The sequence below is a fragment of the Flexivirga alba genome, from assembly GCF_042661025.1.
In the GTDB taxonomy this organism is placed as follows: Bacteria; Actinomycetota; Actinomycetes; order Actinomycetales; family Dermatophilaceae; genus Flexivirga; species Flexivirga alba.
The window spans coordinates 1,473,172-1,530,418 of sequence record NZ_JBHSWH010000001.1 but is presented as its reverse complement, the minus strand read 5'-3'; the positions used below and the strand labels follow the sequence as shown (position 1 = coordinate 1,530,418).

Genomic DNA, 57,247 nt, shown 5'->3' with positions numbered 1-57,247 from the left:
GCCGCCCAGGTCTGTGACGGTCTGTATTTCTGGAAGACGGAAGGCACTGTGCCGCAACATGTTCGAGCATGCGGCGACCGTGGCCGGCATACGGTAGAGCGCGTAGGCCAGCACATCAGTGGCGTTGCCGAGGATCGGCGCGGACGCCGCACCACCCTCCCGATAGCGACCGATGAGCCGATCGACGGACGTGGCCAGCGGAGCGCGCGAAATACCCGCTGCGGCCGCATCAAGGGCGTCCCGCAGTCGCAGGTCGAGCGGGCGGACGGGCGTGGTCGACATGGCGCATTCTCCGGGTCTGACGAGGGCGGGATGCCGCGGAAGTGATCACCCAGCGTAGCCAGCAAGGGGCCGCCGAACGCGGTAACGTGAGGTCGCCGCGCGCGGCATACGACACACCCGTTGAGCGCAACACCCAGTCACAACCGTCACATCTGTCACACTGAGAGTTAGACCCGTGCGCCTACTGTGCGCTGAGCCGCAAAGAACGCCGGAGGAATGATGGCCCTGGACAAGGTCCGTAAAGTCGCGATCTGGCTCGTCGTCGCCTTCATCGCTTACGCGATCTTCAAGTCACCGTCCAAGTCGGGAGACATCGTCCACAACATCTGGTCGATCCTCAGCAACGGTGTCGACCAGATCGGCAAGTTCTTCGACAAGATCCTGAACAGCTAGGCCGATAGCCATGGATCACGTCGATCCACGCGCCGAGTCGGCGATGGCGCGCTTCCTGCTCGACGACGAGACGATCGTCGTCGCACAGCGGCAACACTGGGCGGCCGTCGGACAACCCGTGGCAATGGCGATCGTCGGGTTCTTCCTCGCGCTGATCGCCGGCTTCTCCGCTCCCGCGAACCTCGGAACGCTGACCGACTTCGCCTGGAAGCTCTGGTTCATTCTGCTTGCGTATGCCGCCATACGCCTCGTGATGTGGCGGTTCGACTGGTTCATGGCGACCGACAAGCGCCTACTGATGATGTATGGCGTGATCAATCGACGGGTCGCCATGATGCCGCTGGCCAAGGTGACCGACATGTCGTTCAACCGGACCATGGTCGGGCGAATGCTCGGCTACGGGCAGTTCGTCCTGGAGAGCGCTGGCCGGGAGCAGGCACTGCGTCGGATCGATTTCATCCGCGACGCCAAGGGCACCTACCTGGCGATCGTCGGGGAAATCTTCGGCGAGGACGACCCCAACGGCGTCGTCTCGGATGGGTATGACGACGAAGACAAGACCGACCCCTTCCTGCACCTGCAGCTCGCGGGCAGCCCTACGACCGTCAAGTACGAAGACGACCCGACGAACCTGCCGGTCCGGCCGATCGGCAACTTCCTCCCACGCCCGGAACGTCAGCGGCGCAGCGGCCTGCGCGAGCGTGTCCTACGTCGCGCGAACGAAGAACCGCCGCAGGCCTTCGGCCACGACGGCGACTCCGGATGGGCCCGGAAAGACCCTCCGCCCAGACCGCGCCGGCCACGCGACCTGCACGACGACTGACTGCGGGCCGGGCGCAGGTGCAGCATCAGGCTCTGGCCGGATAACCTTCGTGGTCGAGTCAGTGCGTCACGTCGCCCGCCAGCAGGAGTTGAAATCATGGCAGTCCGTCCGATTACCGTCATCGGGCACAAGGCGTTGCACCAGCCGACCAAGAAGGTCAAGGAGATCACTCCGGAGGTCCGCACGCTGGTGCAGGACATGTTCGACACGCTGGATGCCGCCCAGGAGCAGGCCTGGCCGCCAACCAGGTCGGCGCGCGGCTGCGCATCTTCGTCTACGACTGCGCCGATGAGTCCGGCGAGGACAAGCGCGGCGTGGTGATCAACCCGGTGCTCGAGAAGGGCACTGTGCCGCCCGGCGATCCGTCTCCCGACGACGGTGCCGAGGGCTGTCTTTCCGTTCCAGGAGAATGGTTTCCGACGCCACGTTCCTCGTGGGCGAAGGTCACCGGCATCGACGTGGACGGCAACGAAGTCGTCGTCGAAGCCACCGGCGGCACGCTGGCCCGTTGCCTGCAGCACGAGACCGATCACCTCGACGGCAAGCTGTATGTCGAGAGGCTGACTCCGACATACCGCACCAAGGCGCGTGAGGCGATGAAGGCCCGCGGCTGGGAGGCGGCGCACATCACCAAGTGGGATCCGCTCACCCAGGAAGCCGAAAAGGTCTGACCGCGCCACCCTCCTCGATCGAGAGGACCCCATCGCACACGAGAGGCCCCGACACCGGTGCCCGAATTGGGGTCCGATCAAGCAGCAATGGGTCCTCTCAAACGGCACTCTCGTAGGCTGAGGCACATGCGCGCCGAACCCATCGCCAAGCCACACGCCTTCCACGCCGAAGGCCCGATCTGGTGGCCGGAGTGGTCACTCGAAGGCCCGGGTGAGTTGCGCTATGTCGACATGATGGCCGGCGACGTGCTGATCGCGCGCGGCGACGATGTCGAGCGCATCCACGTCGGCAAGGTCGCTGCCGCGATGCGCCCACGCGGCCCGGGTGGCGCGGTCATCGCGCTCGAGCGCGGTTTTGCTCTCGCTGACAGCAATGACCTGTCCGACCTGCAGGTCATGGAGCCGATCTGGGACGACCCGTCCGTGCGGTTCAACGACGGCGGATGCGACCCGCTGGGCAACTTCTACTGCGGCACCATGGCCTACGACCAGCACCAGGGCGGCGGCTCGCTCTACCTGCTCACGTCGAAGGGTATGGCGTCGCCGGTCCTGCACGACCTGACGATCTCCAACGGCATCGGCTGGTCCCCGGACGGAACGACGACCTACTTCAACGACACTCCGACACGCACCATCTGGGCGTTCGACTGGGAACCAGAGACAGGGCTGACCGAGCGTCGCCCGTGGGTGCGCCTGCCCGACGACCTGCCCGGGAGTCCCGACGGTCTCTGGGTCGACCAGGAGGGTGGCGTCTGGATCGCGCTGTATGGCGGCTCGGCCGTCCACCGCTACGTCAACCGTCAGCTCACCGAGGTCGTCGAGGTGCCCGGTGTCACCAACGTCACGGCGTGCACGTTCGGCGGTGACCAGCTTCAGACGCTCTACATCACCACCACCCGGGAGAACGTCGCAAAGGGCGAACAACCCCTCGCCGGAGCGGTTTTCGCCGTCGACCTCGGCGTCGGCGGCCTGCCGGTGCTGCCCTTCGGCGCCTGAGTCCCACCGATTTCACACCTGGGCGACTGCTCGGGTAGAGTGTCTCAGCGTTGCGCGGTTACCGCGCGGCATGCACCCGTAGCTCAACGGATAGAGCATCTGACTACGGATCAGAAGGTTAGGGGTTCGAATCCCTTCGGGTGCACGTACTGAGTTGAGACGGTGCACAGCCCCGGCAAGCGGAAACGCTCGCCGGGGCCTTCTCATGTCGCCTCGACGCACGGTCTCGTCGTCCGTCCCCCTAAGCTGCCGGCAACCGGGTCACTTCAGGGAAAGGCAGTCGTGATCAAGCAGATCGATGTCGTCGGTGCCGTTCTGGTGCGAGACGGCACCGTGCTGGCCGCTCAACGCGGACCGTCGATGGCACTCTCGGGCCACTGGGAGTTCCCAGGCGGCAAGGTCGAGCAGGGCGAGTCGCCGCAAGAGGCGCTTGTTCGCGAACTTCGCGAAGAACTGCTGTGTGACATCGCAGTCGGTGATCGCGTCGAAACCACATCTCACCAATACGACTTCGGCATCGTCACGCTGACAACCTACCTCGCCACCCTGGAGGCCGGAGAGCCGCAAGCCACCGAACATGCCGAGCTCCGATGGATCCCGGTGGCAGACCTGCACAGCGTCGAGTGGGCGCCGGCCGACGTCCCCGCGGTCGAGCGGATCATGCAGCTCCTGGCGAAGTAGGCCGAACACGTCATCGTGGATCTCGTCGCCAGCACGGCATACGGCGACAAGTTCATCAACGAGTCCCCGGTGCACCAGCTCACCAGAAGCCGAAGAACGCTGCAAAGCAACGAAGTTCAAGCGATCGTCGACAACAGGTTGAGTCCCGTGCGAGATCGACCGTCAGTTCAGGCCGGCAGACCGTCGAGGCGGGCAAGCACCTGCAGCATGACCTCGTCGGCGCCACCGCCGATCGAGCCGATCCGTGCATCGCGGAAGAAGCGGGCGGTCCAGGTCTCCTCGATATAGCCCATTCCCCCGTGGAACTGCAGGCACGTGTCCGCGACCTCGCGCGCCAGCCGGCCGGCGGTGAGCTTGGCGACCGATGCCATCCGGGTGATGTCCTCACCGGCGACTCGCGCTTCGCAGGTCTGCCGGTTGTGACTGCGCAGCAGGTCCACCTGGGCCTGCAACTCGGTGAGCCGGAAAGCGACGTACTGCTTGGAAGCGAGGGTCCCGCCGAAGACGGTCCGTTCGGCGACATACCGGCGGGTCAGCTCCAGCGCCTTGTCGCACTGGCCGACGGCGGCATACGCGGCAAACATCCGCTCGACGACGAATTGCTGCATTTGCTGCTGGAAACCGCGCCCGATCTCGCCGATCGTGTTCGCGACCGGGACGCGTACGTCGTCGAAGACGAGCTCCGCGGTGTCGGACGAGTGGTTTCCGAGCTTCTCGAGGGTGCGGCTCACCGAGAAGCCCGGCGCCGTCGTGGGGACGACGATCTGCGAGATCCCCTTGTAGCCGCCTTCGTCGGAAGTGCGCACGAGCAGGCAGACCCAGTCGGCCTGGGCACCGTTGGTAATGAACATCTTTCGGCCGGTGATCACCCAGTCGTCACCGTCGCGCCGGGCTCGGGTGCGCAGCCGGGCGACGTCAGATCCGGTGTCGGGCTCGGTCACCCCGATCGCCGCGACGGCGGTGCCGGCGATCGCCGGTGCGAGGAACTGCGCCTTCTGCTCCGGTGTCCCGAGCGCTGCCAGGGACGGCGTCGCCATCATCGACTGCACGCCGAGCGCCATACTCACCCCGGCCGAACTCATCCGACCGAACTCTTCGCAGGCGATCATCTGGAACGAGTGGTCCGCGCCGAGTCCGCCGTATGCCGGGTCGTACTCGATGCCGAGCAGCCCGACCGCGCCGGCCTTCGGGAAGAGCTCGTGCGCAGGGAACGCGCCGCCCTTCTCCCACTCGTCGGCGTACGGGTTGACCGCCGTGTCGACGAAGTGTCGGACGCTGGAACGAAAGTCGTCGTGGTCCTGGGTGAGCCGCATGGTTCCGACGCTAATGCGCGCCCCGAAAGAAAACAAGCATGCTTGCTTGTTTTGCTCGATCTGTGCCAGGCTGCGATGTCATGAGCTCCGCCAGCGCCGCCTCCCCGCACGCAGTCCTGCGGATCGGGAACTGCTCCGGCTTCTATGGCGACCGACTGGCTGCGATGCGCGAGATGCTCGAAGGTGGCCCACTCGACGTCCTCACCGGCGACTACCTTGCCGAGCTGACGATGCTGATCCTCGGCCGGGATCGCGCCAAGGACCCGACTCTGGGCTATGCACGCACCTTCCTGCGGCAACTGGAGGACTGCCTCGGTCTCGCGCTCGACCAGGGCGTGCGCATCGTCGCCAACGCCGGTGGCCTCAACCCACCTGGCTGCGCGACCGCCATACGCGATCTCGCGGAGCGGCTCGGCCTGTCCGTCAAGGTCGCTGTCGTCGATGGCGACGACCTCACCGACCGGGCCGGGGAACTCGGCCTCGGGCAACCACTCGCCGCCAACGCCTACCTCGGTGCCTTCGGGATCGCTGCCGCCTGCCGGGCCGACGCCGACGTCGTCATCACCGGTCGGGTCACCGACGCCTCCGTGGTCGTCGGTCCCGCGATCGCGCACTTCGACTGGCAACCAACGGAATTCGACGCCCTCGCGGGCGCGATGGCGGCCGGCCACGTCATCGAGTGCGGAACGCAGGCGACCGGCGGCAACTTCGCGTTCTTCCGGGATGTCCCCGACCTCACCCGTCCCGGATTCCCCATCGCCGAGATCCGTCGCGACGGCTCGTCGATCATCACCAAGCACCCGGGCACCGGTGGCACGGTCACCGTCGACACCGTTGCGTCCCAGTTGCTCTACGAGATCCAGGACGCGCGGTATGCCGGGCCCGACGCCGTCCTGCGACTGGACTCAATCACCCTCGAGCAGAATGGCCCGGACCGGGTGCTGCTGTCCGGAGCGCACGGTGAGGCGCCCCCTCCGGATCTCAAGGTGTCCTGCACCAGGATCGGCGGCTTCCGCAACGAGATGTCGTTCGTGCTGACCGGGCTGGACATCGAGGCGAAGGCCGAGCTCGCCCAGCGACAGGTCGAAGCAGCACTGACGGTGCGACCGGAGGAGCTGTCCTGGACCCTCGCACGGACCGATCACGACGACCCGGACAGCCAGGCACGGGCCGCCGCGACGCTGACCGTCGTCGCGCGGGACCCCGACGAGGCCAAGGTCGGGCGAGCCTTCTCCGGCGCCGCCGTCGAGATCGCGCTGGGCAGCTATCCGGGCTGCTTCCTGACCAGTCCGCCTGGACGCGGCAGCGCGTATGGCGTCTACGAGGCGCGGTACGTCGCCCAGGATGTGCCCGGGCACACGGTGACACTGCCGGACGGCACCCGACAGCTGATCCCAGCACCGACCACGACCAGTCCGCTGGAGCCGTTGCACATTGACACGTCGGTCACGGAGGAGCGGCATGGGCCGACCGTCAACGTCCCGCTCGGCACCGTCGCCGGCGCTCGATCGGGCGACAAGGGCGGCAACGCCAACGTGGGCGTGTGGGTCCGCTCGGACGCCGAATTCGCTTGGTTGGACGGCGTTCTCACCGTTGACCGACTACGCGAACTGCTCCCCGAGACGCGCGAGCTCACCGTCATACGAACCCGGCTGCCTCGGTTGCGTGCACTCAACTTCGTCATCGAAGGCCTGCTCGGTGAAGGCGTCGCGTATGCCGCCCGCTTCGACCCGCAGGCAAAGGCTCTCGGCGAGTGGCTGCGGGCCCGACACGTCGATGTTCCCACCGAATTCGTGCCATCCACCGCCGAGGAGTCGCACCGATGACGGCCCTGTCCAGCACCTTCGACCCGGCCACCGACGAGGCTCGGGTCAACGCGCAGGCGATGACCGACCAGCTCGCGGAGCTCGATGAGCAGCTTGCGTTGGCGGTCGCCGGAGGTGGCGACCGAGCGGTCGCCCGGCATCGGTCGCGCGGCAAGCTCACCGCGCGCGAGCGGATCGACCTGCTGCTCGATCGTGACTCGCCCTTCCTGGAGCTGGCGCCGTTCGCCGGTTATGGCAGCCGGTTCACGGTAGGCGGCAGCGTCGCGGCAGGCATCGGAGTCGTCGAGGGCGTCGAGTGCATGATCATCGCGAACGACCCTACGGTCAAAGGCGGTTCGAGCAATCCGTCGTCGGTGACGAAGACACTTCGGATGCAGGAGATCGCCCGCCAGAACCACCTGCCGATCATCAGCCTCGTCGAGTCCGGTGGCGCCGACCTGCCCACGCAGAAGGACATCTTCATCCCCGGGGGCGCGACGTTCCGCAATCTGACGCAGCTGTCCGCTGCAGGCATCCCGACCATCGCGTTGGTCTTCGGCAACTCGACCGCCGGCGGCGCCTACCTGCCCGGCATGAGCGACCACGTGGTGATGATCGAGGAGCGGTCCAAGGTGTTTCTCGCCGGCCCGCCGCTGGTCAAGGCGGCGACCGGTGAGGAGTCCGACGCCGAATCACTGGGCGGCGCAAGCATGCACGCACGAACCTCCGGGCTCGCCGACTACTACGCACTCGATGAGCAGGACGCGATCCGGATCGGGCGCCGCATCGTCGCGCGCCTCAATCGGCACAAGGCCGGCGGGCCGTCCACCACCTCTCCCCTGCCGCCCAGGTATGCCGCGGACGACCTGCTCGGCATCGTGCCCGCCGACCTGAAGAACCCCTTCGACCCCCGCGACGTCATCGCACGGATCGTGGACGACTCCGACTTCGACGAGTTCAAGCCGCTCTACGGCAGCTCACTGGCCACTGGCTGGGCACAACTGCACGGCTTCCCCGTCGGGATCCTCGCCAACGCCCGCGGCGTCCTGTTCAGTGAGGAGGCCCAGAAGGCGGCGCAGTTCATCCAGCTGGCCAACCGATCGAACACGCCACTTCTGTTCCTGCACAACACAACCGGCTTCATGGTGGGCAAGGAGTACGAGCAAGGCGGGATCATCAAACACGGCGCGATGATGATCAACGCGGTGTCGAACTCCACCGTCCCGCACATCTCGGTACTGATCGGCAACTCGTATGGCGCCGGCCATTACGGCATGTGCGGGCGTGCCTTCGATCCGCGGTTCGTCTTCACCTGGCCGAGCGCGCGCAGCTCGGTGATGGGCGCTCAGCAGCTCGCCGAAGTCACCTACTCGGTCTCGCGGGCCTCCGCGCTCGCGCAGGGCAAGCCCTTCGACGAGGAAGGCGCACGCGCCATACAGCAGGCGATCGAGGAGCAGATCTCCGCGGAGTCGCTGCCACTCGTGTTGTCCGGGCTGGTCTACGACGACGGGATCATCGATCCCCGCGACACGAGAACGGTCCTGGGCATCGCCCTGTCGGCGATCCACAACGCACCGGTCGAGGGCGCCACCTCGTTCGGTGTCTTCCGGATGTGAGGCACGGGACAATGACAAGCACTCCACCCATGACCAGCGTGCTGGTCGCCAATCGCGGCGAGATCGCCCGCCGGGTCTTCGCGACGTGCCGGCGCCGCGGCATCGCGACCGTGGCCGTCTACTCCGACGCGGACAGCGCCAGTCCCCATGTGACAGAGGCGGATTCGGCGGTCCGCCTGCCGGGCGTCACTCCAGCAGAGACCTACCTGCGCGGAGACTTAGTGATCGAAGCGGCGCGCCGCGCCGGCGCAGACGCCATACATCCGGGTTATGGGTTCCTCTCCGAGAACGCCGAGTTCGCGGCGGCGGTGCAGGAGGCCGGCCTGACGTGGACCGGTCCGGATCCCAAGGCGATTCGGCTGATGGGCTCCAAGGTCGAGTCCAAGCATCGTATGGCGCAGGCCGGCGTCCCCGTGCTCGATCGGCTCGACGCCACAACCATCACCGAGAACGACCTGCCGATCCTGGTCAAGGCGTCGGCAGGTGGCGGCGGACGCGGCATGCGCATCGTCCGTGCGCTCGCCGATGTGCCGGATGCCATCGAGAGCGCATCCCGAGAAGCTGCAAGCGCGTTCGGTGATCCGACGGTCTTCTGCGAGCGCTATCTCGAGGCCGGGCACCATATCGAGGTGCAGGTCATGGCGGACGCACACGGGACGGTGTGGGCGCTCGGCGAACGGGAATGTTCGCTGCAGCGGCGTCACCAGAAGGTCATCGAGGAAGCGCCCGCCCCCTGGTCGAGCGACTCGGCGGCGACCTGCGCGAGCGACTGCTCAGCGCGGCGCGCAACGCAGCGGCGGCGGTCGACTACCGCGGCGCCGGGACCGTCGAGTTCCTCGCCGACGAGCGGGGCCGGTTCTGGTTCCTGGAGATGAACACCCGCCTGCAGGTCGAGCACCCCGTCACCGAGTCGGTCACCGGAATCGACCTGGTGGCACTGCAATTCGATGTCGCGGCCGGCATCCCGCTGCAGGGCGACGAGCCCACGATGACCGGCCACTCCATCGAGGCCCGGCTGTATGCCGAGGACCCCGCGCACGACTGGCAGCCACAGACCGGGACCCTGCACGTCCTGGACCTGCCCGGTGTCACAGCAGAGTTCGACATCGCGGCGATGCACGGGATCCGACTCGACTCGGGTGTCCGGAACGGCAGCGTCGTCGGGGCCAACTACGACGCCATGCTGGCCAAGGTCATCTCGCGGGCACCGACCCGGGCGGAAGCGGCGCGCGAGCTGGCCACCGCGTTGCGTCATACCCGCATCCACGGGCTGACGACGAACCGCGACCTGCTGGTGGCCAGCCTGCTGCACCCCGACTTCTTGGCCGGGACGGCCGACACCGGGTTCTACACCCAGCACGACCCGGCCGAACTGACTCGCGGCGCCGCCCTCGACCCGGAGCTCGGGGCCGTGGTTGCCGCCGTCGCCGATGCGGCGGCCGAGCGTTCGAGCGCGGTCGCGCTGGGCGGCATGCCGAGTGGCTTTCGCAATGTTCCCAGTGGTTTTCAGCAGCGCAGGTATGTCGCCGGGGACTGCGAGCTGCCGGTCAGTTACCGGTTCACCAGGGCCGGCCTGGAGTTGGAGCGGTTACCCACCCGCATTGGCCGGCTGACTCTCCTGTCGAGTCGGTCGGACGAGGTCGTGCTCGAGGTCGACGGCGTACGACGCAGCTACCGCGTCGGACGATTCGCGACCGGTGACGTCGGCTCGGTCGTCGTGGAGAGCAACGACGGCAGCCTCACACTCACCGCCGGCGCTCGCTTCATCGACCCGGCGACACAACTGGACGCAGGCGCTCTGGTCGCCCCGATGCCCGGGACGGTGGTGCGAATCGCGGTCGAGGAAGGCAGCACCGTCGAGGCCGGCGAGCAGCTGCTGTGGCTGGAGGCGATGAAGATGGAGCACGTGGTCACCACCCCTACGGCCGGCGTCGTCACGAAGATGCTGGTCGCCACCGGCCAGCAGGTGGAGCAGGGCGCGGTGCTCGCGGTCGTCGAGGACTCCGACAGATGAGTTCCGCGCCCGCCCCCAAGCAGGACCGCAGCCGGGTCACCCGGCAGCGCATCCTGGAAGCCGCCGTGGAGTCACTAGCGACCCGCGGCTGGGACGCGTCGACCGTCTCGGTGATCGCGGCGGACGCCGAGGCGAGCCGAGGTGCCCTGCAGCATCACTTTCCGACCCGCGAGGACCTCATCATCGCCGCGCTGGACTACATGTTCGAGAAGCGCGCTGCGCAGATGGCGGCCCTCACGATCCCGGACCTCACGGGTCCGGATCGCGTCGCGATGGTGGTGCGCACCGTCGTCGACCTCTACATCGGATCGTTGTTCCGCGCATCGCTGCAGGTGTGGAATGCCGCCTCCGCCGACCCGGCACTGCGGGACCGAATCCTGCCGCTGGAGCACAAATTCGGCTCCGGCGTCCACGACCTCACCGTGCGACTGCTGGGCGTCGATGACAGCGACCCGCAGGTACGCTCACTCATCCGGGCCACCCTCGACCTGGCGCGTGGTCTCGCCCTGGCCGACGTCCTGACCGACGACTCACGCCGACGGCGGCGGGTCGTGGACGCTTGGGCGGCGCAGCTGGCTGTGGCGCTCGCGGCGAGGTCCAGCTGAAGCGATCTCAGCGCGTGACTTGGCTCGCCGTACCACCCCATGTTTCACGGAGGGTCCGCTTGAGAATCTTGCCGGTCGCGTTCCGCGGCAACTCGTCGACGAGGTGGACCTGCTTCGGTGCCTTGAACCGAGCGATCCGGGCGCCGGTCCACTCGCGTAGCTCGTCTGCGGTGGTGGTCCCGCCTTCGCCCAGCACGACGACCGCGGTGACGACCTCACCCCACTGTTCGTCCGGAAGTCCGAAGACCGCCACCTCGTTGACGTCGGGGTGCTCGTAGATCACCTGCTCGACCTCGATCGGGTAGACGTTCTCCCCGCCGCTGATGATCATGTCCCGCTTGCGATCGACAAGCGTGTAGTAACCGTCCTCGTCGACCATGGCCAGGTCACCCGTGTGGAACCAGCCACCGCGCAGGGCCGAGGCGGTCTCGGCAGGCCGATTCCAATACCCCACAAAGACATTCGCACCTTGAATGCACAATTCGCCGACTGCGCCGACCGGCACCTCGTGGTCCTCCTCGTCGAGGATCGCGAACTCGTTGAAGTTCACCGGCCGGCCGATGGAGCCGGCATGGTCGACCACGTCCTCGGGGGCCAGGCAGGCCGCTATCGGCGAGGTCTCGGTCATCCCGAACCCCTCGGTGAACTTCATCCCTTGACCCTGCAGTCCCCGGATGATCGGGATCGGGCACGGGGCGCCGCCGGAGACGGCGAACGTCAACGCGGACAGGTCGGACCCACTGTCGGGCAGCGCCTGTGCGATCGCCGCCCACATAGCAGGGACGTTGAAGGCCTTGGTGATTCGGTATTTCTCGGCCGCCTCGAGCCACCCGGCCGGAGTGAAATTCTCGGTGATCGCGACGCAGGCACCGATGAACAGGAACGGCATCGTGTGCACACCGAGCGCACCGATGTGGAAGAGCGGGGCCGCGGTGACCGTGATGTCTTCTCTGCCCAGCCTGAGCCGAACCCGAAGAGGTTGACCGCGTTGTAGAAGAAGTTGCGGTGCGTCAGCATCGCGCCCTTCGGCTGACCGGTGGTGCCCGAGGTGTACATGATCGTGCAGACGTCGGACTCGGCCACGTCACGTATGACGCGTTCAGTGGATCCGATTGCAAGCAACGCCTCGTAGTCCGCACCGTCGCCGGCGGCTCGTTCGGCTGCCATCGCGATCTGCAGGTGGTGACGCACGGAAGGACTGTCCGCGACCGCAGCCTCGGCGGTCGACGCCAGCAGGGTCGAAGAGAAGAGCATGATCGCGCCGGAATCGTTCAGCACGAACGCGACCTCTCGCGGGGACAGACGGGCATTCACCGGGACGCTGATCGCGCCGAGTTTGGCGACCGCGAAGTAGACCTCCATCATCTGCGGGCTGTTCAGCGTCAGCATCGCGACACGGTCGCCCCGCCGAATCCCTTTTCGGCTCAACGCATCTGCCAGCCGATTGGTGCGTGACTCTAACTCTCGATAGGTGGTCACGGTGTCGCTCGTCGCGTCGATGAGGGCAGACCTGTCGCCGTTGCGGACGGCCTGCACGGTGATCCAGTTGCCGAAGCCGTGGTCCATATCCGGTCTCCCTGCTCGCAAATGGCACCTCATCGGGCCCTTCGCATGGACGCTATCCGTGCGCTCCGAGAAAACAAGCATGCTTGCTTGTTTTATGGTGATGTGCCACGCTCCGATGTCATGAGTGGCGACGTGGACTCGACCGTGCAGTCCTTTCTCGACGAAAGTCTGGATCTCGATCGGTTGCTCGCCGGACTGACGGACGAGGACTGGGAGCGAGACACCCCCGCACCCGGCTGGACGATCGCGCACCAGGTGTCGCACCTGGCCTGGACAGACCACGTCGCGGTCCTTTCGGCCACCGACCCGGCCGCGTTCGGCAAAGTCCTAGAGGCAGCCACTGCAGCCCCGCTCGAGTTCGTCGATCGAGCGGCTGCGGCGGGCGCCATACGGCCGTATGCAGAACTGCTCGAGCGCTGGTGCTCCGGCCGCGACGACCTGGTGCAAGCGCTTCGCGAGGCGGACCCGTCGACGCGGCTGCCGTGGTTCGGACCACCGATGAGTCCACGGTCGATGGCGACGGCCAGACTGATGGAAACCTGGGCACATGGTCAGGACGTCGTCGATGCGCTGGGCGTGCGCCGGGAACCGACCAACAGGCTGCGCGACGTTTGTCACCTCGGGGTTCGTACCCGCAACTTCGCCTACCGGATCAACGGACTCGAGCCACCGGCCGAAGAATTCCGGATCGAGCTGACCGGGCCGGATGACCAGCCCTGGAGCTGGGGACCCGAGGAGGCCGCAGCGCGAGTAACCGGCTCAGCAGAGGACTTCTGCCTGGTGGTGACACAGCGTCGAGAGCTGTCGGACACGGCGTTGACTGGCACCGGTGAGGCGGCCCACTGGCTGGAGTTCGCACAGGTCTTCGCCGGCGCCCCCAAGAGCGCGGTTCGCGGGCGGCCGCAGCGATGAGCCACCAGGACTGGCGGTCCCCGGAACTACGATCCCTGCGGGCAACGGCGACCGAATTCGTCCGGCGTGAGGTGTTCCCCCATCAGGACGAGTGGGAGCGCGTCGGCGAGTTGCCACGTGAATTGTCGCGCACCGCAGGCCAATTGGGCCTGCTCGGCGTGGGCTTCCCAGAGACCGCGGGCGGCGGCGGTGCGGGCCAGCGCGAAGCGGTCACAGTATGCGAGTCATTCCATGAGGCTGGTGCAGCCGGCGGCGTGTATGCCTCGCTGTTCACCGCAGGCATCGCCTGCCCGCACATCGTCGCGGCCGGCGACCAGGGGCAGATCGACCGCTGGGTGTGGCCGGCGCTGGCGGGCGAGGCGATCGGATCACTCGCGATCACCGAGCCGAGCGGTGGCTCGGACGTCGGCGCCTTACGGACCACGGCTCGCCGGGACGGCGACGAATACGTGGTGAACGGGTCGAAGACCTTCATCACCTCGGGCTGCCGGGCCGACTTCGTCACCACAGCGGTGCGCACCGGCGGCGCCGACCTCCCCGGTGCTCGCGGGATCTCCCTGCTGGTCATCGAACGTGGCACGCCCGGCTTCGAGGTGTCCCGCAAGCTGGACAAGATGGGCTGGCGCTCTTCCGACACTGCGGAGTTGTCGTTCACGGATGCGCGAGTGCCGGCAAGTCAGCTGGTCGGTGCGGAGAACACCGGGTTCGCGCTCATCGGCACGGCATTCCTGTCCGAGCGGATCGCCCTTGCGGCACAGGCGTATTCGCAAGCGCAGCGGTGTCTCGATCTTGCGGTGGAGTGGTGCCGGCTACGCAAGACCTTCGGGGAGCCTCTCATTGCACGGCAGTCCGTGCAGGACACGCTGACGCGGATGGCCGGACGCATCGATGTCGCCCGCACCTACACGCACGCGGTTGTCGACCGCTACGAGGCCGGCGAGCCGGTGGACAGCTTGATCCCGCAGGTCTGTTTCGCCAAGAACACCGCGAGCGAGAGTGGTGAGTGGGTCGCCCACCAGGCCGTCCAGCTCTTCGGCGGCATGGGCTACCTGGCCGAGAGCGAGATCGAGCGTCAGTATCGCGACATGCGGATCCTCGGAATCGGCGGCGGCACGGTCGAGATCCTCTACCAGTTGGCCGGGCGGCGGCTGGGTCTCACGTCCTAGCGGCGACGCGGTTCGTAGCGGCGCAACTGTTGGGACGCGATGTGATGTCGCAGCTCCGCCAACCCACCCTGTATGGCGCCATCGGCGCGGGCCTGGACCAGCACGTTGCCCAGGGCCGCGGCCTCCACCGGACCGGCAACGACCGGCAGGTCGCAGCGGTCTGCGGTCAACTGACACAGGAGTGAGTTCTGGGCGCCGCCGCCGACGAGGTGGATCACCTCAATTCGCTTGCCGGACAACGCTGCTGCCGCCCGAATTGTTCGCCGATAGGCGTCGGCGAGGCTGTCCAGGATGCACCGCACCAGCTGCGCCGGGTGTTCGGGGACCGGCTGGCCGGTGCGCCGGCACTCCTCACGGATCCGGGCCGGCATGTCGCCCGGATGGAGGAACACCGCCGCGTCCACGTCCACGACCGCATCCGCCTCGAGAGACGCTGCACCTTCCAGCAGGGCCGCCAGGTCCTGCGGATCGCCATCCGCCGCCCACTGCCGCAGCGACTCCTGCAGCAGCCATAGCCCCATGACGTTGCGCAGCAATCGGACGGTGCCGTCGACGCCGATCTCGTTGGAGAAGTTGGCCTTTCGCGCGTCTTCGGTCAGCACCGGCCCCGGCAGCTCCACCCCGACCAAGGACCAGGTGCCGGACGAAATGAACGCGAAGTCCGTGGTCTGGGCCGGCACACCGACCACCGCCGACGCGGTGTCATGAGAGCCGACCCGCACCACCGGCACACCCTGCTGGCCTGTCGCCTCGTCGAGCACCGTGCCGGCTGGACTGCCCGGGTGCACGATCGGCGCGAACAGGCCCTCCGGCAGACCAAGGGGCGCGAACACGTCTGGGGCCCAGTCCTTTCGGCGCTGGTCGAGCAGTCCGGTCGTCGAAGCGTTGGTCAGCTCCGAACCCAGGGCACCGGTCAGGCGGTGCACGAGTAGATCCGGAATCAGTAGAGCGTGCCGCGCTGATTGCAGCGCCGCCGAGTGCCGTTCGGCATACAGCTGATAGATGGTGTTGATCGGCATCCGTTGGATGCCGGTGACTTCGAAGAGCCGGTCGGGCGGAACGAGGGCGTCGACCTGCTCGGGCACTCCGTCCGTGCGCCGGTCGCGATAGTGGACGGGGTTGCCGAGCAGCTTCCCGCTCTCGTCCAACAGCCCGTAATCGACTGCCCACGAGTCGATTCCGATGGACGCGAGGTCACTGCCGCAGGCCCGCAGGCCGGTGACGATGCCGTGCCAGATCGACTCCATGTCCCACTGCAGGACCCCGCCGACCCGGATCGGGGTGTTGTCGAAGCGGTACACCTCGCGCAGCCGGATGCCCTCGTCGCGAATCGGTCTGGACCTCGAGACGGGCTCCCCGCTCCGTCACCCCACGAAGTTTCTCCGCCGCTTCGCTCCCCCGAATACTTCCCGGGGACCCCGACATCGCTCCGCCGCCCTCCTCGGCCGCCTTTGACGTTGACTTCGCCGACGATCACCCGGCCCGACGACGCGCCGAGATCGACCGCGGCATACCTGCGCACTCCGGGCCGGGCCATGTCAGCGCAAGAACGCTGCGGGCACACCGGCATCGACCGGAATGTGCGCGCCGGTCGTCTGGGACAGGTCACCACCGGTGAGCGCGAAGACAGCCGCCGCAACGTGCTCGGGCAGCACCTCCTTCTTCAGCAGCGTGCGTCCGGCGTAGAACGCGCCCAGCTCCTCCTCCTTCACGCCATACACAGCGGCCCGGTTCGCGCCCCAACCGCCGGCGAAGATCCCCGAACCACGAACAACCCCATCGGGATTCACGCCGTTGACTCGCACGCCGATGCCGCCGAGCTCCGCCGCGAGCAACCGCACCTGGTGCGACTGGTCGGCCTTGGCGGCGCCATACGCGATGTTGTTGGGGCCGGCGACCAGGCTGTTCTTGCTGGAGATGTAGACGATGTCGCCGCCCATCCCCTGCTGCTCCAGGACCCGAGCAGCCTCTCGTGCCACCAGGAAGGAGCCACGTGCCATCACGTCGTGCTGCAGGTCCCAGTCGGCAGCGGTCGTCTCGGACAGCGCCTTGGAGACCGACAATCCGGCGTTGTTGACGATGAGATCGACGCCACCGAAGGCGAGCACTGCCGCCTCGAAAGCCGCCGTGATCGCGGCCTCGTCGGTCACGTCGACCGTCACCGGAACCGCCACGTCCGTCGTCCCGATGCCGGCAGCGACCTCGACCGCAGCCTGCTCGTCACGGTCGGCGATGACGACGCACGCACCCTCGGCCGCAAGCCGCTGGGCGATCGCCCGGCCGATGCCCGACCCAGCACCGGTCACCAGCGCGACTCGGGTCGCCAGCGGCTTAGGTGCCGGCATCCGCGCCAGCTTCGCCTCCTCCAGCGCCCAATACTCGATCCGGAACTTCTCCGCATCGGAGATCGGCCGGTATGACGAGATCGCCTCCGCGCCACGCATGACGTTGATCGCGTTGACGTAGAACTCCCCGCGACGCGCGCGGTCTGCTTGCTCTTGCCAAAACTGAACATTCCGACACCGGGCACGAGCACGATCGCCGGGTCGGCGCCACGCATCGCCGGCGAGTCCTTCGTGGCGTGCGCGTCGTAGTAGGCCGCGTAGTCGGTCCGGTATGCCGCGTGCAGCTCACGTAGTCGCGCGATCGCCTCCTCGACCGATGCGGTCGGCGGCAGGTCCAGGACCATCGGACGCACCTTGGTCCGCAGGAAATGGTCCGGGCACGAGGTGCCGAGTGCTGCGAGACGGGGATGCTCCGCCGCGGCCAGGAAGTCCAGCACCACGTCGCTGTCGGTGAAGTGGCCGACCTGCGGCTGATCGGCCGAGGCCAGCCCGCGGATCACCGGAGCCAACGCCGCGGCGCGGGTATGGCGTTCCCTTTCGGGCAACGGCTCGTTCGCCGCTATCCGCTCCCCGAAGGGCGCCTTCTTCCCATGCTTCTCGATGAAGCTCTCGGCCTCGCGAATGATAGTCAGTGAATTGCGCTCGCATTCCGCACTGTTCGCACCCCAGGCCGTGATGCCATGGCCGCCCAGAACACAACCGATGGCCTGCGGGTTCTCCTCAGCCACCCGGGCGATGTCCAGGCCGAGCTGAAAGCCCGGTCGCCGCCACGGGACCCAGATGACGCGGTCCCCGAAGCACTCGCGCGTGAGCGCCTCACCGTCCGCCGCGGTAGCGAGCGCGATCCCGGAGTCGGGGTGCAGGTGGTCGACGTGCGGCGCGGTGACCAGCCCGTGCATCGCGGTGTCGATCGACGGCGCGGCGCCACCCTTGCCGTGCAGGCAGTAGTCGAACGCGGCCACCATCTCGTCCTCGCGGTCCACACCGGGATAGACGTCGACCAGGGCACCCAACCTGTCCAGTCGCAGCGCGGCCAACCCGGACGGCGTCAGCGTGCCGAGGTCACCGCCCGAGCCCTTGACCCAGACCACCTCCACATCCTGACCGGTGACCGGGTCCGCCACCGGACCCTTGGCCGAGGTGTTGCCGCCGGCGAAGTTGGTGTTGCGCGGATCCGAGCCCAATCGATTGGACCGGCCGATCAGATCGTCAACGGTGCCCATCAGGCGCCCCACCCCGCTTGTGCGCCACCGACTCGTTCGGCGGCGATCCGTTCGCCATACCCTGATGCGGCATACGCGGCCATCGGGTCGGCCTTCAGCCCCCGCTCCTCGCGTAGCGCGGCGAGCATCGGCCGCACGTCAGTGTCGAACGCGTCCATCAGGATTCCGTTGGCGCCCAACACATCTCCCGCTTGCTGAGCCTGGCCGAGGGCGTCCATGTCAACTGCCATCGCTTTGGCCGTCGCCTCCTGGACGTTCATCACCGAACGGATCTCACCCGGGATCTTCGGCTCGATGTTGTGGCACTGGTCGAGCATGAAGGCGACTTCGCTGTCGGCGCTGAAGCCACCGCCACAGCGCACCTCGAAGAGGATCCTGAACAACTGGAACGGATCTGCGGCCCCGACGATGAGGTCGTCGTCGGCGTAGAACCGTGAGTTGAAGTCGAATGAGCCGAGCTTCTTCAGCCGCAGCAACGAGGCGACGATGAACTCGATGTTGGTGCCCGGTGCGTGATGCCCGGTGTCGACGCACACCTTCGCCCGGTCACCGAGCGCGAGACAGTGCGTCAGCGCGGTGCCCCAGTCGGGGACGTCGGTGGAGTAGAACGCCGGCTCGAAGAGTTTGTACTCCAGGATGAGGCGCTGGTCGTCCCCGAGTTGCTCGTAGACACTGCTCAGCACCTCGGCCAACCGGTCCTGTCGGGCCGAGATCGAGTCCTGGCCGGGGTAATTCGTCCCGTCGGCGAACCACAACTTCAAGTCACGAGAACCCGTTGCGTTCATCACCTCCAAGCACTGCAGGAGGTGGTCCAACGCCTTGCGGCGCACTCTCGGGTCGGGGTTGGCCACACTGCCGAGCCGGTAGTCGTCGTCCTGGAAGGCATTGGCATTGATGGTTCCGAGCTGGATGCCGTGGTCCACCGCGTATGCCGCGAGCTTGCCGTAGTCGTCCACCTCGTCCCACGGGATGTGCAGTGCGACCTTGCCTGCGGCACCAGTGAATTCGTGGACCGTGGCTGCGTCGGCGACCTTCTCGAAGGGGTCTCGCGGGACACCTGCCTGCGCGAACACCTTGAAGCGGGTGCCGGAGTTCCCGAATGCCCACGACGGCAGCTCGATCGACTGCGCGCGCAGCACCGGTCCGGCGGCCTCCAGATCGACCATGACTATGCCTTCTTTCTATTGGTATGGGAACCGGTCGTAACCGGTCAGGGAGCGACCTCGACGAGCTCGACCCCGAGCAGGTCGGCGACGTTTCGCAGCTGCGACAGCTGGTCGCCGATCGCAAGCGCCCAGTGGTGGCTGATGGCAGACGCGCTCCAGGCGTCGGTCCACACGCCGGGATCGCAGCCGAAGTCGACTCGCGACGTGGTGTTGCCGATCCGCAGTCGCGGGCCGGGCACCACTTCACCGCGAGATGCGACGAAACGGAATGTGCCGTCTCGCAATTGGGCGATGCCGAATGTCGTAACCGGGCCACGCCGCACCTCGAGCTCGACGGACACACCCCAACCACGCTTGCCGTGATAGACGCCCAGGCCGCGCAGGATCGGCTTGCCCTCGGCGATCGCGAGGTGTGCCGGTCCGTCGTGGCCCATCTCGACGACGTCGTCGGTGAAGTTCAGCGCCTGGAACTCGGTGAACGAGCCGCCCGCACCGAGTCGGTCGGTGATCAACATCGCCAGGGAGGTCCGCAACTCGTACTCACCGGCGGCCGGTATGCCGCGGGCCGTCAACAGGGACGCTCCCAGGATCATGCCGGCGCCGAGACGCTCGTGTTGCTCGCCCTCGAGACCACGGTGATAGTAGGCAAGGGAGTCCAGCTCGAAATCATCGGCAAGCCGATCGAGACCGAGCGAAACCCTTGCCGCCCAACGGAAGTCGTCATCTGCCACTGTGTCGTCGACGGTGAAGAGCTCACGCGTCAGCGCCATACGCTCATCGACCTGCGGCTCGCTGACCGCCGCGGCGCGGACCCGCAGGTCGTCGAACTCGAGCACTTCCACGTGGCCGCCGAGGTTGGCCGTCACGAGCGTGAGATCAGTCGACACATCGAGCATCCCCGGATAGAGGTGACCCATCAGCCCGTGCCTACCTCGCTGCAAAGTGCCACGGACATCGGCGGCCCGGACCCACTGCTCGATCCGCTGCCAGGCGCGTTCGTCCTCGACATACCCGGAGACGGACCGGAACGAGATCCCGCACCGCTCAAAGGTGTTCGCCATCTCCGGCAGCGGACACGCGCCGCAGTAAGCGAGCCAGGCGCCGGTGTCGAAGGTCGCGTGATCCATCGCCTCGGTCGGCTGCAGGTTGAGCAGCAGCACCGGAGCGTTCGAGCGTTGCGCGACCGGCACCAGCATGTTGGCGGTCAGGTATGTCGTCAGAAATCCGACGATCAAGTCGCAGTCGGCTGCCCGGAGCCGTTCGGCAGCTTTCGCGCCTTCCTGCGGGTCGGAGATGAACCCGACGTCCACGACCTCGCAATCCAGCGCACTCAGTCGCTCGCTGACGCGCGCGGCCGAACGTTGCAGCTGAGGCAACAGCTCCGGGAACTGCGGCCAGTAGGCACCCAGCCCTCCGGATACAAGCCCGACTTTGGTGCGTCGCAACGCCTTTCGACTCAGCAGGGGGCTGGAGCCGATGGACGCGTTGGTGGTCATGAACTTCCCTCCACTCCAGCCAACTGGTCCTCCAAGTGGAAGATCAGATCGAGCACTTCGAACCCTTCGTCGGCCGGCGCACCGTCCAGGCCGACGAAGAAGCGCGCCATGTCCGCCTGCCAGCGCCCGTTGACCTCGGTCGCAGCCATCGCCCGTTGCGCTGCGGCCAGGTCTGGGGTCTCGACATACCCGACGATCAGACCGTCCGTACGCGCGAAGATCGAGTAATGACTCCAACCGGCAGCCCGCAGTGCCTGCAACATCTGTGGCCAGACCGCTGCGTGCCGCTCGCGGTATTCGGCGAGTAGCTCCGGACGGACCTGCAGGACAAAGCAATTCGGTCGCGATCGCGCTTCTGTCATCGCGGGATCAGAAGTTGAATTTGTCGATGTTGCTCTTGTCGAAGACGGTCGGCGGTCCGAGCACCACAGACGGGCCGGTGCCGGCCGCGGGTGCGAGCACCTTGTAGGAGCCGAGCGTGCCGGCCTTGAAACTCGCGCCGGTGTCCATCGTCGCCGTCCCGGATGCCAACGCTGATGCGGCATACCCGGCCAGGTAACCCAGCTTCGACGGGTCCCAGAGGGCGAAGTTCTGCACGGTCCCGTCCTTGACGTAGGCGCGCATCTGCGACGGCAGCCCGAGCCCGGTCAACGCGATCTTCACGTTCTTGTGTGTGGACAGATACTGGGCCGCCGTGGAGATCCCGACCGTGGTCGGCGAGATGATGCCCTTGAGGTTCGGGTATGCCGAGATGAGTCCCTTCAGCACGTTCAAGGACGTAGCGGGGTCATCGTTCCCGTAGACGGTGGTGACGAGCTGCATCTTCGGGTACTTCTTCAGCTGCTGCTTCATGTAACCGATCCAGGCGTTCTGGTTGGTCGCGCTCTGCGCCGCCGACAGAATGGCGATCTGGCCGGTGGAGTTCAGCTGCTTGGCGAGCATGTCCACCTCGCTGGTCCCGATCGTCTTGGTGTCCGCCTGGTTGATGAACAGGTGCTGCGGGCTGTTGCCGCAGGAGATGTCGGAGTCGAAGGACAAGATCTTGATCCCGGCCTTCGCCGCCTGGTTCAGACTGGGACACAACGCTTTCGGGTCGTTGGCGGCGATCACGATCGCATCGGCCTTCGCCTGGATGGCCGCCTGCACGGACGGGATCTGTGCGGCGGCGGTGTCGGCGGTGCCGCTGCTGACGACGACCTTGCCGCCGAGCTCCTGGAGCGCCTTCTGACCGCCCTTGTCGGCCAACACTTCGTAGGGGTTCTGTGTGTCCTTGGGGATGAAGTAGACCGTCAGGCCCTTCTTCACGGTGCCGCCGGAGTTGGTGGCGCTGCCAGTCGCCCCTCCGCTGGCAGTCGAGCCGCCGTTACCGGTGGACTGTGACGAGCACCCGGCGACCACGACCAAGGCTGCCGCTGCAACAGCAGCGGAGATGGCACGCGCGTTGCGCGTCCTCCCAATCAATGTGAGTTGCATTGTCAATCCTTCCTTTTCGTGCGATGCGCCACCGCACCCGATCTAGGACACGGCACCGTGATCGGGCCGCGTGAGTTCTTTCCGCGGTCAGCTCCCCCGCAAGGCCGTGAGCCGCGCACGGGCGCGCGCAACCAGTTGTCCGCCGTTGGCGACGATCACGCTGATCAACAGCAGCAGCCCGGTGATCACCTGCTGCTTCTCTGCTTCCACGTGCGTCTGGGTGAGGATCATCTGCAAGGCACCGAAGATCACGATCGCCAGCAGAACACCGAAGATCGTGCCCCTCCCGCCGAAGATCGAGACACCGCCGAACAACACAATCGCGACGACGTTGAGTTCGAGGCCGGTGCCGGCGGTGTAACTCACCGAGGCGTTCTGCAGGGTCAGCAGGATCCCGGCAAACGCGCAGATGACTCCGGACGCGACGAACAGCCAGAACTTCACCCACGGCACACGGATCCCGCTGAATGACGCGGCCTCCGGCTGCAGCCCGATCGCGTGCAGTGAACGCCCGAAAGGCGTTGCGTGCAATACGATTCCGGCGATGATCGCTAGCACTATGAAGATGAGGGTGGAGTAGGACAGCGCGCCGCCGGGGATCGATTCGGTCCCGATCTTGGTCAGGCCGCCCGGGAACTGCTGGTCGCCGACGCCCGGCACCGTCAGCGGGCCGAGCAGGATCTGGGCGCCGCCACGGAACAGCGTGAGGGTGCCGATCGTGACGGCGATCGACGGGAGCGCGGTGTAGGCGACGAGCACGCCGTTCAGCGCGCCGCCGAGCGCGCCGATGACCAGTGCCGCGATCATCGCCGGCCAGATGCCCCAGCCGTGGTGCCACAGGAAGCCCATCAGCGAGCCGGCGAGTCCGAGCATGGACGCGACCGACAGGTCGATCTCGCCGGTCATCACGATAAAAGTCATCGGCAGCGCCATCAACGCGATGAAGCCGGTGTTGATGCCCGCGTAGAAGACCGTCGACTGGCTCAGGAAGGTGGATGACTGCGTCGAGCCGAAGATGATGACGGCGATCAGCACGATGAGAAGCCCGCCCTCCCAACGGATTGCGTCCCGCCAGGACGTCGCTCTCGCCATACCCCCGGGCCTGCCGGTCGGTGCTGCTTGCACATCAGATGTCACGGTGTGCGCCCTCCGTGTTCCGCAGTTTTCGGGTGACCCGAAGGCTGAGCCACCGGTCGAAGGCGATCGCTGCCAGCAGGAGTGCGCCGGCGATCGCCTGGTTCCAGGAGGCGCTGATGCGGGCCGCGACCAGCGCCAGGTTGATCGTGTTCAGCAGCAGAGCACCCAGGGCAGCGCCGAAGACTGTGCCGCTGCCGCCGAAGATCGCGACCCCGCCGACGACGACGGCTGCGATAACGGTCAGTTCGTAACCCAGCCCCGAGTTGTTGTTGACCTGCGCGTACTGCGCGAGGAACAAGGCCCCGGCGAGTCCGGCGAGCGCACCGCTGATCACGAATGCGGTCATCACCCTGCGGGCAGCTGGTATGCCGGCGAGCATCGCGGCTTGCGGGCTCGACCCGATCGCGTAGAGCTCCCGGCTGCTGCGGAAGGTGCGCATGGCGTAGCCGGCGATGATCACGACGACCGCGACAAGGATGAAGAGCCACGGGATGCCCAGCACCGTCTTGTAGCCGATCGCGGTGAAACTGCCGGGGACGTCGCTGGCCCCTATCTGCCTGCCATTGACGATGATCCCGTCGACGCCTCGGATGACATAGAGCATCGCAAGGGTCACCACGAGGCTCGGCACCCGGAAGAGCACCGTCACCAGGCCGTTGATCAGGCCGATGACGGCACCGATCACAATCGCCACGACGAAGCCCATCCAGACGTCGATCGCGTTGTGCGCGAACAGGTCTCCCACGACGTATGCCGAAAGGCCCAGCGTCGAACCGATCGACAGGTCGACGTTGCGGGTGACGATGACCAACGTCTCGCCGACCGCCATCAGCCCGATCAGCGCGCCACCGTTGAGGATCTGCTGCACGCTGTCGGCGTCCAGGAAGTGACTGTTCTTGAGAGTGGTGATGGCGATGACCACGACGATCGCGAGCGCGATCCCGATCTCACGTGCCCGCAGCAGCGCGTCCAGCCGCCCGGTGGAGGTCGCTCCCGCGAGTGCCGGCACCGGCGTCTTCGGTGCGGTCGTGGTGGAGGTCATGCCACCTTCTTCCCGCTCTGACCGGTGGCCGCGCGCATGATCGTCGTCTCGTCGGCCTCGTCGCGCGCGAAATTGCCGGCCACCCGGCCCTCGTGCAGCACGACGACCCGATCCGCCATACCAAGCACCTCAGGCAATTCGGAGGAGATCATCAGCACGGCCATGCCGTCCTGGACGAGCCCGTCGATGATGCGGTGCACCTCCGACTTGGTGCCCACGTCGATGCCACGGGTCGGCTCATCGATGATGAGCAGGGACGGGTTGCGGGCCAGCCACTTGCCGAGCACGACCTTCTGCTGGTTGCCACCGGACAGCGTCGAAGCCGGGTTCCGCAGCCGCCCGAATTTCACCTGTAACTTGTCCGCCCACTCCTTCGCCAACCGCTGCTCCGAGGAGCGGCGCATCAGCCCGCCGCGGCGTAGCGCGCGCAAGGAGGCCAGCGCGAAGTTCTGATCGATCCCCATGTCCATGACCAGGCCCTGCTGGCGCCGGTCCTCCGGCACCAGCGCGACGCCGGCTGCCATCGCGGCCAGCGGGCGGCCCGCTGGCAGCGGCTTGCCGGAGACGCGCACGACGCCGCGACTACGCGGGTCGATGCCGAAGATCGCCCGTGCCACTTCGCTTCGACCAGCGCCGACCAGCCCGGCGAGAGCGACGATCTCGCCCTGACGCACGGTGAAGGAGACATCGTCGAACACGCCCTCGTGGCCGAGGTTTTCGACCTCCAGGACCGGGTCACCGGGTGTTGTCGCCGTCTTGGGGAACAACGAGTCCAGATCGCGTCCGACCATCTGGCGGATGATCGTGTCGACGTCGGTGTCCTCGATGGCCGCAGTCGACACGAACTGCCCATCGCGCATGACGGTCACCCGCTGGCAGCTGGCGAACACCTCTTCCAGACGGTGACTGATGAACATCACCGCGGCACCATCACGTCGCAGGGTCGTCATCACGTCGAAGAGCCGCTGGACCTCGACGCCAGTCAGCGCCGCAGTCGGTTCGTCCATCACGAGCACCTTCGCCGACAACGACAGCGCCTTGGCGATCTCCACCAGTTGCTGGTCGGCTACGGACAGCCCGCGCGCCACGCGCCGCGGATCGAGGGCGACCCCGAGGCGGTTGAAGATCGCGCGCGCTTCATCGTTCATCCGGCCGCGATCGATCCGTCGCCCGGACCGCATCGGCTGGCGTCCCATGAAGACGTTCTCGGCAACCGTGAGGTCAGGGAACAGCGTCGGCTCCTGGTAGATGATCGAGACCCCGGCCTCACGCGCAGCCGCCGGACCGCCGAAGGTGACGTCCTGACCGTCGACCGTGAGCGTTCCGCCGTCCGGCTGATGCACACCGGCGAGGATGTTGACCAAGGTGGACTTGCCGGCGCCGTTCTCACCGACAAGGGCGTGCGCCTCCCCCGGCTCGAGGGTGATCCGGCCGTCGACGAGCGCTCGAACGGCGCCGAAGCTCTTCCGTGCGTGGCTCAGCACGAGCGTTGGGGCGAGTGTGTCGGCGGGTGCCATCGGAGCGTTGCCCTTCGTTGTGAAACCTTTCACCGTATGACGAACGAATGTAATGTGCGTCACAGATGACGGTCAAGCGATTCCGCGAATTCGACGCTGATACGTTTTAGCCGCCGCGAGACAGGAGGGGCAGATGCCGGACAAGATCAGCGTTGTGGACGTCGCTCGAGAAGCAGGCGTTTCACTCGGCACCGTGTCGAATGTGCTCAATCGCCCCGACCGCGTTTCACCGGCCACGCGGGAGCGCGTCCAGCAGGTCATCGAGTCCCTGGGCTACGTGCGCAACGAAGCCGCCCGTCAGCTGCGCTCCGGGTCCAGCCGAACCATCGGCCTGGTCGTGCTCGACATCGCCAACCCGTTCTTCACCGACGTCGCCAAAGGCGCTGAGGAAGTCGCCGAGGCTGCGGGCTTGTCCGTCGTCCTCTGCAACAGCGGGGAGGATCGCAAGCGCGAGACCCATCACCTCAACCTGCTGCGTGAGCAGCGCGCGTTCGGCGTCCTCGTCACGCCGGTCGCGGCCAAAACACCTGCGATCGAAGAGATCCGACGCAGTGGCACCCCCGTGGTGCTCGTCGACCGCGGCTCGGGTCGCGCCCACTGCTCGGTGTCGGTCAACGACCGCGTCGGCGGCGAGCTCGCCGTGGCACACCTGTTGGCCGTCGGTCACCAGCGGATCTGCTTCGTCGGCGGACCACGTTCCATTCGCCAGGTGGGCGAGCGTTTGGCCGGGGCACGAGCGGCGTTCAGCGCTGCCGGGCTCGATCCCGCTGCGCTGCAGGTGATTTCGACTCCGGCACTGAACGTCGCGGAGGGCCGGACAGCCGGCGCGAAGCTCGCCGGCCTGCATGCCGGCGAGCGACCCACCGCGGTCTTCTGCGCGAACGACCTGCTCGGGCTCGGCATACTTCAGGAAATGACACTGCGTCGGCTGCGCGTTCCCGACGACCTCGCGATCATCGGGTATGACGACATCGACTTCGCCGAGGCAGCGGCTATCCCGATGAGTTCGGTGCGACAGCCACGCACCGAACTCGGCCGCACCGCAACGCAATTGCTGGTTGACGAGCGACAGTCCCCCACACACCAGCATCGACAGGTCGTCTTCGAGCCGGAGCTTGTCGTCCGCGCGTCCACCGCCGGTCTCGACTGAGCCCACCGGCGAGGCACGGACACTCTGCCATCATGGCGGCTGTGGACATGGATCAGTTGCTCGCGCAGATCGTGGCCGAGATCGAGCCACAGATCGGCACCGGCTCGGTCGCCGATTACATCCCCGCCCTCGCGGCGGTGGACCCGGCGCAGTTCGGCATCGCCGTGGCCCTGCCGAACGGCGAGTGTTACGGCGCCGGGGACTGGACGAAACCCTTTTCGCTGCAGAGCATTTCGAAGCTCTTCACGCTTGCCCTTGCCCTGTCCGGCGACGACGAGAGCATCTGGTGGCGGGTGGGTCGCGAGCCGTCCGGCAACGCCTTCAACTCGCTGGTGCAGCTGGAATACGAGAACGGCGTACCGCGCAACCCGTTCATCAACGCGGGCGCACTCGTGGTGACCGACCACTTGGCGGGCGTTTTCGGTGACGCAACCAAGGCCGTGCTCGACTTCCTGCGCACGGAGTCGGGCAACGCCGAGATCGACTGCGACGAAGAGGTTGCCGCATCGGAGGAGGCCCACGGCGATCGGAATCTCGCGATGGCGCACTTCCTCGCGTCATACGGGAACATCCACGGGGATGTCCGCAGCATCGCCGATCAGTACGTGCGCCAGTGCGCCATCGCGATCAACTGCCGCGACCTCGCGCTCGCCGGGCTCTTCCTGGCTCGCCACGGCCTCCGCCGCGACGACACGCGAATGCTGTCGCCCAGCAACACCAAGCGCATCAACGCCGTCCTGCTCACCTGCGGGATGTATGACGCGGCCGGCGAATTCGCATATCGCGTCGGCCTACCGGGTAAGAGCGGCGTCGGCGGCGGGATCCTTGCCGTCGTGCCCGGGCGGTGCACCATCGCGGTCTGGGGTCCCGGCCTGGACCGCCGCGGCAACTCGGTCGCCGGCGTCGCGGCGCTGGACCGGTTCACCGAGCTCACCGGCTGGTCGGTCTTCTGAGGCTTTGGGCGGCACAGAACTCGGCACTGCCCTACACGACGTGAGGCGGGGCACACCATCTGACGGGCATTGCGGCGCCTCACGCGGAGGGCGTGGGAGCCGTCGCGTCTCGGGTCCGCTCGTACCTCGCGAACCCGAGACGCTCCTCCCATCATCCCGCGCCCCCGCGATGCCCATCGCCCGGTCGCAAGCTCCCGGGCGAGAGCATCTGCGGAGGGCGTGGGATTCGAACCCACGATGGGCTTGCACCCATAGCGGTTTTCAAGACCGCCGCACTAGGCCACTATGCGAGCCCTCCTTACCCGTGACGACAGTGCCGCACGAGCGCATGCCATCCTACGGCGCCGCTGCCGGCCGGCCAATCCGAGCCGGCCAACATCGTCGGCGTCGTCAGCAAGGGCGCCCCTCACGTCATACCGCGGCAGGTAGGGTCGGACGAAACCGACGAAAGGAACCTCGATGGGCAAGCTGGCACTCGCCGTCGGCATCGCCGCGGGCTACGTCCTGGGCGCACGCGCCGGCCGTGGCCGCTACGAGCAGATCAAGCAGGTCACCGGCCACGCTTGGAATCACCCGGCGGTGGTCGAGCAGCGCGCGAAGACCACCGAGCAGATCAAACAGCGCGGGCCCGAGGTCGCTGCAGCAGCCGGACAGGCTGCGATCAAAGGAGTCGGCCAAGCCGCGAAAAGCGCTGCGACTGCTGGGTTTCACGCAGCAGTGGGTCATCGAGAGGGTCCCGTCGTCAACGGCAGTCTCGCCGAGGCAGCCGTCCGCGAACGGCACGATCCGACCCCTCGGCGAGCCCCGCGGCGCCGGTGCCGGAGACGGCCCAAACGACGCGCTGACGGGGTGTCGTGGACCTTGTCGCAGTCTGCGTCTAACGTGGGGCGCGGGTCACACCCCTGCAATGGCGCGGAATATCCGACCTCTCGCAGTTGCTGACCCAACGGCTCGTCGATTCCTCGGCGGGCTAGCCACGATCGACGGATCGGTTTCGTGCCGATCCCCGAGACAAGGAACAGGACCCACTTCATGAACCGCACTGACCTTGCCAGCACCATCGCTCAGCGCACCGGTGTGAGCGTCAAGGACGCCAATGCCGTGATCGGCGGCTTCAACGACGTCATCCTCGAGGCGATCGGCCGCGGCGAGAAGGTCCAGCTTCCGGGCCTGCTCACCATCGAGCGCGTCGACCGTGCGGCTCGCACCGGCCGCAACCCCCGCACCCGCGAGGAGATCCAGATTCCGGCGTCCAAGGCCGCCAAGGTGACCGTCGGCTCCAAGCTGAAGGCTGCCGCAAAGGGCGAGTGACACCCTCACTCCCAGCAACACTTCAAGGGGCTCGACGACCGTGTGGTCGCCGAGCCCCTTGGCGTATGCCGCGCGCCGACACGCCACGCGCGGGCACTGGTCGGATCAGGTCTGGTTCGACTTCATCGTGGTGACGCCCATGACGGCTGCGCCGAGCAGCAGGACGCAGGCACCGACGACGATGTTGCTGATCATCGTGCCGGTGGCTGGGTTGATGCCGTTCATGAGCCAGTTCGCGAGGATGAGCCACAGGCCCATCACCGGTGCGACCCAGGCCATCCCATACATGCGGCCCCGGGAGTCCGCACAGATGATCGTCATCGCCATGATCGCCAACCCGACGATCAGATCGTTGATGGCCAGCGGCGTCGTGCTGCCGCTGAAGCCGATGACCCATGGTGAGATCGCTGCGTACCCGCCGGCGAGGACCATCAAGCCCTCGGCCACCTGAGCACGTGGAGTCCCCGCCGCCCGGTCAAAGCGGTCCCGCAGGGCCACGATGTCCGGGTGGTGTGCCATCGACGTTTCAAAACTGTGTTGCGTTGCCATGACCCACCTCCAATGTGGGGGAGTAGTTGCACTTCCATTGTGCTCCCAAAGCCGAGAAATGACGCCGCCGATCGCACCGCGCCAGGTTGGTTGCGACGCCCGAAAATCGGTGTCCCCGTTGTCCGTTGAGTGCTTGACTCGGTGGCATGCTCACACCGCTGGAACGCGTCGTGCAGGACGAGCCGCGACTTGCATCATTCGTGCGGGCCGGCGAGTTGACACGCATCCCGCGTCGCCCGGCAATCGCCGCGCAGCTGTATGCCGCAACCGCCTCCCAGTTGCCCACCGGCGTGACGCTGTCCGAGACCGAGGTCAACAACCTGCTACGACCGATCTGGTCAGACGTGTCGACGCTGCGGCGTGCGCTCGTCGACCACGGTCACCTCTCGCGCTCGCCTGACGGCACGAGCTACCGGCGGGCCGGGTCCAGCGCCCATTGACGCTCTAAACGGCCGTTTGACGCCCCTGCTCCGAAGCACAACCACCAGTTAGGGCAAGCCGCAGGTGCGGTATGCCGCACGTCTGGCTGGCCCCAAATCCGGGCTCGCCGCCGGCGGCACCCTGGCCTGCACATCGTGCGCCGCCCTCCGCCGCACGATGTGCAGGCCGTCAGCGGGCGCCAGAGCGATCGATACCTTGGGTCCGGCAAAAGGTGCGGTAGCGCGCACCTCCTGCTGGGCATTAACCTCCGCACCCGAACGTCGGCCGCACGGGACTGCAGATCGTGCGAGGCAGCCCGCGCACGATGTGCAGGGCCACCGGTGGGGCACGCAATACGAACGGACCTGACCGGCGCAGGCCGTCAGCCGCGGCCCAGGAACGGCATGTCGGGCGCCGCGATCGTCAGGTCGAAGACGGCAGCGTCCTCGGGCATCGTCGCCATGAGCACGACTGCGCGCACCACCGACTGCACGTCCATCGTCGGCTCCGGCCGGGTCGATCGGTCGGCCTGGAGCATGCCGGCCGCCATACCTGCTGTCATGGCCGACGCCGCGTTGCCGATGTCGATCTGGCCGCAACGCACCTTGTGCGGTCGCCCGTCGAGCGCGATCTGCTTGGTCAGCCCGGTCACGGCGTGCTTGCTGACTGTGTATGGCGCGGCCTCCGGCCGTGGCACGTGCGCCGAGATGGACCCGTTGTTGACGATCGTGCCGCCGATCGGTTGCTGCGCGCGCATGCGTCGGAACGCCTCACGGGCGCACAGGAACATGCCCGTCACATTGACGTCGATCACGGCCCGCCAGTCAGCCAGCGAGATCTGGTCGAACGGCGCCGCGAAGGACGACACCCCGGCGTTGTTGAAGAGCACGTCGACCCGACCGAAGCGCTCCACGCAGCGGTCGAAAAGCGTTACCACTGCTGGCTCTTCGGTGACATCGGTCGGGAGCGCCATACACGAATCGGGGTCGATGAGCGCGGCCGTCTCCTCAAGTGCATCGGCTCGTCGACCGGCCAGCGCAACCTCGAATCCGGCACCGGCCAGACCCACGGCGACCGCGCGCCCGATGCCGCTGCCCGCGCCCGTCACCACGGCAACGCGTCGTGCCTCCTGCTCAACCATGCACCGAGCCTAGATCGGAGCGTCCATCCGGCCGTCATATTGCGCCATCCGCCGGTCACAGGCAGCGATCTCGTCAGGGTTGCCGACATACGCGTTGTAAGCCAGGTGACACAGCCCGATGTGTATGGCGCACAGGCGCATTCGCTCCTCGAAGGCATCGATCGCCGGATCGGTCGGTCCGAAATGCGCACGTGCGGCAGCCCGCACGTCCAACCCCGCCAGCCCCGCATGCCACGGCGCCCAGAACTCCAGCCAGGCGACGTCATACAAGTAGTCCCCGGCGAACAGGCAACCCCAGTCGAAGACCGCCCGCAGGGCACTGCCGTCGTCAGCGATGGTCACGTTGCGATTGAGCAGGTCGCAGTGCACGAAGCTGCGCGGCGGCTCCAGGCCCTCGCTGAGGGTCGCGAGCAGCTCCATCCCCTCGCGGAAACTCCGATCGCCCGTCGGCGAGGCAGCGAGCGTCCCGGACCAGCCACCACCGCGCTCGTCCGGTTCATCGCTCAGGTCGATCAACCAGTCGTGCCAGCTGACGCCCAGCCCGAGCTGTGTCTCATCCAGACCGATGTCGAGACCGTCGTCCACCGCGACATACGCGGGCAGCTCGGTGCGCAGTGGCACCTGCCGCAGCTGGTCTATGACCGCGAATACCCTTGGCAGGGCATGAAACCAGCCATCCGTGTCCAACTCCTCGAGGAAGCTGCCGGACAATCGCTCGGTCACTGCGCCGTAGTCGTCGCCGGCTCGCAGCAACGCGTACGCGCGTGGGACGGGCAGCTCGGGCGTTGTCCACCCGGACGCCAGCGCGTCCTTGACGAAGTCGTCGCGATGCGGACCGAAGCGGGCCACCAGGGCACGCTGCACGCCGTCGATCCGCGCGTCGAAGAAGTATGGCGTCGACCAAGCCCCCGCCGTCACCGGGACGACGTCGCGGACATCCACGAAGCGCTCGCTCAGGAAGGCTTGTGCCTGCTCCAGATCCATCGGCATCCGCTGACCGTATTGCCGCAGGTTCGACTGGCGCGAGCGATTAACGGAGCGTCAGATGAACAGCGCCGGATCGGCATACGGATCGGGTTGTGCCGCAACCGGTTTCGAGGAGCGCACCTTGGCCGGCACCCCCACCGCCACGCTGTATGACGGAACGTCCGACACCACCACGGCATTGGCGCCGATCTGCGCTTCCTCACCGATGACGATCGGGCCGAGCAACCGCGCACCGGCACCGATGGTGACCTTGTTGCCGACTGTGGGGTGCCGCTTGACGCGATCGAGCGAGCGGCCACCGAGGGTGACGTCGTGGTAGAGCATCACGTCGTCACCGACCTCGGCGGTCTCACCGATGACGACACCCATGCCGTGGTCGATGAAGAAGCGCCTGCCGATCCGCGCACCGGGGTGGATCTCCACCCCGGTCGCGGTACGAGCAGCTTGCGAGACCAGCCGGGCCGGCAGCCGCCAGCGACCGCCGCGACGCCACATGACGTGCGCGACCCGGTGCACCCAGATGGCGTGCAGGCCCGGCGACGCCAACGCCATCTCCAAGCGTGACGTGGTGGCCGGGTCCCGCTGCAGTGCGGCGTCGAGGTCCTCGCGGATGGAATTCACGGCAGCACGCACCGTCTGGGTCCCCGGCTTCACCCGGTGACCATTGGTGAGCAGAGCGCCGTGAGCCATAACTGATTAGTCAACCAGACCTTCGAAGAGCGCTGTGGACAGGTAGCGCTCACCGAAGCTGGGGATGATGACGACGATGGTCTTGCCGGCCGACTCCGGGCGGGCAGCGACCTGTGCGGCGGCAGCGAGGGCTGCTCCGGAGGAGATGCCGACCAGCAGGCCCTCCTGGGTGGCTGCCTTGCGCGCCCACTCGATCGACGTCTCGAAGTCGATGTCGACGACCTCGTCATACACATTCGTGTCGAGGATCTCGGGGACGAAGTTGGCGCCCAGGCCCTGGATCTTGTGCGGGCCGGGCTTGCCGCCATTGAGGATCGGCGACTCGGCCGGCTCCACGGCGATGATCTTGACCCCGGGCTTGCGCTCCTTCAGGACCTGGCCGACGCCCGTGATGGTGCCACCGGTGCCGATACCGGACACGAGGATGTCGACCTCGCCGTCGGTGTCGCGCCAGATCTCCTCTGCGGTCGTCTCGCGGTGCACCCTGGCGTTGGCCTCGTTGGCGAACTGACGGGCGAGCACTCCGCCGCGCTCCTGGACGATCGACTCCGCCTTCTCGACGGCGCCCTTCATGCCACCGGCCGGGTCCGTCAGGACCAGCTCCGCACCGAAGGCCCGCAGCAGCGCGCGGCGCTCCTTGCTGGCGCTCTCCGGCATGGCCAGCACGACCTTGTAGCCCTTCGCCGCACCGACCATCGCGAGCGCGATGCCGGTGTTGCCACTGGTCGCCTCGACGATCGTGCCGCCCGGCTTCAGCTCACCGGCTTCCTCGGCTGCCTTGACGATCGCGGCACCGATGCGGTCCTTGACCGAGGCTCCGGGGTTGTTGAACTCGAGCTTCGCGGCAACGATGGTGCCCTCCGCGGCGTCGATGATCCGGTTGATGCGCACCAGCGGCGTGTTGCCGATGGCCTGGGTGACGTCGTCGAAAATGGGCACGTCTATTGCCTTCCTTGTGCGGAGTGCGCCGGGCTCGCGTCCGGGCGCGGTCGGTCCAACACCAGGACCGCTTATGTGTATTCCAACACCTCGTTATTGAAGTCGCAAACAGTGTCCATTTTCTCCGCCTCTGGCCACACCTCGCACGGCGGATGTTACTGGCCAGTAGGGGGTAGCTAGACTCCACCCATGACAGCCCTGCAGATCGTCGCCGCGATCATCACCCTGGCGATCACCGTCGTCGGCGTCGCCGTCGCCGTCCCCGCCGTCCAGGGGTTCATCCGAACCTTCCGCCTCGGCCGCCCGGAGGACCGTGGCGACCACAAGGGTCGGCGCACCGCCACCCTGGTGCGCGAGATCTTCGGGCACACCCGGATGTCGCGGTTGCCGATCGTCGCCATGGCGCACTGGGTCACGATGATCTCGTTCATCGTGCTGTCGCTGGCGGTGCTCACGTCCTACTTCCAGGTGTGGGATCCGACGTTCGCGCTGCCACTACTGGGTCACTTCGTGCTCTACGAATGGGTCGTGGAGCTGCTCGGCTGGACCGGGCTGGCCGGCATCAGCTGGCTGATCTGGAACCGCCGCAAGAACCACCCGGCGCGCTCGGCCGGGCAGGACGGCCGCCGCTCGCGGTTCTTCGGCTCGACCTTCTGGCAGGCCTACTTCGTCGAGCTCGTCATCCTGATCGAGATCATCTGCGTGCTGACTCTGCGCGGCCTGGAATACGCGATCGGCAAGTACGAGGGCGAGGGCTCGGCCAGCGGCCTGCACTTCCCGCTCACTGCGTGGTATGGCGGCTGGCTCCACCACCTCGACCTCGGCACCGTCAAGGCGCTCATCGTGGTCATCTCCACCATCAAAATCATCACCGCGATGACCTGGCTGATCGTCCTGTCCCGGCGCATCACCATGGGTGTCGCGTGGCACCGCTTCCTGGCGTTCTTCAACGTCTTCTTCAAGCGGCACGCCGACGGCCGCACCTCGCTGGGTGCGCTGCAGCCGATGCAGGTCGACGGCAAGCCGGTGACGATGGAGTCGCTGGAAGAGATGGACGAGGACACCACCTTCGGCGTCGGCAACGTCGAGGACTTCACCTGGAAGGGCCTGCTGGACTTCTCCACCTGCACCGAGTGCGGTCGCTGCCAGAGCCAGTGCCCGGCCTGGAACACCGACAAGCCGCTGTCCCCGAAGCTGCTGATGATGACGTTGCGCGACCACACGCAGGCGCGGGCGCCATACCTCCAAGCGGCGGAAGCCGCCAAGGGCACCGGCCCAGCCACCCCCGACAACCCGATCATGGAGATCCCGCTGATCGGCGCCACCGGGTATGACGACGCCTCACCGCTGACGGCATACAACCCGCTGGGCGATGCGGGCGCGATCATCGACGAGGACGTGCTGTGGTCGTGCACCACCTGCGGCGCTTGCGTCGAGCAGTGCCCGGTCGACATCGAGCACGTCGACCACATCGTCGACATGCGCCGCTACCAGACGCTCATCGAGTCGGCGTTCCCGTCCGAGCTCGGCGGACTCTTCAAAAACCTTGAAGGCAAACAGAACCCGTGGGGTATGGCGGCTCGCGCCCGCCTCGACTGGGCCAAGGGTCTCCCGTTCGACGTCAAGGTCTTCGGCCAGGACGTCGAGAAGCTCGACGAGGTCGACTACCTGTTTTGGGTCGGCTGCGCCGGCGCCTACGAGGACCGCGCCAAGAAGACCACCCGCGCGGTCGCGGAACTCCTTGACACTGCTGGTGTTTCGTTCGCCGTGCTCGGCGACGGTGAGGCGTGCACCGGTGACCCGGCGCGTCGTGCGGGCAACGAGCTGCTCTTCCAGGCGCTCGCGTCACAGAACATCGAGACGTTGAACGAGGCCGGCGCGACCAAGATCGTCGTGACCTGTGCGCACTGCTTCAACACGCTGAAGAACGAATACCCCCAGCTGGGTGGCGATTACGAGGTGCTGCACCACACGCAGCTGCTCAACAAACTGGTGCGTGACAAGCGCCTCGTGCCGGTCGCGCGTCCGGAGGACGCCGACACCAGCAACAGCGCCGCGTCGACCGGCAAGTCGGTCACCTACCACGACCCGTGCTACCTGGGCCGGCACAACGGTGTCTACGCGCCGCCGCGTGAGCTCATCGGCGCCCTGCCGGGTGTGGAGTACCGCGAGATGGAGCGCTCCCGGGAGAAGTCGTTCTGCTGCGGCGCCGGTGGCGCGCGCATGTGGATGGAGGAGAAGCTCGGGTCGCGGATCAACCTCAACCGGACGAAGGAAGCCGTCGCGACCGGCGCCGACCGGATCGCCATCGGCTGCCCGTTCTGCCGGGTGATGATGACCGACGGCCTGACCGCCGAGCAGTCCGAGGGCAAGGCCCGCGAAGAGGTCGAGGTCGTCGACGTCGCCAACATGCTGCTCGCGGCGGTCAACCGCGGCAAGGAGCCGGAACCCGCCACCGCCGCCTCAGAGTAGTCCGTCACCAGGATCGAGAGGACCCGATCCGCATTGAGAGGCCCCGCAATTCGAGCTGAATTGCGGGGCCTCTCAATGCTTTCCGGGTCCTCTCGATGAAGACCGCACTCGCCGCTGTCCTACAGGCGGCCGGACTTCACGACCCGGCTGAGGAACTGCTGGGTGCGCTCCTCTTGTGGATTCTCGAAGATCTGCTGCGGCGGACCCATCTCCAGGATCGAACCTTGGTCCAGGAAGCAGACCTTGCTCGCGACCTCCTTGGCGAAGCCCATCTCGTGGGTCGCCAGCATCATGGTCAGCCCGTCGTGCGCCAGCTCACGAACGATCTCCAGCACGTCACCGACGAGCTCGGGGTCGAGCGCCGCGGTGATCTCGTCGAGCAGCATGATGCGCGGCTCCATGGCGAGTGCACGCACGATCGCCACCCGCTGCTGCTGACCACCGGACAGCATGTCCGGATAGGCACTCGCCTTCTCCGCCATACCGACCGACTCCAGCAGAGCCATCGCCTTGGCCTTGGCGTCCTTGTCCTTGACCCCTGCCACCATGGTCGGCGCCAGCATGATGTTCTTCAGCACCGACATGTGCGGGAAGAGGTTGTAGCTCTGGAAGACGATGCCGACATCGCGGCGCAACCGGTTGAGGTCGACACCGGCACCGGTGACGGTGTCACCTTCGATGAGGATCTCGCCGCCGTTGATCTGCTCCAGCTGATTGACACAACGCAACAGGGTCGACTTGCCCGACCCGGACGCGCCGATCAGGCAGACGACCTCGTGTCGCTCGACGCTGAGCGAGACACCTTTCAGGACTTCGTTGTGCCCATAGGACTTATGGACGTCGTTGATCTCCAGGAATGCCATTGCCTCAGCCACCCGCCCGCTTCGATGCATCCCGGTTGATCAGGTAGTCGACGAAGCGCGCCTGCGGGATGGTGATGATGATGAAGAAGAGCGCCGCCAAGGTGACCGGAGCCAACGTGTAGAGGTTGGATTCCCAGAGCTTGGCGACCTGCAACACCTCCGGGATTGCTGCGATGGACAACAATGCGGTGTCCTTCTGCAGGCTGATGAAATCGTTCATCAGTGGGGGGACCATCCGGCGGACGGCCTGCGGGACGAGCACGGCCCGCAGCGTCTGCGAATAGCTGAGCCCGAGCGATCGGGACGCAGCGGCCTGACTGGGATGGATCGACGCCAGACCGGCACGATAGACCTCGGCAACGTAGGCGGAATAGGTCATCGTCAACGCCACCACACCCAACCAGGCGAGGTTCCAGGTCTGGGTAAAGGTGAACGCCAACGTCGCGCCGAAGACCACCAACAGGACGGTGACGATCGCGGGAATCGCCCGGAAGACATCGCAATAGACCGTGGCAATGAGCCGCAGTGGTGCCCCGGCGCGACCGGGCAGCATCCGCATGATCGCCAGGATCAATCCGAAGATCAGCACCAGGATGAAGGAGACCACGGCAACCCAGATGTTGATCCAGAAGGCATGGATCAGCTGGTCGAAGGACTTTCGCCAGGCGTCAACGCGGAAGAACGTGTCGGCGACCGCGCCCTTGTTGGTCATCGCCACCCAGAGCACGCCGGCCACGATGATGATCGCGACCCCGTAGCCCAGCCCGATGGCTGCGTCCTCGCGACCGCGGGCGGCCGTTCGCCGGGCGGCGACGACCTGCTTGTCGCCGAGCAGCTTCGCGCGCCGGCCGGCCCCCAGGAAGCCCTGAATGGTCGGCAAGAGCGGGTAGAGCGAGGCGAGCAAGAGGATCAGGGCCACCACCGTGGAGGCCGCATTGCCGTGGTTGTAGTCCCGCAGCAATTTCACTGCGAACAACATCAGTGCGATGCCGAGAAGATCGACGACCAGGGCGATGACGGCGACTCCGGTCACCGTCGATGGCGCGCTGGGTTCCGGAGCCTGCTGGACGTCATCCCGCACGAGCGGGCGCGTGGTCATGGCCCCGGTTCCGATGCTCGGGGCTGATCAGACGACGTCACTTGACGGCCCACACCGGCACGGACGACGGGTCGCCACCGAAGGCAGGTCCGAGGTAGTCCTTGGACAGCGTCTTGAGCGTGCCGTCGTTCAGCAGAGTGGTGATGCCCTTGTCGAGCTCGGTCTCGTTGGCCGAACCCTTGGGGTAGATGGCGCCGTACTTCTCACCGGTCTTGTACTGGCCGGGCACCTCCAGTTTGTTGCCGGTCTGCTTGGCTTCCGCCAGGACGATCGCGGTGTCCAGCAGTGCGACATCCGTCTGGCCGGACAGGACACCCTGGTAGAGCGTCTGGCTGTCCGGGTAGACCTTCTGCGACTTGCACTTCAGCTTGTTCTTCAGGAAGTCCACCGAGGTCGTGCCGGAGTATGCCGCGCAGCGCTTGCCCTTGATGTTGTCGGCCGTGATGCCGGCGCCCTTCTTGGTCAGAACCCCGATGTTGGAGTCGAAGTAGGGCTTGGAGAAGTCGACGACCTTGGCGCGCTCGGGGGTGATCGAAATCTCCGCGAGCGCCAGGTCGAAGTTGGCTGTGTGGCCCGCGACCAACTGGTCGAACGAGACGGCCTTGATCGACAGCTTCTTCAGGCCGGCCATGTTGGCCAGCTCGGCGGCCATGCAGTATTCGTAGCCGTCCTTGATGGAGTCGGCAGTCGTGCCGTTCCACCAGCCCTGGGCCGGAAGGGTCGTCTCGACGGTCAGGGTGCCCGCGACGGCCGGCTTGATCTTGATCGAGTTGGCCTTGCTGGTGATCTTGCAGTTGCCGTACTTGGCGCCGCCACCGCCGCTGGCCGCGGCGGACGAGCCGCCTCCGCTCGAGCTCGAGCCACAGGCCGCGAGAGAGGCTGCGAGGGCGATCGCGCCCGTGATGCTGAGGGTACGTGTGAACGCCATGAGTGGAATTCCTTCCGGCAGGGGCAACGACCACGGCGCATGCAAAGTGCCGTGGTCCTGTGGCGCAACAGACTATTCCCGCGGCGACCCCGCTGCCGGGATTCTGCGGAAGACGTTCCCATTACGTGACCTGTCGGGGCCCCGATCCTGCATCCGGCACCAGGTGTCCGCTCAGCACCCGACAGACATGTCGGACGAAGCCGAGGAAGACGGCGCACCAAATCGCGAAGGAGAGCCACAGCTCGACGCGACCGATGTGCTCCACCCAGGGCAGCTTCTCGACCTGGCCGAGGTGCACCGACGCCACGGCATACATGCCGAGCGGGAAGACCATGCTCCAGAGACTGACGTCATACGCGAGCGAGATCCGCCGCACGAAGTGCCGCCAGCAGAAGGCCAGGATCAGCATCGGCAGCAACCACGACGCGAACGACCAGAACATCACGGTGGCGGCATCCAGGATCGGTGCGACGTTGGTCACGACCGTCGAGCCCGGGGACGCCAGGATCTCGGCGCCGGCCAGAACGGTGATCGACGCGGCGCCCATGCAGACCCAGTACGACGGAGCGAAATCTGCGTCGTAGAGCATTTCGCGCAATGCGATCAGCATGCTTTCGGCGCCATACAGAAAAACACCGACCGACCACGCGACCACCGCGAGCATGGCGAAGAGATGCTGCGCCGAGTGCAGGTGCCGTTCGAGTATGGCGGCCATCGTCGCGACGGACTGGCTGGAGACGACCCACAGGAACCACGAGCCGTTCGCGCCGCGCACCGTCGGGTGGTGCGAGCGGTCGAGCATGGTCGCCCACGGCACGGCATACCCGAGCAGTAACCAGGCGGTGAATCCGAGGATGAAGAGCACCAGGGCAAGAGTGATCATGCCGTGCGCCGATACCCCGCTGGCGAGAACGCCGGCCGCGGCCACCGAGGTGAAATAGCCGAACGCTCGCTGCGGATCGAAGAAGTCGGCCGACGCCCGGGAGGTGAACTCGACCAGTCGCCAGATGTTGAAAACCGCCAGCGCCACGAAGGCGGCTCCGGCGATCACCAACAGGATGTCGGCAAGCCAGGTCGCCCCGTCCAACCGCAGACCGGACGACACGATGCCGGTGGCCATCACCAGGGCGAAATACCCCGGGGACAAGCCTTTGACGGCTGCTCGTGTCCGACCGAGCATTCCCTCGACCACGGCCCGACGCTACCGCCGTCGGGCCGGGTTCGGGCGTGGTACGGCGGTGGCTCGCCGAAGTCAGCCGCCGGCTCAGGCGCCGAGAACTCGGTGCCAGTCGTCCAACTGTCGTTGCGCGCCGCGATCTGCGGCAGCACGGTCTCCGCCTGCTCGGCGGGCCGGTCTGCTCGTGCAGGTCGTAGCGTCTGGCGAACGGGTGAGCCATGTCGGCACCCTCACTTGTGCACATCCCCCGGGCCGCGCACGGTTGTCCACAGGGCGGCCTCTTTCGGGAGCGGCTCGAGTGCCGAAATGCCTACTGTCATCGGCATGTCCGACGACCCAGACGTAATCCGTAGCCAAGCTCGCCGCGCCGCGCGCCTGGCGACCGAGGCACGCAGCGCAGCGACCGCTGTGAGCAGCAACAGCTCGGTGAAGTGGCGCGGCCAGGGCGCTGAGCGTTACCGCAAGAAGCTGTCCGATCGGGCCACCGAGTTCCGCGACCGCGCGGACGACCTGGACCACCTGAGCCGGCTGCTCTACAGCCACGCCCGCCATGTCGAGGACCACGAGAAGCCGATCAAGGTGGTCGAAGGCATCGTGCACACCGTCGCACCGCTGTCGAGGTTCATCCCATGACTGCGACCACCGCCGATCTTGCTCAACGCACCCTCGGGATCACCGAGTCGCGGGAAATCGTTCGCCGGATCGGCGAAGGGGCGCACGCGACAATCGGTGCCAACACGCGGAGCCGGCAGCTGACGGCCCTCGCCGGGGTGACCCGCGAGGGGTTCAAGTTGTTGCTGCCCTCGGACGGCCGGTGGCGGATGATCAGCGGTCCGGCCGACCGGCTCGGCGGAGAGTTGGTCGGCCTGGTCACCACGCTCGAACGGCTCACCGGCACAGCACTCACGACAGCGCCACCTCCCGCAGTGGACATTCCACCGCTCGCACCCGGGGAGTTGCTGGCCCTCGCCGAGGTCATCCGCCAGGGCGACGGCGAGCGCCTCGAGGCCGCGCTCGACGAGCTCGAGCTGGCCGGGATGCCTTGGTGGGTCACGCAATTCGCTTGGGGAGCCGAAGCGGTCCTGACGTTGCGGCTGACCGGCGAGGGCATCGCCGGATTCGCGACGATGCTGCACCTGATGCCCGGCGGGTGGGGCTGCCTGCAGGCCGATCCCGAGGACGACCTGACGTTCCACCCGATGACGACGATCGAGGTGCAGGCGCGAGTCAGTGCCTTCGCGGACCTACTTCAGGAGTGCTCATGGTGACGACTGCCCCAGCCCCACAGTGCAAGGTCTCCGGCGGGTCCGGCTCGACCGAGGCCCACTTCCTCGGCATGCGCCTAACCGCGACCCGACTGGACGGCTGCGGCGACGACGCGACGCACCTGTGCGGCGCAGTGGTGACGATCGGCTTGGCGCTGCCCCGCAAGAGCGCGATCCTGTCGCCGGGGTCGGCAATCGCGATCACCACCCAGATCGCGTCGTTGACGCTGCACCTCGGTGCGCTGGCGCTGCGGATGGAGTTCGTCGCGCGCACGCTGCGGTGGAGCGCAGCGGCATACGAGCTGGCCGACGCAACACAACGTGCGGCCTTCGCTGCCATCAATATCGCTACGACCCCGGAGCGGCTGTATGTCGATGCGGTGACATCCGCGGGCAAGTCGCTGCTGGAGACCCGGCCACCACAGAAGGGGCCAACCGTTCTGGACGATCTGAAGGGCTATGGCGCCGCCTTCGGCGGCAATTTCGCCAAGGAATTTGGGGAGGATGTCGAGGACGACCCCGCACTGGTCGACGGAACGGTCGCGTGGACGAGCTTCTTCGTGGCCGCGGCGGGCAGGTCCGGTGTCACTCGGCAATTGGGACTGGGTACGGCCCCCTCGGATTTCGAGGGCCAGATCGCGTGGATTCTCGCCAACGGCAGGCGAAAGGGATACGTGATGGACTCGAAACCGTTGAGTGTCAAGGAAACCGGGAAGTCGAAGCGACCCGCCAAACGCCGAGAACTCGGCGACATCGTCGGCGAAGCGGCGGACACCGAGCACCAGTCCAACTCTGATCACTCCGTGGTGCACGTGCGACGGGTAGTCGGGGCCGATGGTAAGGGCGCCTGGGTCGTGGCGATTCCCGGAACGTCCCACTGGAACATGCACAGTGACCACGGCCCTTCCGCCACTGCCGCCAATCTGGCCAGCATGGCCGGCACGGGCTCCTCGCTCTACCCGGCGATCGGCAAGGCCGTCGGTGCGGCGATGAAGGAGGCCGGCGTGGCGCCAGGCAGCGAGCCGGTGATGCTGACCGGACACAGCCAGGGCGGCATCGTCGCCGCCCGGCTCGCCGCCGACCACCACTTCCGCGACAAGTTCGACGTCACGGAGGTTGTCACCGCGGGCTCGCCGATCGCCCGGATCGCGATACCGAAGAGCGTCAACGTGCTGTCAGTGGAGAACATCCACGATCCGGTGCCGCGAGCGGACGGCATGCCCAACCCGGACACCACCAACCGGACCAACATCGTCTGCGAGACGCCCAAGGGCGAGAAACTGAATGGCCTGGTCGATGCACACGACGCGTCCCGCTACACCCGATCCGCGGGCGAGCTCACGCCGGAGCGGAGCGAGGGGCAACTCTCGGACTGGTACACCCGCAACCACAGGTTCCTCGACGGCAAGGACACCGACTTCACCTTCCAGCTGCGACGGAACTGAACCGGACCAGGAGAGGAGCAGGAGGGAGCTTCGTGGGGTGAGCTCATGCCGGGTCGAGCGCGTTGGGATCCGACTCGGTCATGGCTCCTTCGAACTGCGACATGTAGAGCCGGTGATAGGCGCCCTCCGCCGCGAGCAAGCCCTCGTGGTCGCCTTGTTCGACGATGTGGCCGTCTTCCATGACCAGGATCGTGTCGGCGTCGCGGATCGTCGAAAGCCGGTGTGCGATCACGAAACTCGTGCGGTCGGACCGGAGCGCCGACATGGCTTCCTGCAACAACACCTCGGTGCGGGTGTCCACTGACGAGGTCGCCTCGTCGAGGATCAGCATGGCCGGGTCGGCCAGGAACGCCCGCGCGATCGTGATCAGCTGACGCTCGCCGACCGAGACACCCGAGCCCTCCTCGTCGATGACCGTGTCGTAACCGTCCGGCAGTGACTTCACGAACCGGTCGACGAACGTCGCCTCCGCCGCGGCGTGGATCTCTGCCTCGGTGGCGTCCATCCGGCCGTAGGCGATGTTCTCCCGGATGGTGCCGTGGAAGAGCCAGGCGTCCTGCAACACCATGCCGATCCGGGAGCGCAGGTCCTGCCTGCTGATCGTCGTGATGTCCTGCCCGTCGATCAGGATGCGCCCGGAGTCGATCTCGTAGAAGCGCATGACGAGGTTGACCAACGTCGTCTTGCCTGCACCGGTCGGGCCGACGATCGCGACGGTCTGGCCGGGATCGACAGCGAGCGAGAGGTCCTCGATCAGCGGCTGCTCCGGCGAGTAGCCGAAGTCGACGTGCTCGAACTCCACGGCTCCGCGGGTCGGCGCCATCGGCGCGTTCTCCTCCGGACGCTGCTCCGGGGCGTCGAGCACCTCGAAGACGCGTTCGGCGCTCGCGACCCCGGACTGCATGAGATTGACCATCGATGCCATCTGGGTGAGCGGCTGGGTGAACTGCCGCGAATACTGCACGAACGCCGTCACGTTACCGAGTGTCATCGAGCCGTTCGCGACCTGCAGGCCACCGAGCACACACACCACGACGTACTGCAGGTTGCCGACGAACATCATGATCGGCATCACCAAGCCACTGACGAACTGCGCTCGCCAGCTGACGGTGGTGAGCTCGTCATTGGTGTGGTCGAACTTCGCGTCGACCTCGCGCTGCCGCCCGAACACCTTGACCAGTTCGTGGCCGGAGAAGGTCTCTTCGATCTGCGCGTTGAGTGCGCCGGTGTGGCCCCACTGAGCGATGAAGAGCTTCTGCGAGCGCTTCATCACCTGACGAGTCACCAGCAACACGACCGGTATGGCGAACATCGCGACAAGCGTCAGCCACCAGGAGATGGTGAGCATCATCACGATGACACCGATCACCGTGAGGCCGTTGACCAGCAACTGGCTGATCGTCTGCTGCATCGACTGACCGATGTTGTCGATGTCGTTGGTGAGGCGCGACAGCAGCTCCCCGCGCGGCTGACCGTCCAGATAGCTCAACGGCACCTTGTTGATCTTGGCCTCGACGTCCTTGCGCAGAGTGTTCATGGTGTCCTGGACGACGCGGTTGAGCAGGCGCGCCTGGACGAACTGGAACGCCCCGGCAAACAGGTAGAGGCACAGCACCACCACCAGGATGCGACCGAGCCCCCGAAGTCGATGCCGACGCCGGGCACCACGTCCATCCCGGACACCATGTCCGCGAACGTGCCCTGCCCGTGGTCGCGCAACATCTGCACGACCTGCTGTTTGCTCTGCCCGTGCGGCAACTGCGAGCCGACCGCACCCGAGTAGATCTTGTCGACCGCCTTGCCGAGGACCTTCGGGCCGACGACGTTCAGCGCGACGGCGGCAAGGGTCAGCACGATGATCAGGATCAGCGTCGGCCGGTGCGGTGTCAGCCGCCCCAGCAGGCGCTTCGCGGAGCCGCTGAAGTCCTTGGACTTCTCCGCCATACCCACGCCCATGTGCGGGCCGCCTCCCCGGCGGATGGGCTTGGCGGCTTGGTTCGCGGGCGGCGCCGCGGGTGCTGCCGGTGCCGGCGCCGCAGCTGATTTCTTCGCCATCACGCGGCCTCCTCTCCGGTGCCGCCTTGGGACGCAACGATCTCGCGGTATTCCTCGCAGGACATCAACAACTCGTCATGTGGGCCGGCGCCGACCACGTGCCCGTCGTCGAGCACCAGGATCTTGTCGGCGTTGCGGATCGTCGAAACCCGTTGGGCGACAATGAAAACCGTCGCCTCGCGCACGTGCGGGGCGAGGGCTTCGCGCAGGCGTCGGTCGGTGGCGAGGTCGAGCGCCGAGAACGAGTCGTCGAAGAGGTAGATGCGGGGTTGCGCCACCAGCGCACGAGCGATGCACAGTCGTTGCCGCTGACCGCCGGACACGTTGGTTCCGCCCTGCGTCACCGCTGCCTCGAGACCGCCGTCCATCCGCTCGACGAAGTCGCGAGCCTGCGCGACCTCGAGCGCCTGCCAGAGTTGCTCGTCGGTGGCATCGGGGTTGCCGTAGCGCAGGTTGCTCGCCACGGTGCCCGAGAAGAGGTATGCCTTCTGCGGCACGATCCCGACGTGCCCCCACAGCAGTTGCGGATCGAGGTCGCGCACGTCGACACCGTCGACCCGGACCGTGCCGGATGTTGTGTCGAAAAGTCGCGCGATGAGCGACAGCAGGGTGGATTTTCCGGAACCCGTCGAGCCGATGATCGCCACGGTCTGGCCGGGCTCGGCGCGCAGGTCGACGTCCCGCAGCACGGGAGTGTCGGCGCCGGGATACTGCATGGTCGCGCGGTCCAGCTCGACGATGCCGCGCACCCGCGCAGGAGTCACCGGCTCCGCGGGTGGTCGCACGGACGGCTCAGTGCCGACCACTTCGGTGATCCGCTCCGCCGCGACGGAGGCACGCGGGATCATCATGAACATGAAGGTCGCCATCATCACCGACATCAGGATCTGGATCAGGTAGGTCATGTACGCCGACAAGGACCCGATCTGCACGTCGCCGCGCGCGACCTGATGGCCACCGAACCACCAGACGCCGATGGTCGACAGGTTCATGACCGTGATGACCATCGGGAACATGATCATCATCAAGCTGCCGACCCTGGTGGAGATCTCCGTCAAGCTGTCAGTCGCGGCGTCGAAGCGTCGCTCCTCGTAGGGCTCGCGGGTGAACGCCCGGATCACTCGCACACCCGAAAGGTGCTCGCGCATCACCCGATTGACGACGTCGATGCGCTTCTGGACCAGCCGGAAGCCGGGGACCATCCTGCGGACAACCGATCCGACTGCCACACCGAGCACGATCACCGCGATGAGCACCAGCCAGGAAAGACCGGCGTCCTGACGCAGCGCCATGATCACGCCGCCGACCATCATGATCGGCGCACCGACCATCAGGGTGCAGCTCATCAGCACCAGCGTCTGCACCTGCTGGACGTCGTTGGTGCTGCGAGTGATCAGCGACGGAGCACCGAACTGGTTCATCTCCCGAGCGGAGAAGCGGCCGACCGAGCGGAAGATCGCGGCGCGGGTGTCGCGACCGAAGAACATCGCGATCCGTGCGCCGAAGTAGGCCGCGCCGATCGACCCCACGACCTGCACCAGCGAGACGATGAGCATCAAGCCACCGGTGCTCCAGATGATGCCGGTGTTGCCCTTGGTCACACCTTTGTCGATGATGTCGGCGTTCAGTGTCGGCAGGTAGAGATTCGCTCCGACATTGATGAGTTGCAACAGCACCAGCCCGAGAAGCAGCCCGCTGTATGGCGCGAGCCGGTCCCGGATCAGCTTGAAGAGCATCTACTTTCCCCGAATCTGCTGTGTTTTTAAGTCTTCTCGCTTGATGACGCCGTAGAGAACGGCGTGGACGATCTCCGGAGGCGACAGGACATGACCGTCGTTGATGTGCCTGTGGCTTCCACTGAAGGTGAGCAACCGCAGCAGCCGGGTAACTTCCGGGACGGGTAGGCGCAACTGGTCGGCATACGGATCGATCAGCCGCCGCACGCAGGACCCGATCTCATCTTCTTGGCGCTTCTGCCGTTGTGCGTCGCGGAAGCGCTCGGGCGGTCCGAGCATGCTGAAGGCCCCCATGATGTCGAAGATCTCTTGGAACCTCGTCTGCAGCAGACCCACGACCTCGATCATCACGCTCTCCAAGCCGGTGCCGCCATCGATTTTCTCCAGGCCGTCGTGCAAGGAGCGCGAGTCGAACGTCCGGTCGATGACTGCGTCGAAGAACGCGTCCTTGTTGGCGAAGACCCGGAAGATGGTGCCCTCTGCGACCCCTGCCGCCTCGGCGATCTGCCGCGTCGTCGGCAGTGTATGGCGCTCCCGAATGACGCCGATTGCCGCTTGGATCAACGCTTCTCGGCGCTCCTGTGGGGGCAGCGGCGCAGCACGCACGCTCCCCCGCGTCGTCTTCGAAGCAGTCATGACTGGCACGATAACACAACTGAGTGAGTGCTCACTCAGTCATTTTCAACCAGCCGAAGAAGCGTCGGCCGCTCCCCTTGCGAGGAACGGCCGACAGCAAACGGATCGGGTGTCGGTCAGCCGAGGCCGTTGTCCGACACGAACTGCTTGGCGACGGTCGATGCGTCCTTGTGGTCGACCTGCACCTCCTTGTCCATGGCCGCGAGGTTTGCGGTGGTGAGCTTGGCCTGCACGGCGTTGATCACCGACTGCACCTGCGCGGACGCCTTCGACTTACTGATCAACGGCACGACGTTGTCGCTGCCGAAGACGTGCTTCGGGTCCTGCAACGTGACGAATCCATCGGCCTTGATCGACGGGTCGGTCGTGAAGATGTTCGCGGCCTGCGCTTGGCCGTTCTTCAGCGCCTGCGCGATCGCGGTGCCCTGCAGACCTCGGAAGCTCTTGGGCACCAGGTTGTATTTCTTCTTCAGGCCGATCAGGCCCTGTTCGCGCTTCTGGAACTCCGGTGGCGCGGCGAACGTCACTTCGCTGGAATGCTTGGCCAGATCGGCGATCGTCTTCAGGCCCCACTTGTCGGCGGTCTCCTTGGTGACCGTGACCGAGTTGGAGTCTTCTGCTGCCGCGGGGTTCAGAACGATCTCACCGCTGGGCAGCTTCATCTTCAGCGCGGCGAGGACCTCGGAGGTCGCGGTCTGGGTCGCCGAGGTGTTGTAGAAGGTGAGCAGCGAGTAGGCGTATTCGGGGACGAGGTCGATCGAACCCTGTTGAAGCGCCTTGAGATAGACCTCGCGAGCGCCGATCGGGTCACCGGTGGTGGCCTTGAGGCCCTTGGCGTTGAGGGCGGCGGCATAGATCTGCGCGATGAGTTCCGACTCGGGGAAGTTCGCGGCCCCTACGTGGATGGTGCCGGCTTTGGCGGTGCCGCTCGGCACGCTGCTGGCCGAGCCAGAGCCGGAGCTGAGCGGGTTGCTGCTGCCTCCGCCGCATGCGGCGAGCGCCAGCGTCGCGGCGATGCCCAGGGCGGTCGCTGAAAGTGTGCGCTTCATGATGGTTCCTCATCTCGGTTTTGGGATCGGAAGTTCAGGCGGCATGCGCTGATTCGGCTGCCGCAGTGCGCTGCTTACGACGGGACTCGCCCGTCGCGTGCAGGCCGCCGGGAACGCTGAGTTGCTGTATGACGGCGAGGACGCCGTCGACAACCAGGGCGAGCGCGGTGACCAGGATCGCCCCGCCGGCCATCTGTGCGTAGTCGCTGTTGGCCAGCCCGTCGATCAGGTAGCGACCGAGGCCGCCGACGCTGATCGCCGCGGCGATCGTCGCCGTGGCGATGATCTGCAGGGCCGCGCTGCGCACGCCGGAGAAGATCAGTGGCAGGGCGCACGGCACCTCGACACCCGTCAGCACCTGACGGCCGCTCATGCCCATGCCGTATGCCGCATCGCGTGCCGCCGGATCGACTTCGCTGACACCGCTGTAGGCACCGGCCAGCAGCGGAGGTATGGCGAGAATGACCAGCACGATGATCGTGGGCACGAGGTATGCCGAGTCCCCGGTCAGGCGGGACACGAACCACATGGCCACCACGAAGAGCAGGCCGAGGCTCGGAATCGCTCGAAAGGCGTTGGCAACAGCGATGATCCATTTGCCTTTGCCGGTGTGACCGATCAGTGCACCGATCGGCAGCGCGATCAGCGCCGCGATGAGGAGGCTTTCGCCGGAATACTGCAGGTGCTCCAGCAGCCGGTGGGTGATGCCGGTGTCGCCCTGCCAGTTCGCGCCGTCGGTCAACCAGCGCCATACGGACCCGATCATCAGGACACCACCCGTTGCCACGGCGTCAGGAGCCGGGTGATCAGTTGGATCACCAGGTCGAAGATCAGCGCCAGCACGAGGCACGCGACGACACCGGTCCAGACCTCCGCCCAGTAGGTGGTCTGATAACCGTCGGTGAGGTAGAAGCCCAGCTGCCGGATGCCGAGCAGCGCGGCGACGCTGACGATGGCGACGTTGCTCACTGCGGCGACCCGTAGCCCCGCCGAGATGACCGGCACGGCGAGCGGCAGCTCGACCCCGAAGAAACGGCGAATCGGGGTGTAGCCCATGGCAATTGCCGCTTGAGTGGTCTCCTCGGAGACCGCCCCGAGAGCGTCGGCGACGGTGCGCACCAGCAGGGCCAGCGTGTAGACGGTCATCGCGACGATGACATTGGTTGGGGACGTGATTTTGGTCTTGATGATCAGCGGCATCAGCACGAAGAGAGCCAGCGACGGGATCGTGTAGAGCAGGCTCGAACCGCCGACGAGGATCACCCGCAGCCACGTCGCCCGGCGTGCCAGCCAGCCGAGCGGCAGCGAGATGAGCAGACCGATGACCAGCGGGAAGCCGGCCAGCCACGCGTGCTGGATGCCTCTGCTGATGATGTCCGACCAGTGGTCCTGGATGAAGGAGATCATGAGTCGCTACTTGTCCACCGACACATCGCCCTGTTGGGGCGCGATGTCCGCCTCGTCGACCTCCGGGCGATCGGTGGCTTCGATGGCCTGCAGCACCTGGTGGGCTCGGACGGTGCCGAGCAGCCTGCCGTCGTCGTCGGCGATGACTCCGCGACGGCTCGGTGACGACAACGCGGCGTCGAGTGCCGAACGCAGCGGGCCGGACGCGCGGGCGACGGTGCCGCCGCGGTGCAGCATCGCCGGCTCAATGGGTGCGGCGATCACCGTCGGCTGGATCCAGCCGACCGGACGCCCGTCGTCCACGACGAGCAACCACTCGTCCCGCGTTGCCGCGCGCGCCTGCTCGGGCGTCGTGCCGAGCGGCACCGTCGGCTCGCTGGCCAGCGGCAGCGGTGGTGTCTCGGCGAAGGTCAGCGCGCGGTATCCGCGATCCCGGCCGATGAAGTCGGCCACGAAATCGTCGATCGGATGGGCGAGCAGGTATGCCGGATCGGCCAGCTGCGCGAGCTTGCCGCCGACCCGCATGACCACGATCTGATCCCCGAGCTTCAGTGCCTCGTCGATGTCATGCGTGACGAAGACGATCGTCTTGCCGAGATCGCGTTGCAGCCGGAGAAACTCATCCTGGAGTTGCTCTCGCACGACCGGGTCCACCGCGCTGAACGGCTCGTCCATCAGCATCACCGGCGGGTCGGCGGCCAACGCCCGCGCCACTCCCACGCGCTGCTGCTGACCTCCCGACAACTGCGAGGGCCACCGGTCCGCGAAGTCGCCCGGCAGCCCCACGAGGTCGAGCACTTCACGCGCCCGCTCGCGGGCCCGCGCCTTGGGCGTGCCGAGTAGCTGCGGCACCGTGGCGACGTTGTCGACGACCCGCTTGTTCGGGAACAGCCCGGCGTGCTGGATGACGTAACCGATGCCGCGGCGCAGCTTGGCTGCGTTGAACGATTGAACGTCCTCGTCATCGATGTAGATGTGCCCGCCGGTGGGCTCGATCATGCGGTTGATCATCCGCAGTGATGTCGTCTTGCCGCAGCCGGACGGCCCCACCAGGACGGTGATCTGGCCGGTCGGCGCCTCGAAGGAAAGGTTGTCGACGGCTGTCGCGCCGCCGGCATACTGCTTGACCACCTGCTCGAAGCGGATCATGGTCAACAAACGTAGTGCAGGCCACCGACAGGGACCGAACCCGATCCGGTGAAATCTTCAGGAAAGCAACGTCTCCGCCAGGAATTGGGTCGTATGACGGTGCCACGCCCGCGCTTTGAGCAGCATCGCGTGCGCATCCGGCAGCTGCACACTGCGCGCGTCGCCGCCGGCCTGCACGATCAGCTCGGCAAGTCGGGCGCTCTTGCGTGGGTCGGTGATGACGTCCTTGCGGCCGTGCAGCAGCAGAGTGTGCCGGTCGAGGAACGGCGCGACGTCGTACTGCTGGGGGATCCAGGGCGCCATACCGACGATGCTCGTGACACCGTCGGCGCCGGCCAGCTCCAGGGCGACCCGGCCGCCCATCGAGTGACCGACCAGCGCCACAGGGGTGTCGGGGTAGAGCTCGCGCAGCCGAGCCAGCGCCCATCGGGCATCCACGACCGGAGATCGCGCATCGTCGTTGTAACCGCGCACGGCGTCACGCAGCACCGCAGTCCCGATCCGACCCTGTGCGCTGCGCTCGATGCTGCGGGCGACGGCGACCATGCGCAGCACCGGCGGACTCACCTTGTTGGTCCGCCCGAGGCCGTGCTCGGCACCCCCGTGCAACAGCAAGGCGATCGCGTCGGGGCGCCGCCTGCCGTCCGGCAGGGTGAGAAAGGGTGCGCACCGTCGTGCGACGGGCCGACCTCGTAGCGGGACATCACACCTCGGTGTGATGGAAGTTGGCGTAGGACCGGCTGGCGGTCGGGCCGCGCTGGCCCTGATAGTGCGAGCCGTATTTAGCGCTGCCATAAGGGTTTTCGGCCGGGCTGCTGAGCTGGAAGAAGCACAGCTGCCCGATCTTCATGCCCGGCCACAGCTTGATCGGCAGGGTCGCGACGTTGGACAGCTCGAGGGTCACGTGCCCGGAGAAGCCCGGGTCGACGAAGCCGGCCGTCGCGTGCGTCAGCAGGCCGAGCCGGCCCAGGCTGGATTTGCCCTCGACCCGCGCGGCGACGTCATCGGGCAACGTCACCTGTTCGTATGTCGAGCCGAGCACGAACTCGCCGGGGTGCAGCACGAAGGGCTCGCCCGACTCGGTCTCGATCAACCGGGTCAGCTCCTCCTGCTCGGCGGCCGGGTCGATGAAGGGGTACTTGTGGTTGTCGAACAGCCGGAAGTAGCGGTCCAGCCGGAAGTCGATGCTCGAGGGCTGGATCATCGTCTCGTCATACGGGTCGAGGCGCACGCGGCCGGCGTCGATCTGGGCGCGGATGTCGCGGTCGGAGAGGAGCACGAGGGTCACGGTACCGGGCAGGCGCTTGCGCCGGTGGCGGACGCTGTGGGTTAGACTCCTGCCGGTCCGAGCGAGAGCCATTTGGCCGCCGCCCGAGGCACGCGAGTGTAGTTCAATGGTAGAACATCAGCTTCCCAAGCTGAATACGCGAGTTCGATTCTCGTCACTCGCTCTTAGCCTTTCTGGCTCGGCTCCTCCTGGCGCCCGCATTGGCTTCGGCTCGCCGCGCGTCCGACACGTCATACCTCTCTCGCCATACCCCTCTCGCCATACCCCTCTCGCCCTGAGCGTGCACCCGGCCGTATTGCCGAGAGGACACCCGTTGGTCGAGAGGACACCCGATGCGGCCCATTTCGGGCTCGAATTGCCTGTCCTTTCGGCGATCGCCTGTCCTCTCGGCGATTGGGGCTCGTGGGCGGTGCTCCTCCGGCACTCGACCACCTTGGCTCCGTACTCCGGCACTCGACGACCTCGGTGCCGACACGCCGCCACTTCCGTGCCATGCCACCCCATTTCGGCGTCATTCCGCCGATTTGACATCTCTGGAATTACAGGCGTGCAACTACAGCATGTTGGGTCTTGGCAAACCAACCACCACTAGATAGTGTGTGTCTTGCAGCTGGTTCGAGTGCTTCAGCCGCCGCTTGACGACGGCTGAAGCACCCGAGGAAAGAGGGAAGTCGGTGCAAATCCGACACTGCCCCCGCAGCGGTGAGTGAGGACGAACGTCGTCATCAGCACTGGGTGAGAGCCCGGGAAGCGACGACCAGTAGGTGTGCGTCTCGCACGGAGTCACGAGTCCGAAGACCTGCCACTGCCCTGTCCGCGCACCCGCGGGCGGGTCCGACCGCAGCCCGCGCGGGAAGGGCTGACGAACGAGCGGCGGCGAGCCACGTGCCCGCGTGCGCTGCCCGCTCGCCGTCCTCCTCGCCGGGCCACTGCGAGGAAAGACGGGAGACACCGCACGTGGCCATACACGTCACCAAGCGCGACGGATCACGCGAGCCGTATGACGCAGACCGCATCAACCGGGCGATCGAGCGGGCCGCTGAGGGCCTACCGAATGCCATGTCGATGACCATGCAGATCGCCTCGGAGCTGGCAATCACGCTCTTCGACGGCATCACCACCGAACAACTCGACGAGGCTGCCATCTCGGTCGCGGTGCAGAACGTCAAGGACGACCCCGACTTCGACGTCATCGCGTCCCGCCTGCTGTTGAAGACGATCTACAAGAAGGTGCTCGGCGACTTCGAGACGCAGTCCGAGCTCGCGCTGCTGCACCAAGCCCGCTTCCCCGGCTACATCCGCCTGTCGGTCGAGGACGGTCTCTTCGACGCTCGCCTCGCGTCTGCCTTCAACCTGGAGCAGCTGGCCGCGGCCCTCGACCACCATCAGGATGACGGGCTTCGCTACATCGGCATCGTCACTCTCAAAAACCGTTACATGGCAACGGATTCCAGGCGCCAGCCGCTCGAGGTCCCGGCATACTTCTGGATGCGGGTCGCGATGGGTATGTCGGTCAACGAGAAGGATCCGACCCAGGCCGCCATCGGCTTCTACCGGAAGATGGCATCGCTGGACTACCTCGCTGCCGGCTCCACACTCGTCAACGCGGGCACCAACACACCTCAGTTGTCCAACTGCTTCGTGATGCAGATGGATGACGACATCGAGCACATCGCCAAGTCGATGCGAGACGTCATGTGGCTGACCAAAGGCACTGGTGGCATTGGCCTTTCGGTCACCAAGCTGCGGTCCGAGGGCAGCCCGATCCGGAGCAACAACACGTCCTCGACCGGCCCGATCCCCTTCATGCACACCATCGACTCGATCCTGCGCGCCGTCTCCCGCGGCGGCAAGAAGTTCGGCGCCCTGTGCTTCTACATGGAGAACTGGCACCTGGACTTCCCGCAGTTCATCGACTTACGGCAGAACGCCGGCGACCCCTACCGGCGCACCCGGACCGCGAACACCGCAGTCTGGTTGTCCGACGAATTCATGAAGCGAGTCGTCGCCGACGACGACTGGTATCTCTTCGACCCGCTCGAGACACCGGACCTGGTCGAGCTGGTCGGTGACGACTTCTCCCGCCGTTACAAGGAGTATGTCGCCCTCGCCGAGACCGGAAAGCTGCGCTCCTTCAAGAAGATTCGCGCTCGCGCGCAGTGGAAGTCGATCCTCGTCTCGCTGCAAACGACCTCGCACCCCTGGCTCACGTGGAAGGACACGATCAACCAGCGGGCGCTGAACGACAACACCGGCACGATCCACCTGTCGAACCTGTGCACCGAGATCACCCTCCCGCAGGACCGCGAGAACGTGTCGGTCTGCAACCTGGCCTCGATCAACCTCTCCCGCCACTTGGTAGATGGCGAGTGGGACTGGGATCGCCTCGCCGAGTCCGCGCGCACGGCGGTGCGACAGCTCGACAACCTGATCGACATCACCCGCTCGTCGGTGCCGGAGTCGGAGCACTCCAATGACCAGAACCGCGCAATCGGCTTGGGGTTCATGGGATTCACCGACGTCGTCGAGAAGCTCGGCCTCTCCTATGCGTCCGAAGAAGCCGCAGATCTGATCGATCAGCTCGCCGAGTTCATCAGCTGGCATGCGATCGACGCATCCTGCGATCTGGCCCAGGAGCGCGGCGCCTATCCGAATTTCGCGGGATCCGGCTGGTCCCGCGGCCTGGTGCCGATCGACACCCTCGAGGTGCTGCAGCAGCGCCGCGGAGTCGAGGTCGACGTGCCACGCACCACCCGGATGGATTGGGATGCGCTGCGTGGACGGGTCAAGGACGGCATACGCAACGCGACGTTGATGGCTATTGCGCCGACTGCGTCCATCGGTCTGGTCGCCGGGACGACTCCCGGTCTGGATCCGCAGTTCTCCCAACTATTTTCACGTACCACGTCATCCGGGAAGTTCCTGGAGGTCAACCGGAACCTGGTGGCCGCACTGCAGGAGCGCGGCTTGTGGGACTCGATCCGAGAAGACCTGTTGCGCTCGCGCGGCGATCTGTCGGCCGTGCCCAACGTGCCGGACGACCTACTGGAGGTCTTCCAGACCTCCTTCCAGTTGCCGGCGACGGCATACCTGCAGGTCGCGTCACGGGCGCAGAAGTGGATCGACCAGGCGATCAGCCGCAACATCTACCTCGAGTCGCGTGACATCGGCGGGATGAGCGATCTGTATGTCGACGCCTGGCGCAAGGGCGTGAAGACCACCTACTACCTGCACATGAAGCCGCGCCACAAGGCCGAGCAGTCGACGGTCAAGGTCAACAAGGCCGTCGAAAGTGGCCATTCCGGAAGCGGATTCGGCTTTGCGCGACGGGCGGCAGCACCTGCGGCAGCTACCCCGGCCATGCAGCCGGAGCCTGTCGCGGTCGTTGAAGTTCCTACTCCGGCACCAGTCGTCGTGGCAGAAGCGCCCGCCGATGCCGTGTTCGAAGAAAGTTTCGTCTGCCCGACCGACCCCCAGGAACTGTTGAACTGCGAGGCTTGCCAATGACATCCACCACTTCGGACACCCAGTCATCGATCCTCGGCACCGGCATACAGGACGGCCTGCTGCTGAAGCCGATCCGCTACCAGTGGGCGTACGACCTCTACAACCAGGCGGTTGCCAACACGTGGTTCCCGCACGAGATCCAGCTCGGCGAGGACCTCGGTGACTTCGAGCGGATGACCGACGAGGAGCGCCACGCGGTCACCTTCCTGATGAGCTACTTCAACCCCAACGAGTTGCTCGTCAACAAAGCACTGGCCTTCGGCGTCTACCCGTATGTCGGAGCACCCGAGGCGCACCTCTACCTCGCCAAGCAGATGTGGGAGGAGGCTAACCACTGCATGGCCTTCGAGTACGTCCTGGAAACCTTCCCCATCGACCGCAGCGAGGCGTATGCCGCGCACGTCGACATACCGTCGATGGCGGCCAAGGAGGAGTTCGAGGTCCGCTACATCCAGCGGATGGCGGAGCAGACGCTGGACATCACGACCACTGAGGGTAAGCGCGACTTCGTGCGCAACCTGGTTGCGTACAACGTTGTGCTGGAAGGAATTTGGTTCTACAGCGGCTTCATGGTGGCGCTGAGTTTCCGGCAGCGGAACCTGCTGCGCAACTTCGGGTCGCTGATCGACTGGATCGTGCGCGACGAGTCGCTGCACCTGAAGTTCGGGATGAACCTCATCCTCACGGTGCTGGAGGAGAACCCCGATCTGCAGACGCAGGAGTTCGCAGAGGAGATCCAGCAGATGATCTTCGACGCGGTCGAGATGGAGGAGCAGTACAACCGGGACC

General features: G+C 66.4%; 50 protein-coding genes, 3 tRNA genes, 4 pseudogenes and 1 riboswitch (2 of these 58 running past the window's edge). Of the genes and pseudogenes, 25 read left to right on the top strand and 32 right to left on the bottom strand.

Going from position 1 to position 57,247, the window contains the following annotated elements:
* On the bottom strand, positions 1-282 hold the start of the coding sequence (locus tag ACFQDH_RS07405; RefSeq protein WP_382399922.1) for a small ribosomal subunit Rsm22 family protein. 699 nt of this gene lie to the left of the window's left edge; only the first 282 of its 981 coding nucleotides appear in the window; the start codon lies at positions 280-282; the stop codon falls past the left edge of the window.
* 216 nt (positions 283-498) lie between these two features.
* On the opposite strand from ACFQDH_RS07405, the gene ACFQDH_RS07400 reads away from it, so the two are divergent.
* The 6 genes and pseudogenes from ACFQDH_RS07400 (at position 499) to ACFQDH_RS07375 (ending at position 3,846) form a co-directional block, all read left to right on the top strand.
* The gene (locus ACFQDH_RS07400; protein WP_382399920.1) at positions 499-675 is read left to right on the top strand and encodes a hypothetical protein; all 177 of its coding nucleotides are present in this window, start codon (positions 499-501) and stop codon (positions 673-675) included.
* Between the two features lie 10 nt (positions 676-685).
* Positions 686-1,498, top strand: coding sequence for a PH domain-containing protein (locus tag ACFQDH_RS07395; protein WP_382399918.1), 813 nt, complete (start codon positions 686-688; stop codon positions 1,496-1,498).
* Positions 1,499-1,594: 96 nt separating this feature from the next.
* Positions 1,595-2,169: pseudogene (gene def / locus ACFQDH_RS07390) on the top strand (peptide deformylase).
* A 126-nt stretch (positions 2,170-2,295) separates the two neighbouring features.
* Complete coding sequence (locus ACFQDH_RS07385; RefSeq protein ID WP_382399916.1) at positions 2,296-3,165, top strand: SMP-30/gluconolactonase/LRE family protein; 870 nt, start codon at positions 2,296-2,298, stop codon at positions 3,163-3,165.
* 72 nt (positions 3,166-3,237) lie between these two features.
* A tRNA-Arg gene (locus ACFQDH_RS07380) sits at positions 3,238-3,310 on the top strand.
* Between the two features lie 137 nt (positions 3,311-3,447).
* Complete coding sequence (locus ACFQDH_RS07375; RefSeq protein ID WP_382399914.1) at positions 3,448-3,846, top strand: (deoxy)nucleoside triphosphate pyrophosphohydrolase; 399 nt, start codon at positions 3,448-3,450, stop codon at positions 3,844-3,846.
* Between the two features lie 167 nt (positions 3,847-4,013).
* On the opposite strand, the gene ACFQDH_RS07370 is transcribed toward ACFQDH_RS07375, so the two are convergent.
* Positions 4,014-5,159: an acyl-CoA dehydrogenase family protein gene (locus tag ACFQDH_RS07370; RefSeq protein WP_382399912.1), complete on the bottom strand. Its 1,146-nt coding sequence runs from the start codon at positions 5,157-5,159 to the stop codon at positions 4,014-4,016.
* 80 nt (positions 5,160-5,239) lie between these two features.
* Between ACFQDH_RS07370 and ACFQDH_RS07365 the strand changes: the two genes are divergently transcribed.
* Genes ACFQDH_RS07365 through ACFQDH_RS07345 form a run of 5 tightly spaced genes read left to right on the top strand, consistent with a single transcriptional unit; the run spans position 5,240 to position 11,199 of the window.
* Positions 5,240-6,985, top strand: a complete 1,746-nt coding sequence (locus ACFQDH_RS07365; protein WP_382399910.1) for an acyclic terpene utilization AtuA family protein — start codon at positions 5,240-5,242, stop codon at positions 6,983-6,985.
* Positions 6,982-8,580, top strand: coding sequence for an acyl-CoA carboxylase subunit beta (locus tag ACFQDH_RS07360; RefSeq protein ID WP_382399908.1), 1,599 nt, complete (start codon positions 6,982-6,984; stop codon positions 8,578-8,580). Before ACFQDH_RS07365 ends, ACFQDH_RS07360 begins: the two co-directional genes overlap by 4 nt.
* A gap of 29 nt (positions 8,581-8,609) precedes the next feature.
* Positions 8,610-9,455 carry a biotin carboxylase N-terminal domain-containing protein gene (locus tag ACFQDH_RS07355; RefSeq protein ID WP_382399906.1) on the top strand — a complete coding sequence of 282 codons (846 nt, stop codon included), beginning with the start codon at positions 8,610-8,612 and terminating at the stop codon, positions 9,453-9,455.
* Positions 9,338-10,594, top strand: a complete 1,257-nt coding sequence (locus ACFQDH_RS07350) for an ATP-binding protein (RefSeq protein WP_382404829.1) — start codon at positions 9,338-9,340, stop codon at positions 10,592-10,594. Before ACFQDH_RS07355 ends, ACFQDH_RS07350 begins: the two co-directional genes overlap by 118 nt.
* Entirely contained in the window at positions 10,591-11,199 is a 609-nt protein-coding gene (locus ACFQDH_RS07345) for a TetR/AcrR family transcriptional regulator (RefSeq protein WP_382399904.1), read from the top strand. Before ACFQDH_RS07350 ends, ACFQDH_RS07345 begins: the two co-directional genes overlap by 4 nt.
* A 7-nt stretch (positions 11,200-11,206) precedes the next feature.
* Here the strand turns inward: ACFQDH_RS07345 and ACFQDH_RS07340 are convergent, their stop codons facing one another.
* Positions 11,207-12,112: an AMP-binding protein gene (locus ACFQDH_RS07340; RefSeq protein ID WP_382404828.1), complete on the bottom strand. Its 906-nt coding sequence runs from the start codon at positions 12,110-12,112 to the stop codon at positions 11,207-11,209.
* A gap of 71 nt (positions 12,113-12,183) precedes the next feature.
* A pseudogene (locus ACFQDH_RS07335) lies at positions 12,184-12,765 on the bottom strand (AMP-binding protein); the annotation flags it as partial.
* A 120-nt stretch (positions 12,766-12,885) separates the two neighbouring features.
* On the opposite strand from ACFQDH_RS07335, the gene ACFQDH_RS07330 reads away from it, so the two are divergent.
* Positions 12,886-13,677, top strand: a complete 792-nt coding sequence (locus ACFQDH_RS07330) for a TIGR03084 family metal-binding protein (protein ID WP_382399902.1) — start codon at positions 12,886-12,888, stop codon at positions 13,675-13,677.
* Complete coding sequence (locus ACFQDH_RS07325; RefSeq protein ID WP_382399900.1) at positions 13,674-14,843, top strand: acyl-CoA dehydrogenase family protein; 1,170 nt, start codon at positions 13,674-13,676, stop codon at positions 14,841-14,843. The genes ACFQDH_RS07330 and ACFQDH_RS07325 overlap by 4 nt, the downstream gene beginning before the upstream one ends.
* Here ACFQDH_RS07325 and ACFQDH_RS07320 read toward each other — a convergent pair.
* The 9 genes and pseudogenes from ACFQDH_RS07320 to ACFQDH_RS07280 all read right to left on the bottom strand — a co-directional run bounded on the left by ACFQDH_RS07320 (position 14,840) and on the right by ACFQDH_RS07280 (position 26,275).
* The gene (locus ACFQDH_RS07320) at positions 14,840-16,144 is read right to left on the bottom strand and encodes a rhamnulokinase (RefSeq protein WP_382399898.1); all 1,305 of its coding nucleotides are present in this window, start codon (positions 16,142-16,144) and stop codon (positions 14,840-14,842) included. The genes ACFQDH_RS07325 and ACFQDH_RS07320 overlap by 4 nt on opposite strands.
* A gap of 237 nt (positions 16,145-16,381) precedes the next feature.
* Positions 16,382-18,411: pseudogene (locus ACFQDH_RS07315) on the bottom strand (bifunctional aldolase/short-chain dehydrogenase).
* Positions 18,411-19,577, bottom strand: coding sequence for an L-rhamnose isomerase (rhaI, locus tag ACFQDH_RS07310; RefSeq protein ID WP_382399896.1), 1,167 nt, complete (start codon positions 19,575-19,577; stop codon positions 18,411-18,413). Before rhaI ends, ACFQDH_RS07315 begins: the two are co-directional and overlap by 1 nt.
* 44 nt (positions 19,578-19,621) lie before the next feature.
* Positions 19,622-21,073: an arabinose isomerase gene (locus tag ACFQDH_RS07305; RefSeq protein WP_382399894.1), complete on the bottom strand. Its 1,452-nt coding sequence runs from the start codon at positions 21,071-21,073 to the stop codon at positions 19,622-19,624.
* Positions 21,070-21,435: an L-rhamnose mutarotase gene (locus ACFQDH_RS07300; RefSeq protein ID WP_382399892.1), complete on the bottom strand. Its 366-nt coding sequence runs from the start codon at positions 21,433-21,435 to the stop codon at positions 21,070-21,072. The genes ACFQDH_RS07305 and ACFQDH_RS07300 overlap by 4 nt, the downstream gene beginning before the upstream one ends.
* Positions 21,436-21,442: 7 nt before the next feature.
* Positions 21,443-22,546, bottom strand: coding sequence for a substrate-binding domain-containing protein (locus tag ACFQDH_RS07295; protein WP_382399890.1), 1,104 nt, complete (start codon positions 22,544-22,546; stop codon positions 21,443-21,445).
* An 87-nt stretch (positions 22,547-22,633) separates the two neighbouring features.
* Positions 22,634-23,683: an ABC transporter permease gene (locus ACFQDH_RS07290; protein ID WP_382399888.1), complete on the bottom strand. Its 1,050-nt coding sequence runs from the start codon at positions 23,681-23,683 to the stop codon at positions 22,634-22,636.
* Positions 23,673-24,725 carry an ABC transporter permease gene (locus tag ACFQDH_RS07285; protein ID WP_382399886.1) on the bottom strand — a complete coding sequence of 351 codons (1,053 nt, stop codon included), beginning with the start codon at positions 24,723-24,725 and terminating at the stop codon, positions 23,673-23,675. Before ACFQDH_RS07285 ends, ACFQDH_RS07290 begins: the two co-directional genes overlap by 11 nt.
* Positions 24,722-26,275, bottom strand: a complete 1,554-nt coding sequence (locus tag ACFQDH_RS07280; RefSeq protein ID WP_382399884.1) for a sugar ABC transporter ATP-binding protein — start codon at positions 26,273-26,275, stop codon at positions 24,722-24,724. The genes ACFQDH_RS07285 and ACFQDH_RS07280 overlap by 4 nt, the downstream gene beginning before the upstream one ends.
* Before the next feature lie 100 nt (positions 26,276-26,375).
* On the opposite strand from ACFQDH_RS07280, the gene ACFQDH_RS07275 reads away from it, so the two are divergent.
* Both ACFQDH_RS07275 and ACFQDH_RS07270 read left to right on the top strand, forming a co-directional pair.
* A complete protein-coding gene (locus tag ACFQDH_RS07275) occupies positions 26,376-27,392 on the top strand; it encodes a LacI family DNA-binding transcriptional regulator (RefSeq protein WP_382399882.1) in 1,017 nt (338 codons plus the stop codon).
* Between the two features lie 32 nt (positions 27,393-27,424).
* On the top strand, positions 27,425-28,345 hold the full coding sequence (locus tag ACFQDH_RS07270) for a glutaminase (protein WP_382399880.1): 921 nt from the start codon (positions 27,425-27,427) through the stop codon (positions 28,343-28,345).
* 211 nt (positions 28,346-28,556) lie between these two features.
* On the opposite strand, the gene ACFQDH_RS07265 is transcribed toward ACFQDH_RS07270, so the two are convergent.
* Positions 28,557-28,643 (bottom strand) — tRNA-Ser (locus ACFQDH_RS07265).
* A 161-nt stretch (positions 28,644-28,804) separates the two neighbouring features.
* On the opposite strand from ACFQDH_RS07265, the gene ACFQDH_RS07260 reads away from it, so the two are divergent.
* The gene (locus ACFQDH_RS07260; RefSeq protein ID WP_382399878.1) at positions 28,805-29,287 is read left to right on the top strand and encodes a hypothetical protein; all 483 of its coding nucleotides are present in this window, start codon (positions 28,805-28,807) and stop codon (positions 29,285-29,287) included.
* 90 nt (positions 29,288-29,377) lie between these two features.
* Positions 29,378-29,656 carry an HU family DNA-binding protein gene (locus tag ACFQDH_RS07255; RefSeq protein ID WP_188836899.1) on the top strand — a complete coding sequence of 93 codons (279 nt, stop codon included), beginning with the start codon at positions 29,378-29,380 and terminating at the stop codon, positions 29,654-29,656.
* Between the two features lie 105 nt (positions 29,657-29,761).
* Here the strand turns inward: ACFQDH_RS07255 and ACFQDH_RS07250 are convergent, their stop codons facing one another.
* Complete coding sequence (locus tag ACFQDH_RS07250) at positions 29,762-30,205, bottom strand: SPW repeat protein (protein ID WP_382399875.1); 444 nt, start codon at positions 30,203-30,205, stop codon at positions 29,762-29,764.
* 146 nt (positions 30,206-30,351) lie between these two features.
* On the opposite strand from ACFQDH_RS07250, the gene ACFQDH_RS07245 reads away from it, so the two are divergent.
* Positions 30,352-30,645: a DUF2087 domain-containing protein gene (locus ACFQDH_RS07245; RefSeq protein ID WP_382399873.1), complete on the top strand. Its 294-nt coding sequence runs from the start codon at positions 30,352-30,354 to the stop codon at positions 30,643-30,645.
* Positions 30,646-31,007: 362 nt separating this feature from the next.
* Here the strand turns inward: ACFQDH_RS07245 and ACFQDH_RS07240 are convergent, their stop codons facing one another.
* From ACFQDH_RS07240 to cysK, 4 genes are read right to left on the bottom strand one after another with little or no spacing between them, the layout of a single operon-like run.
* Positions 31,008-31,766 carry an SDR family oxidoreductase gene (locus tag ACFQDH_RS07240; protein WP_382399871.1) on the bottom strand — a complete coding sequence of 253 codons (759 nt, stop codon included), beginning with the start codon at positions 31,764-31,766 and terminating at the stop codon, positions 31,008-31,010.
* Positions 31,767-31,775: 9 nt separating this feature from the next.
* The gene (locus tag ACFQDH_RS07235) at positions 31,776-32,756 is read right to left on the bottom strand and encodes a phosphotransferase family protein (RefSeq protein ID WP_382399869.1); all 981 of its coding nucleotides are present in this window, start codon (positions 32,754-32,756) and stop codon (positions 31,776-31,778) included.
* Positions 32,757-32,807: 51 nt separating this feature from the next.
* The gene (epsC, locus tag ACFQDH_RS07230; protein ID WP_382399867.1) at positions 32,808-33,443 is read right to left on the bottom strand and encodes a serine O-acetyltransferase EpsC; all 636 of its coding nucleotides are present in this window, start codon (positions 33,441-33,443) and stop codon (positions 32,808-32,810) included.
* Between the two features lie 6 nt (positions 33,444-33,449).
* Positions 33,450-34,382: a cysteine synthase A gene (cysK, locus tag ACFQDH_RS07225; protein WP_382399865.1), complete on the bottom strand. Its 933-nt coding sequence runs from the start codon at positions 34,380-34,382 to the stop codon at positions 33,450-33,452.
* Positions 34,383-34,571: 189 nt separating this feature from the next.
* Here cysK and ACFQDH_RS07220 point away from each other — a divergent pair, with 189 nt between their 5' ends.
* Positions 34,572-36,854, top strand: coding sequence for a (Fe-S)-binding protein (locus tag ACFQDH_RS07220; protein ID WP_382399863.1), 2,283 nt, complete (start codon positions 34,572-34,574; stop codon positions 36,852-36,854).
* 119 nt (positions 36,855-36,973) lie between these two features.
* On the opposite strand, the gene ACFQDH_RS07215 is transcribed toward ACFQDH_RS07220, so the two are convergent.
* From ACFQDH_RS07215 to ACFQDH_RS07200, 4 genes are all read right to left on the bottom strand, one after another.
* A complete protein-coding gene (locus ACFQDH_RS07215) occupies positions 36,974-37,729 on the bottom strand; it encodes an amino acid ABC transporter ATP-binding protein (RefSeq protein ID WP_382399861.1) in 756 nt (251 codons plus the stop codon).
* The gene (locus ACFQDH_RS07210) at positions 37,722-38,816 is read right to left on the bottom strand and encodes an amino acid ABC transporter permease (RefSeq protein ID WP_382399860.1); all 1,095 of its coding nucleotides are present in this window, start codon (positions 38,814-38,816) and stop codon (positions 37,722-37,724) included. Before ACFQDH_RS07210 ends, ACFQDH_RS07215 begins: the two co-directional genes overlap by 8 nt.
* Positions 38,817-38,853: 37 nt before the next feature.
* On the bottom strand, positions 38,854-39,744 hold the full coding sequence (locus tag ACFQDH_RS07205) for an ABC transporter substrate-binding protein (RefSeq protein WP_382399858.1): 891 nt from the start codon (positions 39,742-39,744) through the stop codon (positions 38,854-38,856).
* A 121-nt stretch (positions 39,745-39,865) separates the two neighbouring features.
* Entirely contained in the window at positions 39,866-40,936 is a 1,071-nt protein-coding gene (locus ACFQDH_RS07200; protein ID WP_382399856.1) for a tellurite resistance/C4-dicarboxylate transporter family protein, read from the bottom strand.
* A gap of 309 nt (positions 40,937-41,245) precedes the next feature.
* Here ACFQDH_RS07200 and ACFQDH_RS07195 point away from each other — a divergent pair, with 309 nt between their 5' ends.
* The 3 genes from ACFQDH_RS07195 to ACFQDH_RS07185 are packed head-to-tail and all read left to right on the top strand — an operon-like array spanning position 41,246 to position 43,631.
* Positions 41,246-41,554 (top strand): hypothetical protein, encoded by a 309-nt coding sequence (locus ACFQDH_RS07195; protein WP_382399854.1) that lies wholly within the window; start codon positions 41,246-41,248, stop codon positions 41,552-41,554.
* On the top strand, positions 41,551-42,189 hold the full coding sequence (locus tag ACFQDH_RS07190; protein ID WP_382399852.1) for a hypothetical protein: 639 nt from the start codon (positions 41,551-41,553) through the stop codon (positions 42,187-42,189). Before ACFQDH_RS07195 ends, ACFQDH_RS07190 begins: the two co-directional genes overlap by 4 nt.
* A complete protein-coding gene (locus tag ACFQDH_RS07185) occupies positions 42,183-43,631 on the top strand; it encodes an alpha/beta hydrolase family protein (RefSeq protein WP_382399850.1) in 1,449 nt (482 codons plus the stop codon). The genes ACFQDH_RS07190 and ACFQDH_RS07185 overlap by 7 nt, the downstream gene beginning before the upstream one ends.
* Positions 43,632-43,674: 43 nt before the next feature.
* Here the strand turns inward: ACFQDH_RS07185 and ACFQDH_RS07180 are convergent.
* From ACFQDH_RS07180 to dcd, 9 genes and pseudogenes are all read right to left on the bottom strand, one after another.
* Positions 43,675-45,686: pseudogene (locus ACFQDH_RS07180) on the bottom strand (ABC transporter ATP-binding protein).
* A complete protein-coding gene (locus ACFQDH_RS07175) occupies positions 45,686-47,422 on the bottom strand; it encodes an ABC transporter ATP-binding protein (RefSeq protein ID WP_382399848.1) in 1,737 nt (578 codons plus the stop codon). The pseudogene ACFQDH_RS07180 and the gene ACFQDH_RS07175 overlap by 1 nt, the downstream one beginning before the upstream one ends.
* Positions 47,423-48,058 (bottom strand): TetR/AcrR family transcriptional regulator, encoded by a 636-nt coding sequence (locus tag ACFQDH_RS07170; protein ID WP_382399846.1) that lies wholly within the window; start codon positions 48,056-48,058, stop codon positions 47,423-47,425.
* Between the two features lie 116 nt (positions 48,059-48,174).
* Entirely contained in the window at positions 48,175-49,107 is a 933-nt protein-coding gene (locus ACFQDH_RS07165) for an ABC transporter substrate-binding protein (protein ID WP_382399844.1), read from the bottom strand.
* A gap of 34 nt (positions 49,108-49,141) precedes the next feature.
* On the bottom strand, positions 49,142-49,894 hold the full coding sequence (locus ACFQDH_RS07160; protein ID WP_382399842.1) for an ABC transporter permease: 753 nt from the start codon (positions 49,892-49,894) through the stop codon (positions 49,142-49,144).
* Positions 49,873-50,511 (bottom strand): ABC transporter permease, encoded by a 639-nt coding sequence (locus ACFQDH_RS07155; protein ID WP_382404827.1) that lies wholly within the window; start codon positions 50,509-50,511, stop codon positions 49,873-49,875. Before ACFQDH_RS07155 ends, ACFQDH_RS07160 begins: the two co-directional genes overlap by 22 nt.
* Before the next feature lie 9 nt (positions 50,512-50,520).
* The gene (locus ACFQDH_RS07150) at positions 50,521-51,663 is read right to left on the bottom strand and encodes an ABC transporter ATP-binding protein (protein ID WP_382399840.1); all 1,143 of its coding nucleotides are present in this window, start codon (positions 51,661-51,663) and stop codon (positions 50,521-50,523) included.
* Positions 51,664-51,720: 57 nt separating this feature from the next.
* Positions 51,721-52,458 (bottom strand): alpha/beta hydrolase family protein, encoded by a 738-nt coding sequence (locus tag ACFQDH_RS07145; protein ID WP_465253875.1) that lies wholly within the window; start codon positions 52,456-52,458, stop codon positions 51,721-51,723.
* A complete protein-coding gene (dcd, locus tag ACFQDH_RS07140; RefSeq protein ID WP_382399836.1) occupies positions 52,367-52,942 on the bottom strand; it encodes a dCTP deaminase in 576 nt (191 codons plus the stop codon). The genes ACFQDH_RS07145 and dcd overlap by 92 nt, the downstream gene beginning before the upstream one ends.
* Positions 52,943-53,043: 101 nt before the next feature.
* On the opposite strand from dcd, the gene ACFQDH_RS07135 reads away from it, so the two are divergent.
* The 3 genes from ACFQDH_RS07135 to ACFQDH_RS07125 all read left to right on the top strand — a co-directional run.
* Positions 53,044-53,114, top strand: a tRNA-Gly gene (locus ACFQDH_RS07135).
* A gap of 435 nt (positions 53,115-53,549) precedes the next feature.
* Positions 53,550-53,772: riboswitch (cobalamin riboswitch) on the top strand.
* A gap of 136 nt (positions 53,773-53,908) precedes the next feature.
* Complete coding sequence (locus tag ACFQDH_RS07130) at positions 53,909-56,458, top strand: ribonucleoside-diphosphate reductase subunit alpha (protein ID WP_382399834.1); 2,550 nt, start codon at positions 53,909-53,911, stop codon at positions 56,456-56,458.
* Positions 56,455-57,247 carry the 5' portion of a ribonucleotide-diphosphate reductase subunit beta gene (locus ACFQDH_RS07125; protein WP_382399832.1) on the top strand. 218 nt of this gene lie beyond the right edge of the window, so 793 of the gene's 1,011 nt are visible here — the first part of the coding sequence; the start codon lies at positions 56,455-56,457; the stop codon falls past the right edge of the window. Before ACFQDH_RS07130 ends, ACFQDH_RS07125 begins: the two co-directional genes overlap by 4 nt.

Coding starts and splice junctions, on each gene's coding strand:
- ACFQDH_RS07400 (WP_382399920.1), top strand. CDS start 499: ATGATGGCCCTGGACAAGGTCCGTAAAGTCGCGATCTGGCTCGTCGTC.
- ACFQDH_RS07395 (WP_382399918.1), top strand. CDS start 686: ATGGATCACGTCGATCCACGCGCCGAGTCGGCGATGGCGCGCTTCCTG.
- ACFQDH_RS07385 (WP_382399916.1), top strand. CDS start 2,296: ATGCGCGCCGAACCCATCGCCAAGCCACACGCCTTCCACGCCGAAGGC.
- ACFQDH_RS07370 (WP_382399912.1), bottom strand. CDS start 5,159: ATGCGGCTCACCCAGGACCACGACGACTTTCGTTCCAGCGTCCGACAC.
- ACFQDH_RS07365 (WP_382399910.1), top strand. CDS start 5,240: ATGAGCTCCGCCAGCGCCGCCTCCCCGCACGCAGTCCTGCGGATCGGG.
- ACFQDH_RS07360 (WP_382399908.1), top strand. CDS start 6,982: ATGACGGCCCTGTCCAGCACCTTCGACCCGGCCACCGACGAGGCTCGG.
- ACFQDH_RS07355 (WP_382399906.1), top strand. CDS start 8,610: ATGACCAGCGTGCTGGTCGCCAATCGCGGCGAGATCGCCCGCCGGGTC.
- ACFQDH_RS07345 (WP_382399904.1), top strand. CDS start 10,591: ATGAGTTCCGCGCCCGCCCCCAAGCAGGACCGCAGCCGGGTCACCCGG.
- ACFQDH_RS07330 (WP_382399902.1), top strand. CDS start 12,886: ATGAGTGGCGACGTGGACTCGACCGTGCAGTCCTTTCTCGACGAAAGT.
- ACFQDH_RS07325 (WP_382399900.1), top strand. CDS start 13,674: ATGAGCCACCAGGACTGGCGGTCCCCGGAACTACGATCCCTGCGGGCA.
- rhaI (WP_382399896.1), bottom strand. CDS start 19,577: ATGGTCGATCTGGAGGCCGCCGGACCGGTGCTGCGCGCGCAGTCGATC.
- ACFQDH_RS07305 (WP_382399894.1), bottom strand. CDS start 21,073: ATGACCACCAACGCGTCCATCGGCTCCAGCCCCCTGCTGAGTCGAAAG.
- ACFQDH_RS07300 (WP_382399892.1), bottom strand. CDS start 21,435: ATGACAGAAGCGCGATCGCGACCGAATTGCTTTGTCCTGCAGGTCCGT.
- ACFQDH_RS07295 (WP_382399890.1), bottom strand. CDS start 22,546: ATGCAACTCACATTGATTGGGAGGACGCGCAACGCGCGTGCCATCTCC.
- ACFQDH_RS07285 (WP_382399886.1), bottom strand. CDS start 24,725: ATGACCTCCACCACGACCGCACCGAAGACGCCGGTGCCGGCACTCGCG.
- ACFQDH_RS07275 (WP_382399882.1), top strand. CDS start 26,376: ATGCCGGACAAGATCAGCGTTGTGGACGTCGCTCGAGAAGCAGGCGTT.
- ACFQDH_RS07270 (WP_382399880.1), top strand. CDS start 27,425: ATGGCGGCTGTGGACATGGATCAGTTGCTCGCGCAGATCGTGGCCGAG.
- ACFQDH_RS07260 (WP_382399878.1), top strand. CDS start 28,805: ATGGGCAAGCTGGCACTCGCCGTCGGCATCGCCGCGGGCTACGTCCTG.
- ACFQDH_RS07255 (WP_188836899.1), top strand. CDS start 29,378: ATGAACCGCACTGACCTTGCCAGCACCATCGCTCAGCGCACCGGTGTG.
- ACFQDH_RS07250 (WP_382399875.1), bottom strand. CDS start 30,205: ATGGCAACGCAACACAGTTTTGAAACGTCGATGGCACACCACCCGGAC.
- ACFQDH_RS07245 (WP_382399873.1), top strand. CDS start 30,352: ATGCTCACACCGCTGGAACGCGTCGTGCAGGACGAGCCGCGACTTGCA.
- ACFQDH_RS07240 (WP_382399871.1), bottom strand. CDS start 31,766: ATGGTTGAGCAGGAGGCACGACGCGTTGCCGTGGTGACGGGCGCGGGC.
- ACFQDH_RS07235 (WP_382399869.1), bottom strand. CDS start 32,756: ATGCCGATGGATCTGGAGCAGGCACAAGCCTTCCTGAGCGAGCGCTTC.
- epsC (WP_382399867.1), bottom strand. CDS start 33,443: ATGGCTCACGGCGCTCTGCTCACCAATGGTCACCGGGTGAAGCCGGGG.
- ACFQDH_RS07220 (WP_382399863.1), top strand. CDS start 34,572: ATGACAGCCCTGCAGATCGTCGCCGCGATCATCACCCTGGCGATCACC.
- ACFQDH_RS07210 (WP_382399860.1), bottom strand. CDS start 38,816: ATGACCACGCGCCCGCTCGTGCGGGATGACGTCCAGCAGGCTCCGGAA.
- ACFQDH_RS07205 (WP_382399858.1), bottom strand. CDS start 39,744: ATGGCGTTCACACGTACCCTCAGCATCACGGGCGCGATCGCCCTCGCA.
- ACFQDH_RS07195 (WP_382399854.1), top strand. CDS start 41,246: ATGTCCGACGACCCAGACGTAATCCGTAGCCAAGCTCGCCGCGCCGCG.
- ACFQDH_RS07190 (WP_382399852.1), top strand. CDS start 41,551: ATGACTGCGACCACCGCCGATCTTGCTCAACGCACCCTCGGGATCACC.
- ACFQDH_RS07185 (WP_382399850.1), top strand. CDS start 42,183: ATGGTGACGACTGCCCCAGCCCCACAGTGCAAGGTCTCCGGCGGGTCC.
- ACFQDH_RS07175 (WP_382399848.1), bottom strand. CDS start 47,422: ATGCTCTTCAAGCTGATCCGGGACCGGCTCGCGCCATACAGCGGGCTG.
- ACFQDH_RS07170 (WP_382399846.1), bottom strand. CDS start 48,058: ATGACTGCTTCGAAGACGACGCGGGGGAGCGTGCGTGCTGCGCCGCTG.
- ACFQDH_RS07165 (WP_382399844.1), bottom strand. CDS start 49,107: ATGAAGCGCACACTTTCAGCGACCGCCCTGGGCATCGCCGCGACGCTG.
- ACFQDH_RS07150 (WP_382399840.1), bottom strand. CDS start 51,663: ATGATCCGCTTCGAGCAGGTGGTCAAGCAGTATGCCGGCGGCGCGACA.
- ACFQDH_RS07145 (WP_465253875.1), bottom strand. CDS start 52,458: ATGGCAGCGCTAAATACGGCTCGCACTATCAGGGCCAGCGCGGCCCGA.